The sequence below is a fragment of the Aquihabitans sp. G128 genome, assembly GCF_019048865.1.
In the GTDB taxonomy this organism is placed as follows: Bacteria; Actinomycetota; Acidimicrobiia; order Acidimicrobiales; family Iamiaceae; genus Aquihabitans.
The window spans coordinates 343,982-400,460 of the sequence record NZ_CP077604.1; the positions used below are offsets into that span (position 1 = coordinate 343,982).

Here is a 56,479-nt window from a genome sequence, read left to right on the forward strand (position 1 = left end):
AGTTCCCGTCGATCATCGGTCGCGGGCCCGAGGCCGGCGGGCTGTTGTTCGCGACCGGCGACGCCGATGCGCTGGCCGCCCACCTCGACCGCCTCGCCGCCGACCCCGCGGTGCGCGACCAGCTGGCAGCGAACGCCCGGCGCCGCTTCGTCGAGCGGTTCGACCTCGTCGGCCAGCTGCCCGAGGTGGCCGACTGGGTGGAGGCCCGGATGGAGGCGGCGGGTCAGCGGTGACCGAGGCGCCGGGTGAAGACCCGGTGGCCCAGGTCTTCCGCCTGGTCGGCCACGTGCTGGCGCAGGCGGGGACCGAGGAAGACGGCGTTGCCGTAGATCGTGCCTCGGGCCTCGGACTCCACCAGGCCGTAGAGGTTGTGGAGGAGGTAGCCGTCGCCCTCCAGGCGGGCGGCGACGTGGTGCAGGAGCGCACCCCCTGCCGTCTCGGCCACCAGGCGGGCCTCGATGAACACCAGCCCGACCGCCCCGGATTCGAGCAGCGAGGCGGCGCCGTCCAGCACGGCGAGCTCGGCGCCCTCGACGTCGACCTTCAGCACGTCGACCGTGGCGACGCCGTTGGCGGCGCACCACCCGTCGAGCGAGACGGTCTGCGCGTGCACGACGGTGCTCTGCTCGCCGAGGGGCTCGAGGAGGGAGCTGGTGCCGAGGGTCGGGGTGACGTGGAACGCGACCTCCTCGCCGTCGGTGGCGGTCACGGCCCGGTCGACGACCTCGACGCGGTCCTCCCCGCCGAACCGGCGGCCGAGCGCCGCCAGCGCCGGCGGTGCCGCCTCGAACGCCACCACCCGCGCCGCCGGGAAGGCGCGGAGGTAGGCATCGGTGAGCAGCCCGACGTTGGCGCCGACGTCGAAGACGGTGCGCACCGGCCACCCCGCGAAGAGCACCTGCTGGTCGGCGATGGCGTCCTTGGTGAAGCGGCGCACGACGTCGATCCGCCACCGGATGGCCACCCGGTGGAGGAGGTCCCGGCGCAGCAACCGACGGGCTTGCGTGCCGAGTCTCACGGCGGCCGACGGTAGCCCACCTCCGCTCCCGGCCAGACGAGAACACGTTCTCGTTTCGGGTAGGGTCCGGCCCATGCCTGAGCCCACCGGAAACGCGGCGTTCGATGCAGCACGGGCCGGCGGGATCACCGACACCTTCCTCGCGTTCCCGGACGTCCGGGAGGCCAAGGCCAAGGTCTACGACTACATCCGCAAGGCCACCATGGACGCCGAGACGCAGACCATGGAGATGCCGGCGGGCTACATGTTCAAGGACATCCCCACCTACGACGAGATCGACGACCCGCTCGAGCTGACCCTGGCCGAGATGGAGCGCTTCGGGATCACCCGCTTCCTGACCAACGTCACCGAGAAGGACCTCGCCCGCCGGGCGCTCACCGAGCACCCGGACAAGTTCTGGGGGATCCTGAACGTCGACCCCAACACCGGCATGCAGGCGCTGCGCGAGATCGACGCCGCGGTGGAGCGGTGGGGGAGCCAGCTCAAGGCGGTGCACACCTGGGGCACCGCCCTCCAGCCCCAGGTCGCTCTGGACGACAAGAAGATGTACCCCGTCTACGCCAAGTGCGTGGAGGCCGGGCTGCCGATCGTGGTCTACGCCGGCGTCCCCGGGCCGCGGCTGCCGATGCAGGCCCAGCTGCCGTTCCAGCTCGACGAGGTCTGCTGGTTCTTCCCGGAGCTCAAGATCGTCACGCGCCACGGCGCCGAGCCGTGGACCCAGCTCATGGTGAAGCTGCTGCTGAAGTGGCCGAACCTCTACTACTCCACCTCGGCCTTCGCCCCGAAGCACTACCCGCAGGACATCATCGACTTCGCCAACACCCGAGGCGCCGACAAGGTCATCTTCGCCGGGTACTGGGCGGCCGGGCTCACCCTCGACCGCATCCACGCCGAGCTGCCCCACGTGCCGTTCCGCGACCACGTGTGGCCCAAGTTCCTGCACGAGAACGCCGAGCGCGTCTTCGGCGGCGCACCGCACCCGTACCCGGCGAGCTGACGGGACCGCCGGCCCGCCCGGCGCAGGGCGCCTGCTAGCTCGGGGCTGCGCCGCGCTCGCGATCGTGGTGTGACCGATGCCGGGGTTCCCAACCGCCGCCACCTCGCATAACGTCCGTTATCGAGTGCCCCGCGCCAGGGGTGCCGCCGCGGACCAAGGGGAACGGGTCATGTCGACCAACGAAGAGATCATCGGCCGGGCCGACATCAACGACATCGAGGCCATCATGGCCATCGCCGCCGATGACGGCGAGAGCAACGTGCGGGCGGTCAAGGACCACGCCGATGCCATCTTCACGTGGGACTACGAGAAGGGGAAGCGCCCCGCCCTCAACAAGCTCTACGAGAAGGCCAAGCACAGCCAGTGGAACGGCGAGACCGACCTCCCGTGGGACACCGCCGTCGACCCCATGGAGCTCGTCGAGCTGCAGCGCCTCGCCTTCGGCCACAACCCCGAAGAGCGCAAGATCAAGACCGCCGGCACCCCGTACGAGAAGTGGGGTGACAAGGAGTTCGACCAGATGGCGCTGGAGTCGAACAACTGGATGCTCAGCCAGTTCATGCACGGCGAGCAGGGCGCCCTGATCTGCACGGCCAAGATCGTCGAGACCGTGCCGTGGATCGACGCCAAGTACTACGCCGCCACCCAGGTCATGGACGAGGCCCGCCACGTCGAGGTCTTCGCCCGCTACCTCGACACCAAGCTCGACGGCCACTACCCGCTCAACGCCCACCTCGGCCTGCTGCTCGACGACATCATCGCCGACAGCCGCTGGGACATGACCTACCTGGGCATGCAGATCATGGTGGAGGGCCTGGCCCTGGCCGCCTTCGGCTTCATGCACATGACCACGCCCGAGCCGCTGCTGAAGCAGCTCCTCCGCTACGTCATGAGCGACGAGGCCCGCCACGTGGCCTTCGGCGTGCTGACGCTGAAGGAGTACTACACCGAGCTCACCCAGGCCGAGATCCGCGAGCGCCAGGAGTTCGCCTTCGAGTCCGCGGTGCGCATGCGCGACCGCCTGCTCATGCAGGAGGTGCTCCACCGCATGGGCGTCGACGTGAAGTCGGCCGTGAAGTTCGCCATGGAGGACGAGGGCCGGCAGATGTTCCAGCAGATGCTGTTCTCGAAGATCGTGCCGAACTGCAAGAAGCTGGGCCTGCTCGACGCTGGTGACGGCTGGCTGCGCACCAAGTTCGGCGAGCTCGGCGTGATCCAGTTCGAGGACTGGGCCGACACCAGCGACGAGTACGAGGCCTTCGCCCTCGGCGAGGCCGAGCTCAGCGACGCCGCCCAGCCCGCCTGAGGCCAGCCCCCACCGCCGACCACGTTCGAGCCGGCCACGTTCGAACCGGGCGGAGCTCGCCGGGTCGGAGCCCTGAGGATCCCACCCGGTTGGCCCGCCCCGTCGAACCGGGTGGGGTTCCCGGGGTCGGGGGCCGGTGTTGTCCACCTGGTTCCCGGCCCCGGGCCGCGCCCTCGGCGAGGCCGAGCCGCGGGGTGTCACACCCCCTTGGTGTACTCGGGGCCATGACCGACATCGGAGCAGACGCGCAGCTGGCTCGTTGGGCGGAAGCCCAACACGGACTGGTGACCCGGGCGCAGGTCCGGGCGGTGGGGATCAGCGACGAGGGGTGGTGGCACCGGCTGGCCACCGAGCGGTGGGTGGCGATCACGCATCGAGTGGCTCGGAGGCCGGGGGCGCCCCGGACGGTGGCGCAACGGCTGCTCGCCGCTGCGCTCGATGTCGGGCCGTCCAGCTACCTCTCGCACGGTTCGGCGTTGGCCCACTGGGGCGTGAACGGCTTCGACGTCGAGCCCATCGACCTGATCGTGGTGCGTGGTGGACGGGAGACGGCGACGAAGCTGGCCACCGTCCACCGGCCCTGCCACCTCCCGGATCCGTTCGGCACCGTGCTCGATGGCGTGCCGGTCGTGCGTCCCGCGCTGGCGCTCCTGCAGGTGGCGCACGGCCTCCACCCGCTCCGGCTGAAGCGGGTGCTCGACCAGATGTGGGCGAAGCGGTTGCTCTCCGGGCCATCGATGCGCCGTGAGCTGGGGCCGCTCATGCACCGAGGTCGGCCCGGAACCGCAGCGCTTCGACGGCTGCTGGACTCGCTTCCGGAGCACTACGTTCCGCCCGCTACCGGGCTCGAGGGTCGGTTCGACGAGATCCTGGAACGGGCGGGGCTGCCGACCATGCGACGACAGGTCGACCTCGGCGACGACGAGCACTGGAGCGGCCGGGTCGACTTCCGGGACCGGGAGCTGCCTCTGGTGGTCGAGATCGACAGCGAGCGCTACCACTCGGCGCTGTCCGCCGTCGAGGACGACGCGGCGAGAGAGGCCAAGTTGGTCGCTGCCGGCTTCTCGGTGTTGCGCTTGACCGATCACGACGTCTGGCGCCGGCCGGCGTGGACGGCACAAGAGGTGCAGCGCGTGCGGCTCTCGTTGGGCCACGCCCGACGTCCTGCAGCCTGACGACGCCGTCGTTCCAAGGTGGTGGAACCGCCAGGTACGCCGGCTTTGCGATCGAACCGGGTGGGGTTCTCGGGGTCGGGGGCCGGGGAGGTCCGCCGGGTTCGGCAGAGGGCTCGAACCGGGTGGGGTTCTCGGGGCCGGGGGCCCGGGAGGTCCGCCGGGTTCGGCAGAGGGCTCGAACCGGGTGGGGTTCTCGGGGCCGGGGGCCCGGGAGGTCCGCCGGGTTCGGCAGAGGGCTCGAACCGGGTGGGGTTCTCGGGGATGGGGGCCGGAGATGTCCGCCGGGTTCGGCAGAGGGCTCGAACCGGGTGGGGTTCTCGGGGTCGGGGGCCGGGGAGGTCCACCGGGTTCGGTTGAGGGGCTCGAACTGGCCCGGGCGAGCGGCGCTAGGGGGCGGGGGGGGGACGGCTGGCTCCAGGGGGACGGCGGCGGTGGTGCTGGTGGTGGTGGCCGGCGCGGCGGTGGTGGTCGTCGTCGGGGGCGCCGTGGTGGTGGGCGCGGCGGTGGTGGTGGGGGCGACGGTGGTGGTGGGGGGCCTCCGTCGTGGTGGTCTCGACGACCGTCGTGCTGGTGCCCGGGACGGTGGTGGACGTGGTCGACGAGGTGGTGGTCTCGATCGGGACCGTGGTGTCGGGGGTGTCGTCGTCGCTGCCGCGGCTGGTGAGGAAGATCGCCCCGCCCACCAGCAGGATGAGCAGGAGCAGGACGATCACGGCGATGAGCGGGCCGTTGCCGCCGCCGCCGGCCGCGGGTTCCTCGTAGCGCACCTCGTCGTAGCCGCCACCACCGTAGCCGGCGGCCCCGGCCTCCGGTGCCGGGACGTAGATGCCCGCGGGCGGGGTGGGGGCGGGGTCGGTGCCCGCGGCACCGGCGCCGCCGCCTGCACCGGCGCCGGCGGCGCCGATCCCGGGGACGACGCGGGTGGCGTCGTCGCCCTCCGGCCCGCTGCTCGGGGTCCATGCCTGGGTGGCGTCGCCGCCGGTGGGAGCCCCGGTGGCGGGGTCGCTGCCGGGACGCCACGCCTCGGTGCCGGGCTCGTCGTCGGCCGGCCGCCAGGCCTGGGTGTCGTCGTCGCCGGGGGTCATGGGTGGTGCTCCAAGGTGAGGTGGGAGGTGGGGATCGAGCGGGCGGCGGTCACGCCGTGGTGGCGATGCCGCCGTCGACCGGGATGATCGTGCCGGTGACGTAGGCGCCGGCGCGAGACGCCAGGAAGAGGGCGACGCCGGCCATGTCGTCGGGTCGCCCGATGCGCTTGAGCGGGGCGGTGGCCGCGATCTGCTCGCCGAAGGCGTCGAGGGTGGCCGCCATCATCTTGGACTCGAACGGGCCCGGGGCGACGGCGTTGACGGTGACCAGCGGGGCGAGGTGCTTGGCCAGGTGGCGGGTGAGCTGGTGCACCGCCGCCTTGGAGCTGGAGTACGAGTACGTCTCGAGGGCCGGGACGTGGATGCCGTCGATGGAGCCGATGTTGATGACCCGCGACGGCTGGTCGGCGCTGGCCCCGGCCTCCAGGAGCGGGCGGAAGAACTTGGTGGTGTGGAACACGCCCTGCACGTTCAGGTCGAGCACGCGGTTCCAGGAGGCGGCGTCGTGGTCGGCGAGGGGCACGCCCCAGGTGGCGCCGGCGTTGTTGACCAGCACGTCGACCTGGGGGTGGTCGGCGCCGACGGCCTCGGCCAGGGCGCGGGCGCCGTCCTCGGTGGAGAGGTCGCTGGGCAGGCCGCTGACGGTGCCGTAGGCGCTGAGCTCGGCGACGGTGGCGTCCACGGCGTCGGCCTTGCGCGAGGTGACGACCACGGTGGCGCCGCCCGCCACGAAGCCGCCGGCGATCATGCGGCCGATGCCACGGGTGCCGCCGGTGACCACGACGGTCTTGCCGGCGACGGAGAACAGGTCGGCGGTGGGGGTGGGAGCGCTGGGGTCGGCCATGGCGGGCGACCGTATCCCACCGCTCGACGGCGGGGCACCGGACCGGGGCCGGTCAGCGCCGCTGGCAGGAGGGGCACCAGCTGGTGCCCCGGGCATCGACCACGCTGCGCCGCAGCGTCGTGCCGCACCGGTTGCACGGGAGCCCGGAGCGGCCGTAGCAGTCGAGGCGGTGCTGGTTCTCGCCCGAACCGCCGTCGACGGTGCGGTAGTCGCGCAACGTGGTCCCGCCGTGCTCGATGCCCTCGGCGAGGACCTCGACGATGGCCCGGTGCAGGCGGGTGGCGGCCGCCCGCGAGACGGTGCGGGCGGCCGGGTGCACGCCGGCGCGCCACAGGGCCTCGTCGGCGTAGATGTTGCCGACGCCGGCCACCACCCGCTGCCCGAGGAGCTGGCTCTTGACCTTGGTGCTGCTGCGACGCAGGGCGGTCCACAGCGACGCCGGCGTGAAGGCGGCGTCGAACGGTTCGGGGCCCAGGGCGGCCAGGGTGGGTAGCGAGCGCACGTCGTCGCCCACCACGGCGATGCGGCCGAACCGCCGCACGTCGCGGAGCGCGAAGCGCCGGCCGTCGTCGAGGTCCCACCACGCTCGGTCGTAGGGGTCGGGAGCGATCCCGGCGGGGTCGACGCGGAGCTGGCCGGTCATGCCGAGGTGGATCACGAGGCGGAGGCCGTCGTCGAGGCCCACGAGCAGGTACTTGCCCCGCCGGTCGACGGCGTCGACGGTGCGCCCGGCGGCCTCGGCGGCTGCCGAGAACTTGGCCGACGGGTGGCTGCCCGCCGTCACCAGGGTGCGGCCGACCAACAGCGGTTCGAGGCCCCGCCGGACCGTCTCGACCTCGGGCAGCTCCGGCACGGTCGAGCACGGTACCGCCACCGGCTCTGGCCCGTGCGGGGCCGCGGCCGGCTGGTTCGGTGGAGCGGTCCGGGATGGAAAGGGGGCGACGAGCATCGAAGGGGTGTCGCCCGGTAGGGTCGCCGGGCTGCCGGCGCCCGCCGTCGGGCGGCGCTCCCTGGCATCGGTCGTCGGATCGGGCCGTTCGTCTCAGGGTTCGACGGCCCGTGCCGATTGGAGTCCCGTGTTCCCTGGACTGCGCATCACCGCTGTGGCCACCCTGACGATGTCGGCCGCCCTCTTCACCCGGCGCTCGCGCGCCGGGTGGCTCGACGAGCTCGACGACATCCGCGACGACGCCCTGGCCTCGCCCGAGGGCGAGGTCGCCCACGCCATGGCCGACGTGCCACCGATGGGCGACAGCGAGACCTCTCCGCTCGCGGACCTCGAGGCCTACCTCCCGCCCGCCGCCTGGAGCCCGTTCACGCGGGCGTCCGGGACCTCCGCGGTGCGGGCTGCCGACGAGCCCGAGGACCACAGCTACGACATCGAGCCCCTGCCGGACCTCGAGCCGGAGCCGGCCACGCCAGCGGCGCCGACCCCTCCCGTGGCCGCTGCCGTCGCGCCACCGGTCGAGGACCCCGCCCCGTTCGCCGCGCCGGTGGTCCCGCACGCGGAGCTGCCTCCGCCGCCGCCCCCCATCGCACCGCCCGTCGAGGCCGCCATGGCCGCCGAGGCCCCGGCAGCGCCGGCCGCGCCGGAGCTCCCGCCGCCCCCGCCGCCCCCGGCCTCGGCTGCGGCCCCGTCGCCCGCGGCCGGCCCCCTCGCCTTCGAGCCGCCGGCTGCGGACCTCTCGATGCTGCCGCCTCCTCCGCCCGCACCTCCGGTGGACCGCTCGGCCGCTGCGCCCGTCGACGACGAGCCCGAGCCGGTGCCGGCCCCGGCGGTGGTGCAGCCGTCGCCGCACCCGGTCCGCCCGCAGGAGATGTGGCACCCCCAGGTCGTCGTGGCGCCCGTGCCGCTCACGGAGGAGCGCCTCGACCCGGCCGACGTGCTGGCCACCGACGACGGTGGCACCGCCGCCCGGTTCCGCTTCGCCCGCCTGCGCGCCGTCACCCCCGAGGGCGAGGAGCTGGTGGCCCCCGATGTCGCCGGCGAGACGCCTGTGCGGCCCGCGCCCCGGGCCGAGGACGACCTCTTCGCCACCGAGCCGACGCCGCCCGCCGCCGACCCCGCCCTGGGCCTCGACACGGCGCCGCTGGTGCCCGATCGTGGCCCGGCCGTCGGTGGCGCCCTGATCACCGGTCCGGTCCCTCGTCGCCGCCGCAACGACCAGGCCGCCGGCCGGCTGGCCGCCGAGCGGGCCGGCGATGCCGACGCCGCCGACCAGCCCGTCGAGGCGTCGGACCTCGCCGCCGAGCCGGCCTGGCGCTGGGTGCCGGACGACGAGGTCGCCGCCGCGCTGGCTGCGGTCGACGCCCACGCCGAGGACGAGCCCACCACGGCGACGCCGGTCATCGACGCCGCACCGACGGTCCCCGAGGCGGTGCTCCCGGAGGAGCCCGTCGCCGTGGCGCCGGTCGAACCGCGTGCCGGTCCTGCAGGACCTGGCGGTCGCAGCCGACGGCACCGTGGCCCTCGATGCCGGCATCCTCCGGCTGTCCGACGGTGGCGACGTGGTCGTCCAGTCGGGTCCCGGGGGGGATCAGCCTCGGCCTCGACGCCGGCTGGTGCTGGGCCGATCGGACCGACGCCGCCGCCTCGGTGACGGTCACGCTGCCCGTGGGCACGCTCACCGTCCCTGCGGGCGCCGCCACCCTCGTGGTGGTCGAAGCCGATCGCAGCGCCTTCGTGGTGGTGGTCGGTGGCGAAGCCCTGCTCCAGCACCCGGGCGGCCGGCTCCGCCTCCGGGCCGGGGCCATGGCGCTCGCCCCGCTGGGCGCCGAGCCCCAGGTCGACGTGGCCTCCGAGCCCGAGATCCTGTCGGACCCGCTGGTCCAGCTGAACCTGCGCCTCGACGGCGAGCTGGCCTCAGCTCCGTAGCGTCACGCCCGGCAGCGCACCCGTGTGCTCGCCGGCCTCGACGGTCACCACGCCGTTGACCACGGTCAGGTCGTAGCCGGCGGCGCCCTGCACCCAGCGCCCTGCGCCGCCCGGGAAGTCGTGGTGGAACTCCGGCAACGGGAGCGCCAGGTGGTCGAGGTCGATCACGTTGAGGTCGGCCGGCCGCCCTTCGGCCAGCACGCCCCGGTCGGGGATGGCGAAGAGCTCGGCGGGGATCGAGGTCAGGCGGGCCACGCCCTCGGCGAGGCCGTAGAGGCCGCGGTCGCGGACCCAGTGGGCCAGGAACCAGGTGGGCTGGCTGGCGTCCATGATCTGGCCGACGTGGGCGCCGGCGTCGGCGAGCCCCAGCACCACGTTGGGGTCGGCCAGCAGGTGCTCGACCTCGTCGGGCGTCTGGTTGAGGAACGGCCAGTTGAGCAGGCAGGCGCCGTCGGTGGCGTCGAGCAGGTCGATCCACAGGGCGGCCGGCGTGGTCCCGGCGGCCTCGGCGCGGGCCGCGAGCGACCGCTCCGGGTCCAGCCGGTAGTCGGCGGGCACGGAGTCGAGCGGGAACAGGCGATCGGGCCCGATGCCCTCGCTGGCGTCGGCCTCGGCCACGAGCACGGCGCGCTGCTCGGGGTCGCGGATGGCGGCGAGGCGCTCCTCGAAGGGCAGGTCGACGAGGGCCCGCCACGACGGGCAGCCCCCGAAGGGGGAGTGGTGCGCCAGCCCGAAGAGCACGCCGACCGAGCGGACCGTGGTCTGGGGGTGGATGTCGGCGCCGGCCGCGTTGGCCTCGGCCACCAGCTCGAGCACCTGGCGGTGCAGGTGGCCGCCGGCGATGGTCTCGGTCAGCCCGAACGAGACGGGGCGGCCGGTGGCCCGGCTGATCTCGGCGAGCACCGCGACCTCGGCGATCGTGCTCTCCGGCGTGGCGCCGTTCTGGGACCCGAGCATGGCGGCGGTCTCGAACACGCCCTTGCCGGCGCGACCCAGCACGCCGGCCAGGGCGACCAGCTCGTCGACGGTGGCGTACGTGCCGGGGATCGGCTCGCCGTCGGCGCCCTTGTGCAGCACGGTCCGGCTGGACGACAGGCCGAGCGCACCGGCCCCGACGGCCTCCTCCACCAGCTCGATCATGGCGGCCACGTCGTCGTCGGTGGGGGCCTCGGTGGCCCGATCGCCCATGACGTAGCGGCGCAGGGCGCTGTGGCCCACCATGCCGCCGATGTTGATGCCCTTCGGGCGGCGGTCGATGTCGGCCAGGTACTGGCCGTAGGTCTCCCACTCCCAGGACAGGCCGCTCATGATCGCCTGGGCCGGGATGTCCTCGACCGACTCCATCATCTCGGCCAGGCCCTGGCGGTCCTCGGGGCGGCAGGGGGCGAAGGTGACGCCGCAGTTGCCGATCACCACCGAGGTCACGCCGTGGAAGCACGACGAGGTGCCCAGCGGGTCCCAGGAGATCTGCGCGTCGAGGTGGGTGTGGATGTCGACGAAGCCCGGGGTCACGATGCGCCCGGTCGCGCCGATGGTCCGGACGGCCTCGCCCTCGACCACGCCGATGGCGACGATCGTGCCGTCGGCGACGGCCACGTCGGCCTGTCGCGGCGCAGCGCCGGTGCCGTCGACCACGGTGCCGTTCCGGATCACGAGGTCGTACACAGCAGGTCCCCCTGGGGTCGGCGCGCCGTCAGCCGGCGCCTGCCGGGCATCGTAGGGTGGCCCGATGCTTCGGGGAGGGGAGGGCGTGGCGGGTCGTGCCGCGGCGCGCCGCGTGGCGGTCGCGCTGGCGCTGGCCCTGCTCGCCGGGTGCGGGGGCTCGACGAGCGACGGGACCTCGGCGCGGCGCCGCACCGGCTCCACCACCACCACCACCGTCGCGGCGGCGGTGACCGTCGCTCGTGGCGATGAGGCCGCCGACCGGGCCGCCGTGAGCGGGCCGACCACCACCGGGGCTCCCGGGTCGACGGTGGTGCGGCCCGCGGCGACGGTCGTCCCGGCGCCGCTGGTCGCCACGTCGGCTGCGCCGTCGTCGGGCGCGGGGTCCACGAAGCCCGCGCCACCGGATGCCGACGCCGACGACTCGCTCGACGGGTTCGCCAGCTCGCCACGCTCGGCGCCGGCGGGAGCCGACGGCACCGCCCTGCTCCGGGCCGTGCGGGTCGGCCACCACGACGGCTTCGACCGGGTCGTGTTCGAGTTCGCCGGCGACGTCCGGCCCGGCTACCGGGTGGGGTGGGCGACCGGACCGACCTACGCAGACGGGTCGGGCGAGGTGGTCACCGTCGCCGGGGGCGCCACCCTCGAGGTGGTGCTGCAGCCGGCATCGGGCGTGGACATGGAGACCGGCAAGCCCGTGTACCGCGGCCCGGACCGGGTGCCGGCGGCCCGCAGCGACGGCGTGCTCCGCGAGCTGGTGCGCACGGGCGACTTCGAGGCCGTCCTCTCGTGGGCGGTCGGCACCGATCGCGAGCGGCCGTTCCGCGTCCACACGCTGGCCGGCCCGCCCCGCGTGGTGGTGGACGTCCGCGCTCCCTGACGGGGTACGCCCGGGCGGCGAGATCACCCCGCCGGGTGGTTGGTGTTCGGCGGCGAACGGTGTTCGGCTCGCCGGGGTATGCGAGGCCCATGCTCTACACGCTCCTCGTCATCCTCGTCGCCATCATCCTCGTCGTGGTCATCCTCAACGTGATCCGTTCGAGGGGGCGCAGCATCTAGCCCGTCGGTCCCGCTGTGGCGGGAGGCGTAGCCTCCCGCCATGGCGAACCACCACGACCGCTGGCGCGTGCCCGAGGGCGAGCGCCCGAAGCTGTCCGACATCGACACCCGCTCCACCGCCGGCGCTCCCGGCGACAAGGCGGAGACGCGAGCCGCCACCGGACCCCTCGTCGACGAGCTCGCCGAGCTGCAGAACCGGCTCTGGGCCGAGCACCGCCGATCGGTGCTGCTCGTGCTGCAGGCCATGGACGCCGGCGGCAAGGACGGCACCATCCGCAAGGTGTTCACCGGCGTCAACCCGCAGGGCGTGCGCGCCAGCTCGTTCAAGGGCCCCTCCACCGAGGAGCTCGAGCACGACTTCCTGTGGCGCATCCACCAGCAGGTCCCCGGCCACGGGGAGATCGGCGTCTTCAACCGCTCGCACTACGAGGACGTGCTCATCGTCCGCGTCGACGAGCTGGTGCCCGAGGACGTGTGGCGCCCGCGGTACGGGACCATCCGCCACTTCGAGCGCTCGCTGGTCGATGCCGGCACGACCGTGGTGAAGGTGTTCCTCCACATCTCGAAGGACGAGCAGAAGGAGCGCTTCCAGTCCCGGCTCGACGAGCCGGAGAAGCGCTGGAAGTTCTCCGCCGCCGACCTCACCGTCCGCGCCAAGTGGGACGCCTACGCCGACGCCTACGCCGACGCGATCGGCGAGACGAGCACCGAGGCCGCCCCGTGGTACGTCGTGCCCGCCGACCGCAAGTGGTACCGCGACTGGGCCGTGCTGCAGATCCTGCTCGGGCACCTGCGCGACCTCGACCCGCAGTACCCGGCGGAGGAGGCGGGCCTGGCCGACCTCGTCATCGAGTAGCCCCGGTCAGGAGGCGGCGTCGTCGGGCAGCTCCACGACCATCCGGCACCCGCCCTCGGCCCGCTGCTCGGCGTGGATGCGCCCGGCGTGCAGGTCGACCACCCACCGAGCGATGGCCAACCCCAGGCCGGAGCCGCCCTCGTCGGTGCTGCGGGCCTCGTCGGTCCGGTAGAAGCGCTCGAAGACGCGGTTGAGCGAGTCGGGCGGGATCCCGGGGCCGTCGTCGAGCACCTCGAAGCGCACCACGTCGTCCTGGCGGCGGGCGGCCAGCACGACCTCGCCGCCCTCGGGGGTGAAGCGGGCCGCGTTGTCGGTGAGGTTGGCGAAGACCTGGTGCAGGCGCTCGGGATCGCCGACGAGGGCGAGGTCGGGCGGCTCGACCTCGACGCGGAAGGTGAGGTCGGGGGAGTGGAGGGCCGACTCGTCGGCCACCGCCTCGAGCAGGTCGGCGGCGGGGAACGGCAGCAGGTGCAGCGGCGTGCCGCCCGATTCCAGCCGGCTGAGGTCGAGCAGCTGGGTCACCAGGCGCTGGAGGCGCTCGGTCTGGGCCAGCATCGTCCGCAGCAGGGCCGGGTCCGGCGCCACCACGCCGTCGACGACGTTCTCCAACGTGGCCCGCAGCGCGGAGATGGGCGTGCGCAGCTCGTGGGAGACGTTGGCCACCAGCTCGCGCCGCTGCCGGTCGACCTCGGCCAGCTCCTCGGCCATGAGGTTGAAGGCCACGGCCAGGCGGCCCACCTCGTCCGACGACGTGGTCTCGATGCGCTCGGTGACGTTGCCGGCGGCCATGGAGCTGGCCGCCTGCTCCATGGACCGCAGCGGCGAGGTCATCCCCTTGCTCATGAGCTGGACCATGCCGAGGGCGATGATCGCCGCCACGCCGGCGCGGAACACCGGGGCGAAGTTGAGGACGATGCCGATCTCGTTCACGGCCAGGGTCACCGCCACCGCGGCCACGATGACCACGCTGAACTTGACCTTGATCGACCGGAGCCGCTGGAGCGGGTTGGCGGCCACGGCGAGCCGCTACCCGTCGGCGTCCGGGCCGGGCGGGTCGGCCGGGCGGGCGCCATCGAGCTCGCTGCCGTCGGCGTCGCCGGGGTCGCCCTCGCCGAGGCCGTAGCCCACGCCGTGGACGGTGCGGACCACGTTGTCGCCGAGCTTGCGGCGCAGGGCCCGGACGTGGGAGTCGACGGTCCGGGCGCCGGAGCCGTCGCGGTAGCCCCACACGTCGGCCAGCAGCTTCTCCCGGGTGAGCACGCGCCCCGGCTTCTCGGCGAGGCCGACGAGCAGGTCGAACTCGGTCGGGGTGAGGTGGACGATCTCGCCCCGCTGGCGGACCCGGCGGGCATCCACGTCGATCTCGATGTCGTCGTCGAGGGTCAGCGTGCGGGCGGGCGTGACCCCGGCGAGGGCGTCGATGCGGCGGAACAGGGCCTGCACGCGGGCGACGAGCTCGCGCATGGAGAACGGCTTGGTGAGGTAGTCGTCGGCGCCGACGGCCAGCCCGATCACCAGGTCGGTCTCGTCGTCGCGGGCGGTGAGCATGAGGACCGGGAGGTGCCGGTCCTTCTGGATCTGGCGGCACACCTCGAGGCCGTCGAGGCCCGGCAGCATCAGGTCGAGGATCACCAGGTCCGGCTCCCAGCGGCGGGCGTGGCCCACCCCCGCCGGACCGTCGGCGGCGAGCTGGACCTCGTAGCCCTCGCTGCGCAGGCGAGCCGCCACCGCGTCGGCGATCAGCGCCTCGTCCTCCACCACCAGGATCTTCCGTGCCATCGGGGCAGACCCTACGGGGGACCGACCGCCCTTGGCAGGCAGGCCACCCTCCCCACGGGCGTGGCTACCGGCGGGTAACCCCGGGTCGCGGAGCAAGACCTGACGGGTCGTCAGGGGGTGGGAGGCGTTGTGGGGCTTGCCCTAGCGTGATCGCCATGTCCGACTACACGCCGCCGCTCAAAGACATCAAGTTCCTCCTGGACCACATCACGCCCATCGAGGAGCTGGCCAAGCTCGAGGCCTACCAGGCCATCGACGCCGAGTCGGTCGAGGGCGTCATCGAGGAGTTCGGGCGCCTGATGTCGGACGTCTGGGCCCCCACCAACGCCGTGGGCGACGCCGAGGGCAGCCACGTCGAGGGCGACGAGGTCATCACCGCCACCGGCTTCAAGGAGGCCTACGCGGCCTACGCCGAGGCCGGCTGGGGCGCCGTGCCCTTCGACGAGGCCTACGGCGGCGGCGGCTTCCCGTGGCTGGTGGGCATCGTGCTCCAGGAGCTGCTCAACAGCGCCAACATGGCCCTCGCCATGGCGCCGCTGCTCACCCAGGGCGCCATCGACGCCATCCTCCACCACGGCAGCGAGGAGCAGAAGGAGAAGTACCTGCTCAAGATGGTGTCCGGCGAGTGGACCGGGTCCATGAACCTCACCGAGCCCGATGCCGGCTCCGACGTCGGCGCCCTGCGCACCAAGGCCGTCAAGCAGGACGACGGCAGCTACAAGATCACCGGCCAGAAGATCTTCATCACCTTCGGCGAGCACTCGTTCACGCCGAACATCGTGCACCTCGTCCTGGCCCGCACGCCCGACGCGCCCGCCGGGACCAAGGGCATCTCGTGCTTCATCGTCCCGAAGTTCCTGGTGGGCGACGACGGGTCGCTGGGCGAGCGCAACGACGTCCACATCGTCTCGGTCGAGCACAAGATGGGCATCAAGGGCAGCCCCACCTGCGTGCTGGCCTACGGCGACAACTCCGACGGCGCCACCGGCTACCTCATCGGCGAGGAGAACGCCGGCATGCGGTACATGTTCACGATGATGAACAACGCCCGCCTCGGCGTCGGCGTCGAGGGCCTCGGCCTGGCCCAGCGGGCCTACGAGCACGCCCTCGCCTACACCCGTGAGCGCAAGCAGGGCTTCGCCCCCGGCGCCGCACGCGGCGAGAAGTCGTTCATCATCGAGCACCCGGACGTGCGCCGGCAGCTGCTGACCATGAAGGCCTACACCGAGTCCATGCGGCTCCTGGCCTACAAGGTCGCCGAGCAGATCGACGTGGCCCGCCACGGCGCCGACGAGCACGTGCGCACCGCCGCCCAGGAGATGGTCGACCTGCTCATCCCGCTCACCAAGAGCTACTGCACCGACGTCGCCGAGACGGTCACCTCCATCGGCATCTCGCTGCACGGCGGCATGGGCTTCATCGAGGAGACCGGCGCGGCCCAGTTCTACCGGGACTGCAAGATCACCCAGATCTACGAGGGCACCAACGGCATCCAGGCCATGGACCTCGTCGGCCGCAAGCTGCCCATGCGCGCCGGCGGCGTCCACCAGGACCAGATCAGCCGCATGAAGGCCACCGTCGAGGAGCTGGCCGGGGCCAGCGACGAGCTCGCCGTCATCCACCACGAGCTGGTGGCCGCCGTCGAGTCGCTCGAGGAGGCGGCCAACTGGCTGCTGGCCGAGGGCCTCGCCGATCCGGTCCAGGCCCTCTCGGCCGCCTCGCCGTTCCAGCGCCTCTACGCCACCACGGTGGCCGGCTGGCTCATGGCCGTGCAGGCCCTGGTCGCCAAGCGCCAGGTCGACGCCGGTGCGGCCGACGCCGACGTGGCGGCGGTGAAGCTGGTGACCGCCCGCTTCTTCGCCGAGCACCTGCTCCCGCAGGTCCACGGCCTGGTGGCCCCCGTGAAGGCCGGCAAGGGCGACCTCTTCGCCCTCACCGCCGACCAGTTCTGAGCCGACGGTCCGCCCCTGCCCTCGGGTGGGGGCGGGCCGCCCTCAACGCCGCTCGACGAGGGTCACCCGGATCCCGGGCGCGGCGCGCCAGGTCGCCACGATCCGCACCCGGCGGCGGACCTCGGGTCGGGCGAGGAAGGCGCCGTCGTCGGGCTCGGGCTCGGTGCCGGTGGTCACCAGCCACACGCGGGCGGCGGCGGTGGTGCGGGTCGCGAGGTCGGCGGTCGATGCCGTGGCGAAGCGGTCGAACGTGCCGAGCGGGCGCCCGGGCCCGAGGTAGCGCAGCCCCTCGAGGGGCCGGCGGGCCAGTTGGCCTTCGAAGGCCAGGCGGGCATCGGTGGGGACGAACAGGATGCCGTCGCCCGCACGCCGGTGCGCGGCCACCACGGACGCGGCGCTCGACCAGGTCGGCGCCGCTCGGGCAGCACCGGCTGCACCACCGCGAGCACCGTCAGGAGCAGGGCGGCGCCCAGGATCGGTGGCATGCGGTGGACCGGGGCCCGAGCGGGCCGGCCGAGGCCGGCGACGCCGACCACCAGCAGCGCGGGCAGCGCCAGGGCCGAGCCCATGGCGTACTGGGCTTGCTGCGCGGGGCGGAAGAGGTTGACGCCGAGCACGGCGACGGCGGCCACCGGGCCCCACAGGACCAGGGCGACCTGGCGGAACCGCTGTGCCGACGTGGCCGCCGGCCCCCGGACGCATCGCCAGGCCCCCCACGCCGTGAGCAGCGCCAAGGTCGGTGCCAGCTTGAGCGACGGGTTGACGAGGGCGCGGACGAACCCCAGGGCGGCGCGGGCACCGAACGGCGCCAGGGAGACCCCGACGTCCTTGCCGCCGGCGACGTAGAGGGCGAGGCCCACCCCGAGCGACGCGGCGCAGGCGAGCAGCAGCGGCCCCGCCCGGCGAGCGGGCGGGCGGGCCCAGGCGACGGCGACCGCCAGGGCGGCGACCTGGACGACCGCCAGCCCGTGGGCGAGCGGGAGCAGGACCGTGGCTGCGGCGAAGCACGCCGTCGGCCGTGCGGTCCGCTCGGCCGGGCCACGGTCGAGCACCCGGTCGAGGGCCGACCAGGCCATCGCGACGAGCAGGGCGACGAGGCCGTAGGAGCGGGCGTTGAGGGACTGGCGGACCGGGAGCCAGCTCGCGGCGGCCACGAGCCCGGCCCAACGACCGAGGGAGGCGCCGTGGTGGCGGGCGACCAGGCGGGCCAGCACGGCCAACGCGGCGGCCATGGCGAGGGCGGAGGGCAGGCGCAGCCAGCGGGGATCGGCCGAGACGGCGGCCCACGGACGCAGGAGGCCGTAGTAGAGCGCCATCGTGCCGCCGGTGCGCTGCCAGGTCTGCCAGAGGGAGTGGGTGGCCGCCAGCGAGTAGGCCTCGTCGCCGAAGAGGTCGCGACGGCCGAGCTGCGGGCCCACCAGGGCCAGGTGGAGCACCACGCCGGGCAGCCAGGCGCCCGGGCCATCGACCGCGGGTCCAACGGGCGCGAGGTCGTCGAGCGTGGGCACCTCGGGTGAGAGCAACCGGGCGCGCCGACATGACGGCGACCGGCTTCCCGGCCGATGGGGCAAGCTCTCGGGCCGTGAGCCTCCCGCCGTCGCCGTGCCCGCTCGATGCGTTCGGACCCCGGTCGTGGGCGGCCCCGGAGGCCACCGGGTTCGGGCGGGTGCCGATGAGCACCCACCTGGCCCGGCCCGGGGCGGTGGCGCTCGACGGCTCGTGGGCCTTCGTGCTCCGGGAGCGGCCCGAGTCCGTCACCGCGGCCGACCTCTCCGGGCCCGTCGACGGGTGGGCGACCATCGAGGTCCCCGGCTGCTGGACCATGCAGGGCTTCGACCGGCCCCAGTACACGAACATCCAGATGCCGTTCCCCGGCCCGCCGCCCGCCGTGCCCGAGGCCAACCCCACCGGGGTGCACCGGCGCACCGTCGAGGTGCCCGAGGCGTGGGCCGGCCAGCGGATCGTGCTGCACGTCGGAGCGGCCGAGACGGTGCTCTACGTCCACGTCGACGGCCGTCCCGTGGCCATGGGCAAGGACTCCCGGCTGCCCCACGAGGTCGACCTCACCGGCCTGGTGGAGCCCGGCAGCTCGTTCGAGCTGGCCCTCACCGTGGTGCGCTGGTCCGATGCCACCTACCTGGAGGACCAGGACCACTGGCACCACGCCGGCCTGCACCGATCGGTGTCCCTCTACGCCACCCCGCCGGTCCACATCGCCGACGTGCACCCCACCGCCGACCTCGACCTCGCCACCGGCGTGGGGCGCCTGCGCACGGTGGTGTGGGTCGGCGCCGAAGGCCACGGGCCCAAGGGCTGGACGGTGCGCGCCGAGCTGGGCGGCCAGCGGGTGGAGGCGGCGGCCCGCTTCGAGCACCCCACCGACAGCCTGGCCAACTGGCTGCTCTTCGAGGGCCGCCGAGCGGTGCTCGACCTCGTGGTCCCCGACGTCGCGCCGTGGAGCGCCGAGGTGCCGAACCTGCACGAGCTCACCGTCACCCTGCTCGACGGCGAGGGCCGGGCAGTCGACGTGGTGGCGGTGCAGGTGGGCTTCCGTCGGGTGGAGGTGGTGGGCCACGAGCTGCTGGTGAACGGCCGGGCGGTGCTCATCAAGGGGGTCAATCGCCACGACCACGACCCGCGGCGGGGCAAGGCGGTCACCGCCGAGGGCATCGAGGCCGACCTGGTGCTGATGAAGCAGCACGGCATCAACGCCGTGCGCACCTCGCACTACCCGAACGACGCCGTGCTCTACGACCTCTGCGACCGGCTGGGGCTGTACGTGGTCGACGAGGCGAACCTCGAGGCCCACGCGCACCTGCGCAGCCTGCTCAAGCAGCCGCGGTGGGCCGGAGCGGTGCTCGACCGCGTGGTCCGCATGGCGCTGCGCGACAAGGGCCACCCGTCGATCATCGTGTGGTCGCTCGGCAACGAGAGCGGGACCTCACCGATCCTGCGGGCCGCGGCGGAGTGGCTGCGCGCGTGGGACCCCTCCCGGCCGATCCAGTACGAGAGCTCGATCGGCGAGGCGCTGTTCGGCGAGCTGGCGGCAGGGGTCGAGTCGGACCTCGGGGAGCTGCTCGGCCGGCCCACGCCCGAGTCGGACCTGATCGCCCCCATGTACCCGTCGGTCGAGGACCTGGTGGCGTGGGCCACGCACGGCACCCCGGACCGGCCGCTGGTGATGTGCGAGTACATCCACGCCATGGCCAACTCGTGCGGTTCGCTGGACGACTACTGGGACGCCATCCGCACCCACCCCGGGCTCCAGGGCGGGTTCGTGTGGGACTGGGTGGACCAGGCCCTGGTGCAGCAGCTGCCCGACGGCACCGAGCGCCTGGCCTACGGCGGCGACTTCGGCGACGAGCCCAACGACGGGCCGTTCTGCTGCAACGGCCTCGTCGACGCCTTCCGCACGCCGCACCCCTCGCTGCTCGAGCTGGCGGCGGTGGTCGCGCCCGTCCGCATCGCCGCGGTCGACGCCGGCCGCGGGGTGCTGCGGGTCGCCAACGAGCACGACTTCGTCGACCTCGCCTGGCTCACGCCCACGTGGTCGGTGGCGGTCGACGGCGTCGAGGTGGCCAGCGGGGTGCTGGACGCGTTGGACCTCGCACCCGGTGCCGCCACCGAGGTGCGCGTGCCGGTGCCGCACGTGGACCTGGCACCGGGGGAGCGGGCCCACCTCACGCTCGCCTTCGCCACCACCGAGGCGCAGCCGTGGGCCCCCGCCGGCCACGTGGTGGCGAGCCACCAGGTCCTGGTGCGGTCCGAGCCCGGGCTCGCCCAGGCACCATCCGGGCCGAGGTCGGGCCGGCGGTCGGCCGACCTGGCCCCGGTGCTCGCCCTGTGGCGAGCCCCGATCGACAACGAGGTGTTCGGCCCCGTGCTGGGCCCGCACGCCGCCCGTTGGGACCGCCTCGGCCTCCGCGACGCACCGGCGGTCGCGGCCATGGAGACCACGACGTCCGAAGGCGAAGACGACAGTGACGGCGGCGGGGAGCGCACCACCCACGCGGTCGTGGTGCCGGCGGGGATCGACGACATCGCCCGAGTGGGGGTCCGGCTCGACCTGGGACCGGGCATCGCCGCGGTCGAGTGGTTGGGCGACGGGCCGCACGAGGGCTACTCGGACCGCTCGGCCTCCACCCGCGTCGGCCGCTGGACCACCCCGGTCGACGCCTGGTCGGTGCCCTACGTCCACCCGCAGGCCAGCGGGAACCGCACCGGCGTCCGCTGGCTGCGCTTCCTCGACGCCGAGGGCGGGGTGGTGCTGACCATCGACGAGCTCGACGGCCTCGACGCCACCGTGAGCCGCTGGACCGATGAGGAGGTGGCCGATGCCGGTCACCTCGAGGACCTGCCCCACGACGACCGCTGCTACGTCTGGCTCGACGCCCGCCACCGGGGCGTGGGCTCGGGTGCCGTCGGCCCGGACGTGGCGCCCGCGCACCGCGTGGGCCCGGGGCCCTACCGCTGGTCCTACCGGCTCCGCTGACCGGTACGGCCAGGCGGCGCGGCTCGCCCTCAGATCGGGCTGGAGAGCACGTACCGGCTGGTGGGGGCGACGTCGAGGACGGCGTCGTCGCCGCTGAAGCGGGCCACGCTGGCCATCATCCCGGCCATGCGCTCGGCCAGCACCTCATCGCTCCCGCCCGTGTCGAAGAAGACGTGGAAGTCGGTCATGGCGGCAGCGGGGAACAGCTCCTCGACGATGCCGTCGATCTCCGGCGCGTCGGCGGTCACGGCGCGGACCACCACGTTCTGCACGTAGCCGAAGGTGCTCTGCGTGCTGATGGCGACGGCGGTGTGGGACCCCTGCCAGCGCTCGAGCCACTGGGTGCGGTCGAGGCCGGGGTGGCGACGGAGGAAGGCCAGGTTGGCCAGGCCCTCCGTGCGGGACCCGGGTGGGGTCGGCGGGGCCACCAGGGGCACCGACTCGGTGACGAGGTAGCCGGCCAGCCGGGCGCTGGCAGCACCGAGGGCCGCCTCCACGGCGGCGCGAGCGTCGCCCGTGGCGGTGTGCAGCCACACCGAGACCACGGCCTCGATGGGTGCGTCGAACGTCGACATCCGGATGGCGGCGGCGGCCACCGCGTCGTCGGTGACGTTCACCTGGACGCCCAGGGCCCCGGCGCGAGCGAGCGCGTCGGCCACGGGCCCCCGGAGCCGAGCGGACCAGCCCTCGGCGTCGAGGTCGGACGGTCGCCACAGCAGGTAGGCCAGCTTCTCCATGGCGGGGAAACGTAGCCACCCCCGTCCGGATGCCTCGGGTGTGCGGCGCCGGGGTTCCCCTCATCTCGGCGTCGGCGGTGCCGATGGTGACCTCTTGTCCGACGCAACGCGGGACCCCAGGGCGCGCCTCGCGCCGCGCATGGCGACGGGCCTCGGGCGGGGCGCGCCATGCGGGCGCTGGCCGAGGCCGGCATCGCCCCGACCGGGCTCACGCGCGTCCAGCGTCACCAACGAGGTGTGGCTCACCGACCAGTACGTGGTCCGGGTCAACCGCGACGCCAGCCTCCGGCTGCACCGCGAAGCCGTGCTCTCCCAGGTCCTGCCCCCCGAGGTCGGCTACCCGGCGCTCATCCAGCACGGCGGCGAGGTCGGCAGCGACTGGCTGGTCCTGGAACGGGTGCCGGGCCAGCCGCTGAGCCGGTGGTGGCCGACGATGTCCGAGGCCGCCCGGCGCGACGCAGTGCGCCAGCTGGCGGCCCGGCTGAAGGTGGTGCACCGCCTGCCCTGCCCCCGCTTGGACGGTTTGGCGGACCTGCCCCAGCTCCTGGACCCGGCGCCGACCGGTGACCTCGCCATCGCCCGCCTGCTCGATGCGCTCGACCTGGTGTCGCAGCTGCCCAACGTCGACCCGGGGATCATGCAGGAGGTGGCCGCCCACGCCGTGGCCAACGCCGACGCGCTCGACCCCTTCGACGCCCACACGATCGTCCACGGCGACCTCTCGTTCGAGAACGTGCTGTGGGACGGCGAGCGGGTGACGGCGCTGCTCGACTTCGAGTACGCCCGGCCGGGGCCGCCCGACCTCGACCTCGACGTGCTGCTGCGCTTCGTCGCCCTGCCCTACCTCCACGTCGCCCCGGACTACGAGGCCCAGACCAAGGCGGAGGACTACGTCGACATCCCGTGGTGGCTGGCCGAGGACTACCCGGAGCTCTTCGCCCACCCCCGCCAGTTCGACCGGGTCCGCCTGTACTCGCTGGCGTGGGACGTGCGGGAGCTGCTCGCCTTCCCGCCGTCGGAGCCGTTCCGCGACCTGCACCGCCACCACCCGTACCGCCGCCTGGTCCACGTGCTCCGCGGCACCAGCTACCTCGATCGCCTCAACGGCGGCGTCTCGCTCGACTACTAGCTAGCGGTAGACCCCGACGACCTGGTCGGACAGGCGGGGCCAGACGTCGAGCGCCCACGGGCCGAAGCCCTTGTCGGTGAGCACCACCAGGGCACGATCGATGGCGGGGTCGACCCAGAGGAACGTGCCGGCCCCGCCGAAGTGGCCGAAGGTGGCCGGGCTGTTGGTCGCGCCGGTCCAGTGCGGGGCCTTGTGGTCCCGCAGCTCGAAGCCGAGGCCCCAGTCGTTGGGGTGCTGGGGGCCGACGCCCGGGAGCGCGCCGGCCAGGCCGGGGAACTGCACCGTCGTGGCCTCGGCGAGGGTGGCCGCCGCCACCAGGGTCGGCCGCAGCAGCTCGGCGGCGAAGGCGGACAGGTCGGCCACCGTCGACCACGCGCCGTGGGCCAGGGAGCCGTCGCGCAGGTCCGTGGCCGCCAGGCCGAGCGGCTCGAAGACGGCGGCGGCCACGTACTCGGCGGCGGGCATGGCGGCCCGCTCGGCCAGGTGGTCGCCGAGGGCGTCGAAGCCGGTGTTGGAGTAGATGCGCGTGCGGCCGGGACGCGAGAGCGGCGGCGTGTCGAAGCCGTAGCCGCCGGCGTGGGCCAGGAGGTGGCGGACGGTGCCGCCCTCGGGCCCGGCCGGCTCGTCGAGGTCGAGCGTCCCCTCCTCGACCGCGACCAGGCAGGCGTAGGCGGTGAAGAGCTTGGTGACCGAGGCCAGGCGGAACGCCTGGCGGGCGTCGCCGACGGTGGCGAGCGATCCCGTCGGCCCGACCACCCCGGCCGCGAGGTCGGCGACGCCCCAGGACCCGGTGGACCAGAGGGCGTCGGCCAGGCGGGCGTCCTCGGAGGTGGGGTCGAGGGCGCTCGGCTCAGGCACCGTCCCACACCATCCCGCGACCGGCCGGGGCCGCACCCGGGGCGGGGCCGAGGACCACGTCGGCGGGCGGCTTCCGGTCGATGTGGCCGATGAGCCCGTTGTAGACGCCGTAGCCGCAGAGCTCGCGCAGGCGGGGGCCGAAGGACCGGGCCGCCTCGACGGGCACGCCGAGCTGCTGGTTCTCCTGCTGGCGCACCCAGCCGGCGCAGTAGTTCATGGCCAGCCCGACCCGACGAGCGTCGGTGTGGTTCGACCCACCGCCGTGCCAGAGGCTGCCGTGCCAGACGAGCACGCTGCCGCGCCGCATCTCGGCGGGGACGGAGTCGTAGGCCTGGCCGTAGGTGGGGGAGGCCTCAGCCCGGTGCGAGCCCGGGATGATGCGGGTGGCGCCGTTGGCCTCCGTGAAGTCGGTGAGGGCCCACATGGTGTTGCAGACCGTGGCCACGTGGGGCTTGTCGATGGGCATCATCTGGTCGTCGGCGTGGATGGGCTGGGGCACCTCGCCGGGGCCGATGGCGATGGACGACAGCGACGAGACCAGGCAGCCCGGGTCGAGGACGCCCTCCACGATCGGCAGGACCGCGGGGTGCACCGGCACCTGCTCGAACGGCGACCCGTGGGCGAGGAGGTTGTAGATCCGGACGGTGCTGGTGCCCTCGAACGCGTTGCGGGCGGGGCGGACCGCCAGGTCGTGCTCCAAGCGGTCGAGGGCCTCGGTCAGCGCATCCAGCAGGTCCGGCTCGATGGCGTCGGGGACGATGGCGTAGCCGTCGGTGCGGATGCGCTCCAGGTGGTCCGACGGGTCTCGATCGCTCACGTCGCGCATGGTAGGCCGGGCCCGTGGCACCCGACCGTGAGCCGACCTTCGACGAAGCCGCCACCGCCGTGCTGCTCGCCCTCCAGCCGGGTGAGGTCGTCACCTACGGCGAGGTCGCCGCCGAGGCGGGGTTCCCCGGCGCGGCCCGAGCCGTGGGTCGCCTGCTCTCCACCGGCGAGGGCGACCTGCCCTGGTGGCGGGTCGTGAATGCGTCGGGACGGCTGGTGCCGGGCCACGAGGTCGAGCACGAGCGCCGGCTGGTGGCCGAGGGCGTGGCCGTCACCGACGGGCGCATCCGCATGGGCCGCCGCCGCTGACGGGGCCTCCACCCGTCGGGGCCTGCCAAGATCGGCCGATGGCACGGGGACGGTGGTGGCTGGTGGGGGCGCTGGGCGTGGTGCTCGCGGTCCTCGTGGTGGTGCTGGCGGTCCGGCTGCGCGACGACGGCGGCGACACCCGCTCGGGCGTCTTCGTGATCGGCGACTCGATCACGGTGATGGCGGGCGGCCAGGACCTCGGCCCGGACGGCTGGCAGGTCGACGCCCGCTCGGGGCGGACCACCCCCGAGGGCATCGAGGTGGCCGCCGGCCAGGACCTGGCCGACCGCTCGGTGGTGATCGTGGCCCTCGGCACCAACGACCACACCGACGACGCCGCGACCTACGGCCGGAAGGTCGACGCCATGCTCCGCGCGATCGGTCCCGGGCCCTTGGTGGTCTGGGTCAACGTCGACGCCCACACGCCGGAGCTGGCCGACGCCGCCCGGGGCGTCAACGTCGCCCTCGCCGCGGCGGCGCTGCGCCACCCCAACCTGCGCGTGGCGGACTGGGACACCTACGTCGGTGGCCTCGGGCCGGTCGACGGGCTGCGCGCCGGCGACGGCATCCACTACGGCACCAAGGGCTCCGAGCTGCGGCGGGAGTGGACGGTCGGGCTCGTCGCCTCCTGATGCACGGGGGTCGGTAGCGTGCCGGCCATGAGCATCTACGACCACCCGGTGCAGGCCCTCGGCGGCGGCGACGCCGACCTCCACGACCACGAGGGCAAGGTCGCCCTCGTCGTCAACGTCGCCTCCAAGTGCGGCCTCACCCCGCAGTACGAGGGCCTCGAGCGGCTCCAGGAGACCTACGGCGCCAGGGGCTTCACCGTCCTCGGCTTCCCGTGCAACCAGTTCGGCGCCCAGGAGCCGGGGTCCAGCGAGGAGATCGCCACCTTCTGCTCCACCACCTACGGCGTGTCGTTCCCGATGTTCGAGAAGGTCGACGTCAACGGCGACGACCGCGACGGCCTCTACGCCGAGCTGACCGAGGTGGCCGACGCCGAGGGCACCGCCGGCGACATCCAGTGGAACTTCGAGAAGTTCCTCGTGGCGCCGGGCGGCGAGGTCGTGGCCCGCTTCCGCCCGATGACCGACCCCGAGGCCCCCGAGGTCACCGCCCTCATCGAGGCCAACCTCCCCGGCTGAGGGCCCTCGCACGGTTCGCGGTTCGCGGGACCGCCCGCCCTATCCTTGGCGCAGCGGGTCGGCAGCCCAGCGCCTCACACCGGGCGGTCCCGCGGGTCACCTCATCACGCGTTCGTCTCACCAACCTGACACGAGAGCCGGAGGACGACCCTCCCCATCAGGTAGACGATCCGGAGTTCACGTGCCCACCACCTTCGACGCCCTCGGCGTCGCCCCCGACCTGTCCGGCGCCCTCGCGGCCAAGGGCATCACCTCGGCCTTCGCCATCCAGGAGCTCACCATCGCCGACGCCCTCGCCGGGCGCGACGTGTGCGGCAAGGCCAAGACGGGCTCGGGCAAGACCCTGGCCTTCGGCCTGCCGGTCCTGCAGCTGGTCAAGCCGGCCGAAGCCGGCCGGCCCCGTGCCATCATCCTCGTCCCCACCCGCGAGCTGGCCACCCAGGTGAGCGAGGAGCTGGCGCCCATCGGGGCCGTGCGCGACCTCACCGTCGCCGCCATCTACGGCGGCGCCGACATCGAGAAGCAGATCAAGAAGATCAAGTCCGGCGTCGAGGTCATCGCCGCCACGCCCGGTCGCATGATCGACCTCATCGAGCGCAAGGAACTGGACCTCACCGACGTCGGCATCGTGGTGCTCGACGAGGCCGACCGCATGGCCGACATGGGATTCATGCCCCAGGTCGAGTGGATCCTGCGCCACATCCCGGGCGAGCACCAGACCCTGCTGTTCTCCGCCACCCTCGACGGCGTGGTGCAGGTGCTCATCGACCGCTACCAGCGCGACCCCGTCCGCCACGAGGTCGAGTCCGAGGGCGTCACGGTCGCCTCCATGACCCAGCGCTTCCTGCGGGTCCACCAGATGGACAAGATGAAGGTGGCCGCCGCCATCTCCCGCAGCGGCACCCGCACGCTGATGTTCACCCGGACCAAGCGCATGGCCGACAAGCTGGTCGAGCAGCTCGAGGGCGAGGGCGTCAACGCCGCCGCCATCCACGGCGACCTGCGCCAGAGCCACCGGGAGAAGTCCCTGGCCGACTTCACCGCCGGCAAGCTCGACGTGCTCGTGGCCACCGACGTCGCCGCCCGCGGCATCCACGTCGACGACATCGACGTCGTCATCCACTACGACCCGCCGGAGGACCACAAGGCGTACCTGCACCGCTCGGGCCGCACCGCCCGCGCCGGCCAGGGCGGCCTGGTGGTCACCCTGCTGCTGTGGGACCAGGAGCTCGAGGTCCGCCGGCTCCAGAAGCGCCTCGGCGTCGACCAGCCCATGCACGAGGTCTTCTCCAACAACAAGGTCCTGGCCGACCTCACCAGCTGGAACCCCGACGACGGCCTCTGAGCCCGGACCTCCTGTCACCGTCGAGCCACGAACTTGTCGCAGTTGTCGGCGCATGAGGTCGACAACTGCGACGAGTTCGAGGCCGTGAGCGCGCGATGACCGGTTCGGCCGGCGGTGTGCCGCCGGGGCTGCTCGGCCAGGTGGCCCGGGCTGCGGTCGGGGCCAGCCCGCTGGCGGTGGCGGCGTCGCTGGTCGACGTCGTCGGCGCGGCCGGCGGGTGGCAGCCTGCGGTGGGCCTGCGGGTCGACGGGGTGGGCCGGGTGCCGGAACTGCTGGCCGTCGACGTGCCGGCCGAGCGGGCCGGCCCCGCCCTGCTCGGCGTGCTCTACGAGGCCGCCCTGCACCCCGACGCCCGCGACGCCGGCGCCCACTACACCCCGGCTGACCTCGCGGCCCGGCTGGTGGCCCTGGTCCTGCCCGGCGCCTCGGCGGCGGCGACCGCGGGCCCGAAGGTGTGGGACCCGGCGTGCGGCGGCGGCGTCTTCCTGCTGGCCGCAGCCGACGCCCTGCTCGCCGAGGGCGTTCCCGCCGAGCGGGTGGCGGGCGAGCTGCTGTGGGGCACCGACGTCGACCCCGGGGCCGTGGCCGTCGCCGAAGCAGCGCTGGCGTGGTGGGCGGCCGCACAGGGCGCCGTCGACGCGACGCCCGGGCCCCACCTGGCCGTCGCCGACCCCCTCGTCGACGTGGCCCCCGCGCAGCCGCGCAGCGCCCGGGCTCGGGCTGCGGCGGCCGGCCCGCTCCCCGTGGCGGCCGCCGCCGGCTTCGACCTGGTGGTGGGCAACCCGCCGTTCCAGGGACAGCTCGCCGGCCGCTCGGTGCGCTCGGCGGCGTCGGCCGCCGCGCTGCGAGCCCGGTGGGGCGACGCGGTCGTCCGCCCCTACACCGACACCGCGGCGCTCTTCCTGGTGGCCGGCGCCCGAGCGCTGGCGCCGGGCGGCCGGCTGGCCATGATCCTGCCGACCTCGGTCCTGGCCGCCCGGGACGCGGCGCCCGCCCGGGCGGCGGCCGCTGCGGTCGGTCCGCTCACCGACCTGTGGGTGGCGGGCGAACCGGTCTTCGGCGCCTCGGTGCTGGTGTGCGCCGCGGTGCTTCAACGGCCCCCTGCCGACCTCGCCGACCCGGCCGAGGCCGCCGGCACGGCCGTCTCGCTCCCGCCCGAGCCGAGCCGAGCGACGGTGCGGCGCTGGCACGGCCGGTCGGTCTCGTCCCTGAAGGCGTCGGCCCCGGGCTCGCTCGTGGCCGCCGTGGTGGCGGCCGGCGGCGGCGACGGGTGGGCGGCGCTGGCGCTGGCGGCGCTGGGCGTGCCCGACCCCCCGGCCCGCTCGGCCGGCTCCCTGCGGGACCTGGGCACCGCCCGGGCCGGCTTCCGCGACGAGTACTACGGCCTCGTGGGCCACGTGGGCGAGGCGCCGCAGGGCGTCGACCACGACGACCTGCCGGAGGGCCTGGCGGCCCTGGTGACCTCGGGCCTGCTCGATCCGGGTCGCTGCACCTGGGGCCGCCGTCCCGCCAGCTTCGCCCGCCACGCCTACGACCGGCCGGCGGTGGACCTGGCCTCGCTGGCGGCGGCGGGCGGGCGGGCGCACACCTGGGTCCAGCAGATGCTGGTGCCGAAGGTGGTCGTGGCCACGCAGACGCGTCGGGGAGGCGGCGGTCGACGCCGGCGGGCGCTGGGTGGCGTCGACCCCGACCGTCGCCTTCGTGGCCCCGGTCGGGCGGCTCTGGGAGGTCGCCGCGGTGGTCTGCTCGCCGGTGGGCACCGTCGCCGCCCTCGCCGCCACGGCCGGCAGCGCCCGGGCCGGCGACGCCATCCGCCACAGCGTGGCGAGCGTCGGCGCGCTCCCGCTCCCGGTCGACCACCGCGCCTGGGCCGCCGGCGCCACGGCCCTCCAGCGCGGCGACCACCCGGCGTTCGTGGCCGCCATGGCGGCCGCCTACGCCGTCCCCGCCGGAGCGGCCGACGACCTCGCCGCCTGGTGGCTCGACCGCGCCCCCGCCCCGGCGCCCCGCTGAGCGACGCCCCAGCGCCACGGCCCGCCCGCGCGAACGGTGTTGCGCGGCCCCGGGGGAGCGCGCCTATCCTGCCCGGGTCATCACGAGTGGCCCGGGCGACCGGGTCCGGCAACCTGGGACGGACACCCAAGGTGCCTTCTCGCCTCCGGGCGGGGATGTGGCCGGCAGCCGCCGGCAACGAAGTGTCTGGGCCACCCGGCCCAACCACTGGCACCAGGTGAACGGCCCTCCGAGCGATCGAGGAGGAGCACATGACCGACGACGGCGCCCACTGGGCCGACGCCGAGTCCCTGCTGGTCCCTCCGCCGTGGATCCAGCCCCACGCCAGCACCCTGCCGGCCACCGGGGCCTGGCGGCCCGGCGATCCCCTGGGCCAGCGGCAGTTCATGCGCATGGCCGTCGATCGCTCGTTCGTGCTCGAGGGCGGGGGCCAGCTCCACGACATCACCGTGTGCTTCGAGACCTGGGGGACGCTCTCGCCCGAGGCCGACAACGCGGTGCTCGTCTGCCACGCCCTCACCGGTGACGCCCACGCCGCCGGGCCCGCCGGCGACGGCCACCCCGGCCCCGGCTGGTGGGACGACGCCATCGGACCCGGCAAGGCCATCGACACCGACCGCTGGTTCGTGGTCTGCGCCAACGTGCTGGGCGGCTGCCAGGGGACCACGGGTCCGGCCTCGCCGCTGCCGGATCGCCTCGGCCACTACGGCCCGCACTTCCCCGTGGTGTCCATCCGCGACATGGTCCGCACCCAGGCCAAGCTGGCCGACGCCCTGGGCATCGACGTGTGGCACGCCGTCGTCGGCGGGTCCATGGGCGGGATGCAGGCGCTCGAGTGGAGCGTCATGTACCCCGACCGCGTGGGTCGGCTGGTGGCCATCGCCACCACCGCCGCCGCCTCGGCCCAGCAGATCGCGTGGTGGAGCACCGGCCGCCGGGCCATCGCCCTGGACCCCAAGTGGCGCGACGGGCACTACTACGAGGCCGAGCCGGGCGACGGCCCCCACGCCGGGCTGGCCCTGGCCCGCCAGATCTCCCAGGTCACCTTCCGCAGCGACGACGTGTTCACCGACCGGTTCGGGCGTGAGCCCGTCGAGCCGCTCGCCGGCCGCTTCGAGATGTGGCAGCGCTTCCAGGTCGAGCGCTACCTCGACCACCACGGCGCCAAGCTGGCCCGCCGCTTCGACGCCAACTCGTACCTGCTGCTCACCAAGGCCATGGACCTGCACGACATCGAGCGAGGGCGGGGCAGCCTGGCCGGCGCCCTGCGGCGCATCACCGCCCCGGTCCTGGCCATGGGCATCACCTCCGACATCCTGTACCCCGCCTACCAGCAGCAGGACCTGGTGACGGGCATCCAGGACGTGGGCGGCCAGGCCACGTACCACGAGATCGACAGCCCCCACGGCCACGACGCCTTCCTGATCGCCCTCGACCAGGTCGCCGCGGCCCTGGTCCCCTTCCTCGAGAAAGCGCACCGATGACGAACGACCCCGACGCTCCCGCCCGCCCTGCGCTCGACGCCCAGACCCGTGCCGTGCGAGCCGGACGGCGCGGCGACGGCACCTCGCTCGCGCCGGTCCTGTGGCCGACCTCCACCTTCGTGACGCCCACGGTCGACGACGCCCGGCGCATGGCCACGTCGGTGGGCTCGGACCGCTTCTACACCCGCTACGGCAACCCCACGGTGGGCGGCTTCGAGGACGCCATCGCCGAGCTCGAGGGCGCCGAGGCGGCCCGGGCGTTCAGCTCCGGCATGGGGGCGGTCAGCGCCGTGGTGCTGGGCCTGTGCTCGTCGGGCGACCACATCGTCGCCCAGCGCCAGCTCTACGCCGCCACGCAGCTCCTGTTCCAGGCCGTGTGCCCGCGCTTCGGCATCGACGTCACGTTCGTCGACGGCACCGAGCCGGGCGCCTTCGCCGCCGCGGTCCGCCCGGGCAAGACCGTCCTGGTCTTCGGCGAGACGCCCGCCAACCCCAAGCTCGACGTGATCGACCTGGACGCGCTCGGCGCCATCGCCGGGCCCATCACCGTGGTCGACGCCACGTTCGGCACGCCGATCCTGCAGCAGCCCCTGCGCCACGGCGTCGACCTGGTGCTGCACTCGGCCACCAAGGGCATCGCCGGCCACAACGACGCCACCCTCGGGGTGGTGGCCGGCAGCCGCGAGCTCATCGACTGGCTGTGGGGCTTCGCCGTCCTGCAGGGCGCCTCGGCGTCGCCCTACGACGCGCTCAACGCCATCCGCGGCATCCGCACGCTGCCCATCCGCATCCGCCAGCAGTCCGAGAGCGCCCTCGTGCTGGCCCGGGCGCTCGAAGCCCGCCCCGACGTCGAGGACGTGCGCTACCCGGGCCTGCCGTCGCACCCGCAGCACGAGCTGGCCATGCGCCAGATGTCGTCGGGCGGCGGGCTGGTGACCTTCGACGTCGCCGGGGGGCTCGAGGGCGGCCGCCGCTTCGTGGAGGCGGTGCGCATCGCCCAGCTGGCCACGTCGCTGGGTGGCCCGGAGACGCTCGTGACCCACCCGGCCTCCACCACCCACGTCAACCTCCTGCCCGACGAGCTGGCCGCCAACGGCATCGGTCCGGGCACCATCCGCGTGTCGGTCGGCCTCGAGCACGTCGACGACCTCATCGCCGACTTCGCCCAGGCCCTCGACGTCGCCGCCGCCGGTCCCGTCCCGCCGAGCGTGTCCTGACGTGACCGGTCGGTCGGCCGAGCGGCTCGGGGCGGGCACCGGCACCTGGCGATGGGGCATCGCCGGCACCGGCGGCATCGCCACCTCGTTCACCGAGGACCTGGCCCGGGTCGAGGGCGCCGAGGTGGTGGCCGTCGGGTCGCGCACGCAGGCCGGCGCCCACGCCTTCGCCGCCCGCCACGGCATCGCCCGGGCCCACGGCTCCTACGAGGCGCTGGCCGAGGACCCCGACGTCGACGTCCTCTACGTCGCAACCCCGCACCCCGACCACCACGCCCAGGCCCTGCGGGCCCTGGCCGCCGGCAAGCACGTCGTCTGCGAGAAGCCCCTCGCGCTCAACGCCGCGCAGGCCGCCGAGGTGGTGGCCGCCGCCGACGCGGCCGACCGGTTCCTGCTCGAAGCCGTGTGGTCGCGGTTCCTGCCGGCCTACGACGTCCTGCGCCAGGTCCTGGCCGACGGTGAGGTCGGCCAGCCCCAGCAGGTCGACGCCGACTTCGGCTACGTGATGGCGTTCGACCCCGGCCACCGCCTGTTCGACCCCGCCCTCGGCGGCGGGGCGACGCTCGACCAGGGCATCTACCCGGTGCAGCTCGGGCACCTGGTGCTCGGCCCGCCGGACGCGGTGGTGGCCACCGGCCACGTGGGTGCCACCGGCGTCGACGAGCACGTGGTGGCGGGCCTCCGCCACCCCGGCGGGGGCCTCACGGTGGCCAAGGCCTCGCTGCGGGCCAGCCTCGCCTGCGAGGCGCGCATCTCCGGCACGCTCGGCGCCATCGAGCTGCCGGCGTTCATGCACTGCCCGCAGGCGATCACCGTGTCGAGCCCGGCCGGGCGGCGCACCATCGAGGCGCCGATGCGGGGCCACGGCCTGTGCCACGAGGCGGCCGAGGTGCAGCGCTGCCTGCAGGCGGGGGAGCGGCAGAGCCCGCAGCACCCGTGGGCCGACACGCTCGCCATCGCCGCCACGCTCGACGCGGTGCGGGCGGCGCTGGGCGTGCGCTACCCCGGCGAGTGACCGAGGCCGGGCCGGGCGCTCGGTAGGTTGCGGGCGTGCCGGAGCTGATCGAGGTCGAGGTGTACCGACGGCTGGCCGATCGGGCCGTGGGCCGCCGGATCGACGCCGTGGAGGCGCCCGACGACTGGTTCCTGAAGGGCGGCCTCACCCCGAACGTGGTCGAGGGCGCGCTGACCGGCGCCACCATCACCGGCACCGACCGCATCGGCAAGCTCCTGCTGGTCCACCTCGACGGCGACCGGCCGGAGCTGGGGCTGCGCTTCGGCATGACCGGACGGCTGGCGCTCGACGGCGAGGCGCCCATCACCGACCTGGAGTACGGCTCCAAGCGGGACCTTCCGGAGTGGGACCGCTTCGCCCTGGTGCTCGACGGCGGCGCCCGCCTCCGCATGGCCGACCCCCGCCGTTTGGGCGGCGTGGAGCTCGATCCCCCGGTCGAGGCGCTCGGGCCCGACGCGTGGACCATCACGCTGGCCCAGCTGCGGACCGCCCTCGGGACCTCGACGGCCCCGCTGAAGGCCCGGTTGCTCGACCAGTCGAAGATCGCCGGCCTCGGCAACCTCCTGGTCGACGAGACGCTGTGGCGGGCCGGCCTCGACCCTGCTCGCCCGACCCGGTCGCTCGCCGACGCCGAGGTGAAGGCCCTGGCCCGGCGCATCCGCTCGACGGTGACCGCCCTGTTCGATCGCGGCGGCTCCCACACGGGTGACCTGCAGGCCGCGCGGCACCGCGAGAGCACCTGCCCGCGCGACGGCGCCCCGCTGCAGCGCCGGACCATCGGCGGCCGCACCACCTACTCGTGCCCGGTCCACCAGCGGTGACGGCCCCGACCCCTGCGGCGACCCGTGACGTGCCCGCCGCGGACCGTGCCCGGTACGCTCTCGTCCCCGTGACCGCCCCGCGCCCCGCACCCGCCCCGGCGACGGGCCCGGACCGCCTGCGGGTCGCCCGGCGGCGCGTGGCGGTGGTCGCCCTGCTCCTCGGCCTCGCCGCGTCGGGGTGGACGGCCTCGCCGGCCGCCGCCGCGCCCGCCGCGCCCGCCGCTCCCACGCAGGACCCCAGCGCCACCACCACGCTGCTCGTGACCACCACGACCGCCCCGGGGATCGCCACCACGGCGGCGCCCACCACCGCAGCCGGGGCGGGCGAGACCACCACCACGGCCGCACCCGCCACCAGCTCGCCGAGCGCGGCCAGCGAGAACCGCAAGATCTGGCTGGTGGTGGGCGGCCTGGTGGCGGTGGCCCTCGCGCTCATGGTGCTCACCCTGCGGTACTGGCGCCAGACCAAGCCGGTGCCGATCGAGGAGCCCATCCCGGCCACGTCCTCGGCCGACCGCAAGGCCAAGCGCGGCGAGCACGGCCGCCACTCCCGCCGGGCCGTCGCCGGGGCCGACCACGCCGGGGCCGACGACGAGTGGGAGCCGCGCGGCACCGGCGAGCACGACCGCATCGAGGCCTCGCCGGCCACCCGCACGGTGCGGCCCTCGGCCGACCAGCGCGCCGCGGCCTATCGCGCTGCCGCCCCGCCCCGCTGAGCGGCCGCCGCCGCCGGGCGACCGCTCCTCGGCCAACCGGGGTGGCGTCGCCGGCCGGGTACCGTGCACGCCATGGCCGAAGCTCTCGACGTCGACGCGATGCTCCAGCGGTTCCGTGACCGCTCCGTCGCGGTGAAGAAGCGCAACCTGCCCCCGGTGGCCGGTCCCGAGCGGACCCGCCTCATCCAGCAGGCGCAGCTGGACTTCCAGGACTTCGCCATCGTCGGCGATGCCGAGGCGACGTTGGAGGACGGCATCCTCACCCTGCGGGTCGACCTCCGCCCGCCGGACGCCCGTGGCGACTGAGCCGGCCGAGCCGGGTGGCGATCGCCTCGCCCGCGGCCTGGCCGCCATCGACGCCGCCAACGCCGAGGACCCGAACCAGCTCGTGGTCGACGGCACCTCCCGGCCGAAGGAGCTGGTCCACGCCGAGCGCATGAGCCACTGGCTCGCCGTGCTGGCGCCCGACGCCACCGAGGCCCAGCAGCTGGCGGCCCGGGCGCACCACCTGCGCCGGTGGGTCAGCCCCCGCAGCGACTACCCCGACGGCCGCGCCGCATACCTGCGCTGGCGGGCTGACCACAAGCGGCGCGAGGCCGCCGAGGTGGGGGAGCTGCTCGAAGGCGTGGGCTACGACGCGGCGACCATCGAGCGGGTGCAGGCCATCGTGGCCAAGGAGCGCCTGCGCTCGGACCCGGACGTGCAGACCCAGGAGGACGCCCTCTGCCTGGTCTTCCTGGAGCTCCAGTACGACGACGTCGCCGCCCAGCTCGGCGACGAGCACACCATCCAGGTCCTCCAGCGCACCGCCAAGAAGATGAGCCCGGCCGGCCTGGCTGCCACCGGCGCGATCGCGTTCTCCGAGCACGGGGCGGCGCTGCTGGCGCGAGCCCTGGCTCCAGCCGAGGACCCGCCACCGCGCTGATCTCCGGCCCTCCACCGCCCATTCGGACGTTTCGCACCAGGGGCGCCCGGGGTCACGTACGCTTCGCCGGAAAACCCCCCGAACGACGACGTGATGGCGAAGGAACGATCGATGCAGTGTGCGGCCTGTGGGACCGAGAACGACGCAGGATCCAAGTTCTGCATGACCTGCGGGCGGTCCCTGGCCGCCCCCGAGCCCGAGGCGACGGCGCCTGACGCCCCGGCCGCCCTCGCCGCCGAGCTCGAGGCCAGCTCGGCGCCGGAGCCGCCGGCCCCGCCCGCCTACGAGGCCCCGGCCTGGAGCCCGCCTCCCGCCGCCCCCTCGCCGTTCGCCCCGTCGCCGCCCGCTGACGCTCCGGCTCCGCCGCCGCCGTTCGAGGCGGCCGCCCCGCCGGCTCCGCCCGCCGCCTTCGAGCCGCCGGCCGCCCCCGCGTGGGAGGCCCCCGCTCCGCCCCCGCCCGCCCCCGAGGAGCCGGCGCCTGCCGCCGAGGTCCCCGCTGCGGCCGAGGACGCCCCGGCCCCGCCGCCCCCGTGGGAGGCGCCCGAGCCCGTGGGTGACCCCACCCCGCCGCCACCAGCCTCCGAGCCGGCCCCTGCCGAGGTCCCCGAGCCCACGGCCGAGGCCCCGGCCCCGCCCGCTCCCGAGGCTCCGGCCCCGCCTGCGGTGTTCGCCCCGCCGGTCGAGCCGGTGGCCCCGCCGGCCTGGGCAGCGCCGCAACCCGATCCGCCCGCAGCCCCGGCCGCCCCGGCGTGGAACCCTCCGGCGCCTCCCGCCCCAGCCGCGCCGCCAGCACCGCCCGCGTGGGGCGGTCCGCCGGCTCCCGGCGCCCCGCCTGCCCCCGCCGCTCCGGCCTGGGGCGCGCCGCCGCCCGCCGCCGCCCCGCCCGCCCCCGCATGGGGGGCGCCGCCCGCTCCTGCAGCACCGGCCGCACCGGCGTGGGGCGCCGCCCCGGCCGGCCCGCCCGCACCGGGCTACGCCCCGCCGGCCGCTCCGGCGGCCCCGGTCAACACCGACCCCAACGGCCTCGGTGCCGCCGCCGGTCGCCTCGGCAACTCGCCCCGCAAGAACGCCAAGACGGCGCTCGCGGTGGCGGGCGCCGTGCTGGAGGACGGCGAGGCGGTCGAGGCCATCGTCGCCGGCAGGTTCGAGGGGAACCCCGCCGTGCTGGCGCTCACCGACAAGGCCGTGGTGCTCGTCGACGACCGCCAGTGGCGGCCCACCGTCGAGCGCTTCGCCATCGACGGCGGCATCCAGGTGCAGGGCTGGCAGGACGACCGCACGGCCAGCCTCACCCTGGTGGTGGGCGGCCGCCAGCTGGTGGTGGATCAGATCGGCGATCGCCCGCTGGCCGTCGAGCTGGCCCAGCGCATCCGCTACCGGACCGGCAGCTAGGCCAGGCAACGCTTCGCCCGATCGACCGGTTCCCGGTTGGTCGGTCCGAGGGCCTCGCGCTATGGTGAGGCCCCCACGCGGACGTGGCTCAGTTGGTAGAGCATCACCTTGCCAAGGTGAGGGTCGCCGGTTCGAATCCGGTCGTCCGCTCGGAGCGAAACCCCCTGCTACGCAGGGGGTTTCGTCGTTTTCGGTCGCCGAGCAGGCCCGATAGGGCCCTGGCAGTCGGGGACCTAGGTAGACCGAGTTCGCCCAGGTTGCGCCGACTTGGACCACCCCGGTTATGGAGCGCTTATGGGCGCGTGCACCGCCTGGTTGGATGGCCGTCCTGGGGCTGGGCGGCGAGGAGGCGCCCCACAGCTGCGCGTGGAGCCGGCAGCCGGCCGCTTCGACGCAGGGGAGGTTCGAGGTCATGCCCGTTCAAACCTACGGCTGAATCGGGCCGGCGGTCCAGCCGGATGCAGCAGAGGGTGCCGTTAGATCCAGGCACAAGGGCGTAGGCTTTCCCTGCTAGGTGGGGGAGCAACTTGGCTCAAGCTGGCGGGGGCGGGAAGGCAGCGATCGTTGCTGCGGGTGCTGTCGCCGATCGCGGAGTCGACACGTTCTTCCTCGACCGTGAAGGAGCCCCATGCGCATCGCTCGCCTCGTGTTCGTCAACCATCGGGTTATCCCAGACCTCGACTTCGAGGTGCGGAACCATCTGGCGCTCGTCGGGCCCAACGCATCGGGCAAGTCCACGCTCCTGCGGGCTCTCGACGTTGTCCTCGGAGGCACCTTCGGGCAGGTCCTGACCACCTTCACCGATTCGGAGTTCCGAGACCCTGACGAACCCCTTCGAGTCGAGGTTCACTTCGACTCCTTCGACGACAGCGACCGCTCGGCCTTCCCGGATGAGATCAACGTCAGCACCGTCGACGGAGTAGCCACCGAGTCTCTGGAGCTTTCGTGCGAAGTCTCGTACGAGGACGGCGAACCGAACCTGGTCAGGGTCTTCAAGAAGCCAGGAGACGATCGGCGGGTCAGGCCGGAGCACCTTGCTGCGGTCGGATGGGGGTTCCTGCCAGCCACCAGGTCCCCAGAGCGAGAGCTGGGGGCCGGGCGCAGAAGCGCTCTTCGGACCCTCGTCTCATCACTTGATCTTGGGGACCAGAAGGCCCAGCTGGTCGACCTGCTCGCAGAGGCAAACGCGCTGATCGATGGCACCGAGACCGTTCTCGACCTTCGCGCCCGCCTTGCGGAGGGATTGACAGACCTCACGCCACGGCCCGTGGCCGCCGAGGATCTCTCCGTTGTGGTGGCCCCGGTGGCTGAGAACCCCTCGAGTCAGGCCGAGCTGCGGCTCCGAGATCACGCAGGTGAGCCGGCTCCCCTCCACCATCAGTCTGATGGGCTTCGGGCGCTGTCGACGATCGTGGTCCAACGGCTCGCCCAGCCCGCCGCAATCCTCGCCATCGACGAGCCTGAGATCCATCTACACCCCAGAGGCCAGGCCCGACTCGGCGGATTGCTCGCCTCCGGCACAGGTCAGCGCCTAGTGGCCACACACTCGTCGGCAGTGCTGTCGTCCTTTCACCCAGCCGACGTCGTCGCCCTCGTCGACGACGGAATCCGCCAACTCCCGCCCGAAGCCGTCGCAGCGGCGCCGGCCTTCTTCGCCCAGTGGTGGGATGACGCAGCCTTGGAACCTCTGACCGCGAAATCGGTAGTACTCGTCGAGGGACCGAGCGACCGAGTTCTGCTGAGATCTGTCGCCCGGCTCCTCGGCCATGATCTCGACCGAGTCGACAGCTCAGTCGTCGTTGCGGGAGGAGCGACGAGCTTCAAGACACTCCTGCGGTTGTACGGGCCAAGGGGCTTCGATCTCGATCTGTTCGGCCTGGTCGACCGCGAAGAGGCGAACATCGTCGCTACCGCCTTCGGCGTGAGCAACGACGACGAGGCGCTTCTCTCGGTGGGTTTCCAGGTAAGCGATCCCGACCTCGAGGGGGAGGCAGTGAGCGGTCTGGGGGTCGCTAGGCATGCGGAGTTGCTCTGCGCCTCGGGCCTCTACGACGAGCGACAGATCCTCGGCACCTTCAAGGTCGACTCGGTTGCGGAAATCGAAGCCGACGCCTACACCGAGTGGTGTCGCCTCAAGAAGGTTGTTCACGCAGTAGCCCTCGAGAGGACCATGGTGCTGAACGACGCCGAGCGTCTTGCTTCCCTCGTCAGTCTCGTTGCGCTGATCGTGGACTCTTGACTGGGCAGCACTGGTACCAGGAGGTGGGGGTGAGGGATGTCCTTCTCACGGCACCACCAGGATGCGGGAAGACCCACCACCTCGCGCACCTAGTCGAGAGCCTGCTTTCACGCGGTCTCGTCACTGCCCCGCAACAGGTTCTCGCCGTCACCTTCTCGACGAAGGCGCGATCCAACCTCCGCTCGCGCATCCACGAGATCACGAGCCGAAGCCAGCGCCGACGATGCTACGTAGCGAACTTCCACGGGATGAGCTACCGGCTCTACCGGGCCCACGGCGCGACTCTCGGCCTTGACCCATCAGCGCTGCTGCCGCAACCGGGTTGGCTCGCCCAGCATCGGGCCGCCGTTGCGAGGGAACACGGAGCAAACCGGTACGACCTGAAGGACAACATCGACGTCGCCAAGGCAGGTGCGTTCGACCAGGACGAGACCATGGACCGGCTGTTGCACTTCGCCGGCCAGGCCGGAGTCGCCTACGAGCGAGGGCTCCGGCTGGCGAACCGCCTCGACTACAGCGACGCAATCCGGCACGCCGTGCGCCTCCTCGAGGTCGAGGAGATCGCCAGGTTGTACCAGTCCCGGTTTCCAGTCGTGGTCGTAGATGAGTGCCAGGACCTGACCCGACTGCAGTTCGCCCTGGCAGAGCGGCTGAGCGGACAGGCGCTGATCCTTGCCGGCGACGAAGCACAAGGTATCTACGGGTTCGCGGGCGCAGACGCCGAGTGGACCTATGGCCGGATGCTCGAGAGGGCGCCTCTTGAAATCCGGTTGGACACGTCGTACCGCTCCTCTCCAGCGGTACTTCGGGTCGTGTCGGCAGTGGCGGCCGAGCTCGGCGGTCAGGAGCTCCAGTGCGCGGATCCCTCAGCCTGGCCCGGCTGCGGTTCTGCGCAGACGCTTCGCTTTCCCGACACCTGGGTGGAGGCCGATTGCATCCTTGAACTCGCCATCGCAGATGTTCGAGCCAACCCGCAGGCCAGCGTTGCGATCATGGCCAGAACCGGATGGCGACGCCGTGAGGTCGAGGAAGCGGCTCGGTCAGCAGGCCTTGCTTTCGAGCTCTGGGACTACCCCGTCCACAGGCCCCGGGTCGTGCAGCTCCTTCGAAAGCATCTCCAAACTGCGCTCCTCCGGCACGAATCGGATCGTGAGCGACTAGATGAGCTGTTCCTTCTCTGCTTCGAAGAGTGCGGCCAAGACGACGTGGACACCGAGGACGACCTCAACCACGCCGTGGAGTCTCTAGAGGAACTCCTTGGCACGGCCCCGCTCGAGCAGATCGTCAACGAGATCCGCACATCCGCAGACGATGAGGTTCCGGTCTCGCCTGGCCTGCACTTCCTGAACGGGCACACCTGCAAAGGCCAGCAGTTCGACCACGTCTATGTGCTCGGCCTGGAGGAGGACGTCCTCCCCGACTACCGGTCCAGCCAGGACGCAGACAAGCTCACGGAGGAACTTGCGGTGCTCCACGTCATGGTGTCTCGAGCGCGCCAGTCGTTGACAGTGACCTGCACTCGGGATGTGAGGCGCTACGTAGACAGCCGATGGTTGCGCGCACCCTCCAGGTGGTTCGGTCTCATCGCTGAGATGTGCGACTGACCCACCTGACGTCAGTCCAGCTCCTCAGGGAAGAACGGTGACGATGGCCTCAGCAGCCTCGGTCAGGAGCAGGATGCCAGCAACGTCGTCAACCTGTCCGTGCAGATCGAAACAGACCCTGGTCACAACGAGCGAGAGGTCGGCGGTCCTGCCGAGCCGTGTCGCCGACTTGGTCCCTGCTGGCGTCAGATCGCCGACGATCTCTCCGCTGGCGGTGCGAACCGTCCAGCGCTTCAGGCCGGGCGTCACGTCGAGACGCTGGCCGAGCTCGACCGTCTGGATCGTCGCCCGAGACACCGTCTTCCGGTGCAGACCGCGCATGGCCGCTGCACCCGCACGGGAGTAGAGGGCGGTCTCTGCTTCGTGGTCGAGGACGAACTCGTCGGTCCGTAGGCCGCTGTCGCTCGTCGTGGATCGGAACCGGAACGGTGATCCGGCAGGCCCCTTGCGAGCCTCCGCGATGCTTGCGTAGCCGTGTTCGGGGCCGAGGAAGTGCTCGTTCACCTCCTCGATCACCTCGGCGCAGTACGCAGCCATGGAAGCCTCGTCGTCGCGGTGGATCGCAGCGCTGCTGATGGCGGCAAGGTCGAGGGCCGAGCAATCGCCTGGGCCGGCCAAGCCGAGGTGGTAGTGGCCGTTGCTTCCTGCGGTCTTCGGGTAGAGCCTGCTCCACGCCGTGGGGGTGCGCCCCGAGATGTAGCGAGCGGCTGCGACGGACACGCACCCGAACAACTCGCTGGCCTCTTCGGCTTCGAGGGTGGCGTCTGCGGCCGCAGCCACCAGGAGGCGGTCAAGGTCTGCGGGCGTGGGATCCTCGGCGAGTTCGATGCCGTACCGGGCGAAGTAGGTCGAGGCCGCCTTGAACTCGCCGGACACAACAGCAAGGTCTTCCCGAGTGATCGGCGCGATTCGGAACTCAGACGTGCTGGCCATGGGCGGCACCATCGCACTGTGCTCGGCAGCACATCCAGACCTAGAACTCCTAGGCCGTGACGGTCCAGAACGGGCATCTCAGATCGCTTCCGGACCTGCCCGGTTGCTTCGACCGACCCTTGTTCGTTAGGTCATGGGTCCTCGACCCTCTCTGGCGCAACGGACATGTCTCCTCGGGGCAGAGCGTCGAGTCTCCCAGCTCGGTCCTGGACCGCCCAGAGGGGTGTTTGCGCTGATAATGCGTCCGGTCTGTCCGGAGCCACTGGCACCTTGGACACACCGGGGTTGCTACGAGTGGGTTCCGTCCGGAACGGGTCCACTTGACGTTCGATCAGAGGCAGGGCCCTCGGCTCAGTCAGACCTGCGAAGAGAAAGCGCGATGCCTCGGACAGATTCCGGACGGCTCCATCTGCGGCATCTCAGCCTCATGGCCAACCGCGATCGAGTAGCCCATGGCTTGCCAAGGGGTCTCGGTATCGCTGCGGCTGGCGCCGGAGCGGGCGCTCTCGACCGACACCTACTCCGGTTCGCTCAGTTCCCGTTCAACCTCGCAGTGCAGAGCGCCGCAGGGCATCGGCGGGTGCCCGGATCCGAGACGTGGCACCTGCCAGAGGTCCTGGGCGGCGAGGGTGACGGCGAGGAGGTCCTCCAGGTCGCTGACCTCGACCGAGCAGGCCATGACCAGAGGCATCGACCGCGAGTCCGAGTCCCGGGTGCTCCCGTGGGTGACGAGTCCGCAAGGCGTGGCTACCTCCACCTCACCGAGGAGAACTTCAAGGCCGTCGCCGGCGATGTAGGCAGCGTCGTTGGTGGGAAAGCGGCACTGCCAGCCACCGGCCCAGTGGAGGATCCGGAATGTCTGCCCAGCCGTGAGGAACACGATTGGCGTCGTCGAAGTCAGGACTTCCGGGCGGAGATCTCGCCACTCGTCTCCGAGCCTCCAGAGCACCGAGATCGACCTGTTGGTGTTCGTTTGAACGGTCATGCGTGCATCATCACCAGGGGGTCTGACAGCGGCGGTTCCCGGATGACGCGCTCACGGGCGACCGAGGTTTCACGTTGCGACACCGAGCGAACAGAAGTCGGACGTCCGCGACCCACCAGGGCCCGCCGTCCACGCGTCGAACTCCTCCGGTCGATCTGACGGCACCCCCGCTCGTCAGCCTTGCTGCCTGAACACGTGGCATAGCGGCGATGATGAGGCATGCGCGTGCTAGTCGTCGAGGACGAGGAACGGCTGGCCCAGTCGCTGAAGCGAGGGCTCGAGGCGGACGGGTTTGCCGTCGATGTCTGCGCCGACGGCGCCAATGGCCTGTGGATGGCCCTCGAGCACCCCTACGACGCCATGGTCCTTGACATCATGCTCCCCGGGCTCAACGGCTTCGAGGTGTGCGCCAAACTGCGCCGGGCCGAGGTCTGGACACCGATCTTGATGCTCACGGCGAAGGACGGCGAGCTCGACGAGGTCGAAGCGCTCGACACCGGCGCCGATGACTACCTGACCAAGCCCTTCGCGCAGACAGTGCTGGTTGCTCGGCTTCGGGCGCTGCTCCGCCGAGGGTCCCACCCCCGACCGGCCCAGCTCGAGGCCGGGGACCTCTGGCTCGATCCTGGCGCCCGTCGCGCCGGGCGCGGGGCAACGGAGGTCGAGCTCACAACCCGGGAGCTCTCGGTGTTGGAGTACCTGATGCGCAACCGCGGCCAAGCCGTCTCCAAGCGCGACGTTCTCGATCACGTCTGGGATGAGCACTTCGAAGGCGAGCCCAACATCGTGGAGGTCTACATCCACTACCTGCGACGGAAGATCGATGCGCCGTTCGGTCGGCAGGCGATCCAGACGGTTCGTGGCGCCGGCTACCGAATCGACGAGCTCGGTGGCTGAGCCTGGCGTCGCTTCGCTCGAACGAGAACGCGCGCACCGGCTCGTCCGAGCGGCGACCCGTCGCCTGCAGAGGATCCGGTTCCGATCCATCCGGGTCCGCACCACCTTGCTCGCCACCGTGGTGCTCGGTGCAACGCTGCTCCTCGGCGCAGCCGGCCTCCTCGCCGTGCTCGACCAACGCTTGACCGACAACGTCGAACGGTCGGCGCGCCTCCGAGCCGGCGACGTCGCGGCGCTGATCGAGGCGGGCGCACCGCTCGATCGCTTGGCCGCCGATGACGTCGACGAGTCGCTGCTCCAGGTCCTCGATCCGACCGGGACAGTGGTGGCTTCCAGCAGCAACGTCGACGGTCAGCCGCCGGTCCTCGACCTTCCCGTGGGCTCCACCCGGACGGTCGCAGGACTGGCGTTGAGCCCGGAGCAGCGCTTCGTCGTCGTCTCGGAACCCGCGACCGTTGCTCAGGGCCGCTATGTCGTGCTGGCGGCCCGGTCTGTCGATCCTGCAGAGGACTCCGTGGAAGCGGTTCGCAACCTGCTCTTCGTGGCCATCCCTCTCCTCGTTGCTGCGGTCGCATCGACGACCTGGTTCGTGACCGGCCGAGCGCTCCGGCCCGTCGAAGCCATCCGAGCCGAAGCCGAGGCCATCGGGGCCACTGCGGCCGGTCGTCGGGTCCCGGAACCCGCCAGCGGGGACGAGGTCGCCCTGCTGGCGCGCACGCTCAACGACATGCTCGACCGCCTCGAGCAGGCCAGCGACCGACAGCGCCGGTTCGTCTCCGACGCCAGCCACGAACTGCGCAGCCCCATCGCGACGATTCGGAACCTGGTCGAGGTGGCCCGGTCCGACCCGGAAGGGCTCGACGTCGATGTCTTGACCGCCGGGGTGCTCGCCGAGGACCTCCGCCTCCAGCACCTAGTCGATGACCTCCTGCTCCTGGCCCGCCTGGACGAGGGCCGCCGAGAGCCCGCAACCGCCGTGGACCTCGACGACCTCGTGTTCGAGGAAGCCCGACGCACCCGAGCGGCAACACCCATCGAGTTCGACCTGACCAACGTGTCGGGAGGTCAGGTCCTCGGCAACCCCAAGGAGCTGCAGGCCGTGGTCCGCAACCTGATCGACAACGCCGCCCGCCACGCCAGGTCGAAGGTGGTCGTCACGCTCCTCCGCAGAGCCGGACGAGTCATCCTGACCGTCGACGACGACGGCGACGGGATCGCTCCGCAAGATCGCGATGCGGTGTTCGAGCGCTTCGCCCGGCTCGACACCTCGCGGGCGCGTGACCAGGGCGGTCACGGGCTCGGCCTGGCCATCGTCCGAGACGTGGTCATGGCCCATGGCGGCACCGTCGCAGCCGGTGGGTCGGACCTGGGCGGGGCGACCTTCGTGGTCGACCTGCCGGCGCACACCTGAGCGGCCTGCTGCTCGGTCCTAGGTGTCGGTCACCTTGAACGGGGCTCGGATCCCCTTGCCGACCATCCCGGGCTTGCACATCGTCGTGTACGTGCCCTTCTCGGCTTGGACGGTGAGGCTGCGGGTGACGCCCGGACCGATGTTCTCGACCTCTCCAACGACATCGGCGCCATCCGAGCCGAGGAGGTAGAACTCGGTCGGCTTCGCGCCATCGTTGGTCACGGAGAAGACCAGGCTGCCGCTCGCAGCCGTGGTTGCGGAGAGCGTGCAGGCGTCGTCGGTGCTGGAGACCTTGACCTTTGCGCCGGTACCGTCGGCGGAGCCTGAGGGGTTGTCGGTGCAGCCCGATGCGAGGCAGAGCACGATTGCGGCGCCGACGAGCGCGGCGGTGCGGTGGGGCATTGTTCAGGATCCTCCGTGGAGCTGTGGTGCGGGCGTGGGGGCCGGAGCAGGGCTGGGCCGCCGCACGCTGCTGATGAAGAGGCTGAGCACGGGCACCACGTACAGGGTCCAGACGAGCGCCTGGAGCCACGTGGTGGCGGGGGTGAAGTTGATGGTTCCTCGGAGCACGGTGGCGTACCAGCTCGACGGTGGGATCTGTGCGGAGAAGTCGAAGGCGAGCGAGTTGACGCCGGGGAGCACGCCGCCCTCTTGGAGGTCGTGAATGCCGTAGGCCAGGACCCCGGCCGCTACCAGGACCAGGAAGCCACCGGTCCAGGTGAAGAACTTGCCCAGGTCGAGCTTGACTGCGCCGCGGTAGATCAGGACCCCGAGCACGACGGCCGAGCCCAGCCCGAGCAGCGCCCCCAGGAGCGGCTGCGATGTGGACCCGGTTGCCTGCGCCGCAGCCCAGAGGAACAGCGCTGTCTCGAGCCCTTCTCGGCCGACGGCCAGCATCGCCACCAGTACGAGCGCGCCCGCTCCTGCTCCGGCGGCGAGGTCGAGGCGAGCCTCGAGCTCACCCTTGAGCGACCGAGCAGTGCGGCTCATCCAGAAGATCATCCAGGTCACGAAGGCCACGGCGATGATCGACAGGGTCCCGCCGATGATCTCCTGGGCCTCGAACGACAGGCCTTTGGGCCCGTAGGTCAGCAGGGCACCGAAGGCCACCGAGATCGAGACGGCGATGGCGACACCGACCCAGATCCGTGGCAGCAGGTCGCGGCGCTCGGTCTTGACCAGGTAGGCGACGAGGATGCACACCACGAGGGCGGCTTCGAGGCCTTCGCGGAGGCCGATGAGGTAGTTGGCGAGCATGGGGCCGTTCGGGTGTCGGGTGAGCGGAGGAGGATGCCCCTCACGAGATGAGGTGGAGTCCGCTGCCTTGAGTGGCAGGACGGGCACCCTCTCGGCGTTAGGCGTGCTGAACGTAGCGAAGCGCGCCTTAGAGGACCCTGAGGATGGGCCACCGACTTCGCTCGGAGATCAGGCGACCTCGATGTGGCGTCGTGAGCGAAGGACCTCGACGGCCACCGGCACCAGCGACAGGGCGACAACGGCGAGGACGGCAGCCTCGATGTGGTCGCGGATGACGCCGACGTTGCCGAGGTAGTGGCCCAGCGTGGTGAGGCCCATCGCCCAGATCAGCGCCCCGAGCAGGTTGTAGGCGAGGAATGTCCGATAGCGCATGCCGCCGACGCCGGCCACCACCGGTGCGAAGGTCCGCACGATCGGTACGAACCGGGCGAGCAGGATCGTCTTGGGTCCGTGGCGCTCGAGGAAGTCGTGCGCCTTCGTCACGTGGCTCTGCTTGAACAGCCGCGAGTCCTCCCGGGAGAACAGTGCGGCGCCGACTCGCTTCCCGAGCCAGTAGCCCACCTGGTCGCCGAGCACCGCAGCCACGAAGAAGAGCGGCAACAGGACTGCCAGCGGCGGCATGCCGTTGACGACGGGCGCAAGGGCTGCGCCGGGGTGACCGGCAGAGGCATAGGCCGCAGCGCCGCTCGAAGTGAGGAAGCCCGAGAGGAACAGCAGCGAGTCCCCGGGGAGGAAGAAGCCGAAGAACAGCCCGGACTCGGCGAAAAGGATGGCAACCACGACGTAGGCCGCGCTGCCGCCAGCCTTCTCTAGCCAGAACTCTGGCTTCCACGGGACGCTGGCGATCAGGTGAGCGAGCATGACCAGGACGGTACGGATGGCCAGAACATCGGATGGGACCGATCTGGTTAGGCGACGGTCAAGGGTTTGCGTCAGGCGTAGACCGAGAGGGCGACGAGTACCGCCATCGCCAGGCCGAGCAGCTGGAGGGTGCGGTTGCTGGCGAAGAGGCGGAGCGGGTCCGCCCCTCGTCCGGCTCGTACGAGGAGCCAGGCCCGAGCCGACGCCGCCACGAAGGGCACGATCGCGACGGCTGCCGGGGTGACCGTCCCGGTGGCGAGCGAGGAGGTGCTGGCCCCGTCGCCGGTCCCGAGCGCCCAGACGGTGAAGGCACCCACCGTCACCGCGAGTGCCCCACCGAGCAGGAGGGTGCATCGGACCGGCGTGTACCAGCCGAGGACGAGGCGATGAGAAGCTGCATCGGCACCGAGCTCGGCAAGCTCTCCCATGCGTTTGCCGAGCACGATGAAGAGGGCACCGCCGGCGGCGATGGCCAGGAACACCGGTGTCAGAGGAACGTGGGCCCCGGCGGCACCTGCGGCCGTGCGGAGGACGAACCCCGAAGCGACGACCAGCACATCGACCACCGGGACCCGCTTCAACCATCGGGTGTAGCCCGTGGTGGTCACCAGGTAGGCGGCCAGCACCACGATCATCGTCGGCCCTGAGAGCCACGCGAGGGTCAGGGCAAGGCCGACGAGCATCGACGCCGCTGCCCGAGCCTGCCCGACGCGGAGTCGACCAGCGGCGATGGGACGGAGGGACTTCGTCGGGTGGAGCCGGTCCGCCTTGACATCTCCGGCGTCGTTGATCAAGTACGTAGCGCTCGACGCGAGGACGAAGGCGACTCCGGCCAGCAGCGCACCGCCGACCGCACGGGGGTCGGTGAGCCGTCCGGCGGCAAAGGGAGCCGCTAGGACGAGCACGTTCTTCACCCACTGCTTCGGCCGACAGGCATCGAACACGGCTCGGGCCAGTGATCCGCCGACGGCCGAAGCGGGCGGCGTCGCGGCGCAGTGCGTTCGACGGGACGGCGGTGCGGACGCAGTGTTCATCGGATGGTGCGCTGCTCGGTGACGGCAACGAAGTCACGTCGATCGGGGGTGAGGTAGCGGTCCGAGGCTGCGGTCATCACCTGGAGCAGTTCCTTCGACGTACCTGGGCCTGTCGCGTTCCCGCCGGCGAAGAGGTGGAAGACGACCATGTTCGGGTGGATGTCGAGCTCCATGCCAGTGACGGCGCCGGCCTGGACGAGGCCGGCGGCGAGCTGCGCCAGGTCCAGATCCGGCCCGGCGACGTAGACCAGCGAGCCGTCCGGCCGCTGGCCGAGCGCAGATCGAGGTGTGCGCTGCACCTGGTGGTGTTCGGTGCTCCACGATCCGTCGTGCAGGGTCAGCAGGCCCGGAACGGATCGGGCCTGCTCGACGATCGGCATCAGGTTCTGCCGGACCGCGACGATGTCCGGTGACGGTGCGATGTCGGTGCCCCAAGCACCGACCTGAGCAGACCCGTCGCGGCGGACGACGAGCGATGCCTGGCCAACGACGAGGCGCCGAGCGACCCGAGCCTCCGCTTCGAACCCGCCGGTGAGGTCCTGGTACTTGAACCCGCCGTTGAACACTGCGACCAGTGAAGAGCGCAGCGCCGATGGCACTTGGCCTGTGGTCGACCAGGTCCCTCCTGGTTGGGTCGTGCCGGGCACGACGTGGAACTGGAGGTCGGGCGAGAGCCATGCGGCGGCGACGAAGGCTCTCGGATCGGTGGGGTCGGGCTGGAGCAGCGATGTCGCCATCAGGGGAGCGCCGACCGACGTGGTTCGCTGCTGGGCCCAGCCGCTCGGTGGCTGCGCCGACTGCTTCACGGGGTGAGCAGGAGTCGTCGGTCCCGTGAACGCACCGGCGGAGGAGACCGGTTGGCCCCCTTGGGCGACGAACGGATGCACGGTGAGGCCGACACAAGCACAACCGGTGGCCAGCAGGATCGCCGCCGCGAGGGCGGTAGCTCGCCGCAGTGTCCGGTGGCGGGCCGTCATCGCAGGGTCGCCGTGATGAAGTCCCGCTGGTCGGGAGCGGCGTAGCGATCCGCAGGTCGAGACATCGTCGGCAACAGCCGCACCGGCGCCCTGCGCCGGTCCGACCGACCCAGGTCGAACAGGTTCGCCGTCACCATCGGCGTGTGGATGTCGAGCTGCATGCCACGCACTGCCCCGGCCTGGGTGAGGGCGTCGGCCAGCGAGACCAGGGTGAAGTGGTTGCCAGCGACGTAGATGGGGTTTCCGGCGGCGTCGATACCGAGGCCGGACCGCCAGGTCCACTGGAGCTGGCTACGACGAGACCCCCACAGCTTGTGGCCGTTGTGGACGAGGCCCTTCACCGGCCGGGACCGGTCCACGATGAGGTGCAGGTTCTGGCGGACGGCGTAGGTCGACGGGGTCATGCGGACGTCGCGACCCCACTCGCCCAGCGAGATCGCACCGGTCTTGTCGACCACGATCGACGCAGCACCCCGCTGCAGCCTCCCTACGTGGTGCCCCGCTTGGTAGAACCCCCCGCCGCTGTCTCGGAGCAGGAACCCCGAGTTGAAGGCGGCGACGGTCTTGGACCGGCTGGCCGGCGGAATCTCCGCCGATCCCGGCCACGATTGCCCACCGGGCTCCTTGGTGCCGGCGACGAGGTCGAGGCGAACCGCCCGGCGGTCGAGCCACAGGAGCCCGGCGACCATCGTCGGGTGCTTCGGGTCGGGGCGGAACCACGTCGTGTAGCTGGCGGTGACGCCGTTTCGGGCGACCGGGCCAGGGGTCCAGCGACCTTCGCCTGGCATCATCGGAGCAATCGCAGGCCGAAGCCCCGGCAGCGTGCCTGCCTGGCGCGCAGCTCGGACGATCGAACCTTGGGCGATGCTGGGCACGGGTGGAAGAGGCCCGGACGGCCGGCCGTGGGTCGGCGGCTCCTGACGGGAGTAGTACCAGACCTCGACGCTGTTCACGATCCCGCTCCCGCCGTGAGAGCGGATCCAGTCGACGGTCCGAACGGAGGTCGATGCCGAGCCGGGATAGGTGAGGGCGTGGCCGTAGGACCAGCCGACCGGGACCCCCATGAGCAGGAGAACCAGCGCCGCCGCTCGGGCACGGCGCCAACGTCGAGGCTTCCGCGGCGCAGGGCCGGGGGGTCGAGTGGGGGCATCGGTGCGTTCGAGCGTGGCGGTCATCGCGGTCCGTTCGTCGGGGCGTACCCGGAACGTACGGAGGGGTCGGCTAGGCCCGAACCGGTGGACGGTCAACGCTCGGCAAAGCCTTCGGTCGACACAAGGGTTCGTCGGCCCCTACCGATTGGGTCCGAGCGGCGCCTGAGGGGCACACCGAGGTTTGCCGTCGCCTGACCGGATCGTGCTCTTCGCCTTGCCGACGGTTCCCTACCGTGCGCAGCTCATGGATCGTCCGGAGCCGAGCGGGCCGAGCCCCAAGGAGCGTCTCCGGGCGGAGTTTCGGAGCAGCCTCCTGCTGCTGTGCGTGCTCCTCGGTCCGATCGTCGGGTTGGTGGTGATCGTCCACCAACACGACCGGCGGGTGATCGCCCATCGCGTGTGCGTCACGGCTCGCGAAGGCCAACCGGCCTGCCCAGCGACACCAACCACCGTCAGACCCTGAAGTTGGCGCCGGCGGTCACGCTCTGCGCTGACCAGACCGTCCCGGCACCGCGCGGGTGGTGCCGCCACCTCGGGTGGCGGGTTCACCCAAGGTGGCGGCGTCCATCGGCTGGCGGGCGGGCGCCAACCGACGGAGATCTGCTGACCGGTCCAGGCCGGCTGACTACGTGACCCCGCGAGTGGCCATCGTCGGACGTGTTGCCTGCGGCCGCTGATGCTCGGCTCGAGGTGGCCTCTCCGCTCGAGCCGTCGCCCGTGCCCAGCACCGCTGCGGTAGCCGCTGCGCACGCGGTCCCGAGCAGGACCCCGGCAATGACGTCAGTCGTCCAGTGCACGCCCAGCTCGACTCGGGAGGCGGCGACCGCAACCGTGATCACGGCCCAGCCGCCCGCGAGTGGTCTCGCAGCCCGAGGGCCGGGCAGCCGTCCCCAGATCACCAGCGCCAGCGAACCCCACAGGGCTGCCGCCATCGTGGCGTGTCCTGACGGGAACGGCGCGCTGGCGAGGTGTTCCAGGGCGAAGGTCCTGCCTGGCCGAGGGCGGTTCACGGCGTGCTTGAAGGCCTGCGACGACAAGGTCGCAGCCGCCACCGCAGCGGCGACCCTCAGGAAGGGCCCGGCGTCGCGGCGCCGAAGCGCCCATCCTGCGAGCGCCAGGAGCACCAGCCCTGCAGCTGGACCAGATCCAAGGCGGGTCACCACCGACATGACGCTGGTGACCGATGCGCTGCGGTGCTCAGCCACGGACACGGCGATGTTCCGGTCCACAGCAACGTGTCCCTGCGCAGACACCACCCAGGTGGTCAACGCAGCAAAGCCGAGTGCGCAAACCATGACCACCCGGACGAACTGCGCCCGAGACGGCGAGCCGGTCGCCGCATCGACGAGGTCGAGGCGGGGCTCGGCCGGTCTCAACGGCGAAGCGATTCGAGAACGTCGGCAGTCTCCGCCGGCGCAGGCGACGACAGGCGGGCCATCACGGGCCGACCCGCACGTGACCGTCAGGGGCGGTCTGCCGGTGCCCAGTGGCACGACCCGCGAGGAGAGCCACGAGCGGCACCCGACTCACCGAGCCCAGGAGCCTCTCGACCGGCGGACGCACGAGGCGGGCGCCGGCGACCGCGACGGCTGCGCTGATCAGGAGGCCGGCGACGACATCGGACGGGTAGTGGGCGCCGGCGTAGACCCGGGTGACCGCCATCAGGATGGCGAGCACGAATGCGACCCCGCCCACGGTGCGGTCCACCAGCCAGATACCGGCAGCGACGGCGCCGACCGCAAGCGAGTGGTCGCTCGGGAACGACCCGTCGGTGGTGCGGGCAACCAAGACCTCTATGTGCGGCAGCGCGGCGTAGGGCCGAGGACGATCGATGAAGACGTGGATGGCGATGCCGACGAGGAGGGCTACGAGCGGGGCAAGCCCCGCCCATAGGAGGCCGGCTTGGCCCCTGAGGTCGCCGACCCGGCGAGCCCGCACCCACGCCCACACGAGTAGGCCGGCGAAGGCCACGATCCCGTAGGTGGCGTAGGCGCTCGCCGTGCCGTGCAGCCAGGGGGTCCGGACGGCGAACCGGTTCACCGATTCGAACAGGTCACGATCCATGGTGGCCCGGTCCGCCTCCGACGCCGACGGGGACTCCCGGCCCGTCGGCGTCGATCAGGGGCCGACTCATGCGGCGGCGGGTTCGACCAGCGCAGGCGCCTGGTCGCGCTTGGTGCGGGTGAGGTAGACGACGACACCGAGGATCGTGGCTAGGAACAGCAGGCTGGTGCCGGTGGTGCCGAGCCCGAGCCCGCCGGCCGAGCGGGGCTGGGACAGGTAGTCGCCGATCGAGGCGCCGAGGGGACGGGTGAGGATGTAGGCCAGCCAGAAGGTGAGCACGGCGTTGACCTTGAGGCCGAAGCGGGCGATGGCCACCAGGGCGATGAGGCCGCCGAACATCAGGGCCGACTTCCAGTAGCCCAGGTTCAGGGTCTCGGCGATGTAGTCGCCGGCGGCGGTGCCCAGGGCGAAGGTGAACAGGATGGCCAGCCAGTAGAAGGCCTCGCGCTTCGGGGTGTGGATCGAGTGGATCGACAGCGTCTTCTCCTGCGACCACCAGGCCGCGAAGGTGGCCAGCATGGCGATGCCGAAGGCGATCGTCGTGGTGCGCAGCGCCACGCCCAGGTCATCGACGAGCTTGTCGGTGATGAGCGTGCCGACCACGCTGATGAGCACGACGGTGATCCAGTAGATCCCCGGCGTGTAGCGGCGGGACCGGAACTGGGCCACCAGCGCCCCCACCAGCAGGACGCCCATGACCACCATGGTCTTGGTGAGCCCCAGCTTGAGGTTCTCCGAGAGCAGGTCGGCGAAGGTCTCGCCGACCGTGGTGGCCATGATCTTGATGATCCAGAAGAAGATCGTGACCTCCGGGACCTTGTTCAGGACCGCTCGAGCGGTTGGTCGGGTCGAAACGTTCGCTTCCATGCGCACCTCTTCTGGGTGGCCGACACCTTGCGGGCCGACTCGGCGTGACGGTCCGGTTCGGACCGTCTGGCGCCAAGGTGCCTGCGGGCCGGTTCGACCCCACGCCCGATTCGGTTAGAGGACGCCCAAATCTCCGGGTCGGAGCTCAGGCCCGATCGGGCAGGACCAAGCGAAAGGTGGTCGGCCCGGTCCCGCTGAGGAAGAGTCGACCACCCTCGGCTTCGGCCAGGGATCGCGCCAACGCCAGCCCGAGCCCGTGGCGGTCCCTCCCGGGTGGGCGGCGCTGGAAGATGGTGGCGCTGTCGACAGCTGAGCGGCCCTCGTCGGCCACCGCGACCGAGAGCATGCCGCTGCCGGCTGCATCGATCTCCACCCGGACCGTCCCGCTCCCGTGGCGCCCGGCGTTGTCGATCAACACGTCGAGGATCTCGTCGAGCACCTCGGTGCTGACCCGCACCACGCCGTCGCCTGTTCCGGCCACGGCCAGGTCCCGGCCCGTTCGACCGAGCCGCTGGGCCCAGCGCTCGTGCAGCCGGCGCGCCGCTGCCACCGGGTCCAAGGGCTCGTAGGTCCGGGGCAGGTCGCGGGCGACCGCTAGCAAGGTGGAGATCGTCGACTCCAGGCGGTCGAGGTCGGCGAGCACCTCGGCCAGGACCTCCTCGGGAGCGTCGCGCGGGGTGGCCAGCTCGGACTCGACGGCGAGGCGCATGCTGGTCACCGGCGTGCGCAACTGGTGAGACGCGTTTGCCGAGAAGGTGCGCTCACGTTGGAGAACCGCCTCGAGCCGCGCAGCAGTGTCAGCCAAGGCGGCAGAGGTGTCGTCGATCTCCGCCACACCGCTTGACCGGGAGGCGATGGCGAAGTCTCCGTTGCCCAATCGCACGGCATCGTCGCGGACGGCCTGCAGCGGCCGGGCCAACCGGGCCGCCAGCACGGCCCCGACCGCGACGGCGACGGCGACGGCGACGGCATCGACTGCGACGAGCAGCAACAGGTCCCGACGGACCCGCGCCGTGGTGTCCGCTTTGGGCTCGGCCACCCGGATGGTCGCGATGCGCCGATCGTCGAGGGTCACCGGCCGGGCGAGCACCCGCTCGGACCCGACGGTGCCGTCGGTCGTGGCGATCCCTCGGCGTTCGACGATCTCGTCGGCGCGCATCGGTCCCTCGCCGGCCAACCGCTTGCCCGCCCGGTCGTAGACCGCCACCGAGAGGTTGGCCTCCTCGCTGGCCAGGTCGATCTCGGCTCCCGGCTGGCCCACGTCGGGACCGAGGCCAGCGGCGGTGCGTTCGGCGGCCCGATCGAGCTCGAGGACCGAATCGGCCTGTTGCCGGCTGGCGATGACCAGCCCGAGCGGCAACGTCAGCACCGCTGCGGCCAGCACCACGACACCGACGATGGCGGTGAGGATCCGGCGCCTCACCCCGTCGCTCGGAGTGAGGCCCGGCGCTGGGCTCGGCCGATCACCCGCGGACCTCCCACCGGTAGCCGACCCCGCGCAGCGAGGTGATCCGGCTCGACTCACCGGGCTGCTCGCCGAGCCGGCGACGCAGCGACGACATGTGCACGTCCAGGGTCTTGGTCGAGCCGAACCAGTGCTCATCCCACACGTTCGACATGAGCGACTCGCGGGTGAGGGCCTGGCCCTTGTGGCGCAACAGCTCGGCCAACAGGTCGAACTCCTTGGCCCGCACGAGGACCTCATGGCCGGCCACGAGCACCCGCCGGGCATCCAGGTCGACGTGGACGTCGCCGTCCTGCAACACGTTCGTGCCGGGCGAGGAGTCGGGGCGGCGGAGCTGGGCTCGGATGCGGGCCAGGAGCTCGGCCAAGCGGAAGGGCTTGGTCAGGTAGTCCGCAGCGCCGGAATCGAGGCCGATGACGATGTCCATCTCCTCAGCGCGCGCAGTCAGCATCAGCATCGGCAGCGACGGCCAACGGCGGAGGTACTCCCTAGCCACATCGAGGCCATCCCCATCGGGGAGGCCGAGGTCGAGCAACACCAGATCTGGCGGGTCGACGACCTCCCATGCGGCAGCGACGGTGGCCACCCGGTCGACGTCGTAGCCAGCGTTCTCGAGGGCCCGCTGCAGGGCGACGCCGATCCCGGCATCGTCCTCCACCACCAGCAAACGACCCCCATCCACGTCTTCAAGGTAGGCGATTCGTGCGGTGGTGTCGGCTGCGCTCACGGCACGTGCTCCTGGTTGGGCGAGGTTGGGGCGAGATCGTGCCGATCGGCGCTGCCGGTCCCCGGGCAGGCGCCTCGCACCGCGCGAAAGCTAAGGAGACGCCCGTTAGGGCGCTCCCCCACAACGGTGAGGGGACGGCAAGATCCCAGTGATGCGGGCCTGAACCCACACCCAACCTAAACCGGCTCACGCGGCAGTCCCGGACGTACGGTCAGGCGATGGCGATCGCTGCGCTGTCTGCTGCCAACGCAGACGGCTTCTTCAACACCATCCGGCCTCACCAGGACCTCGTCGCAGAGGTCCTCGCACACAGCGATTCGAGGCAGTTGCCAGTGCCGTGGCGCCCTGCGGCGGACTCGCCAGCGATGGCGGAGCTTGCTGTCGAGGCGGATTGGACGCCGCCGGGGGAGCGGGCGCCGGTCGAGAGCGCCTACGGGAAGGCAGCGCTCCTCATGCTCGCCGCCGAGGACCACCTCGATTCGCTCAGCGGCCTCTACCGGCCGCCGGACGCCGTGTCGGTCTTCACCCCATCGGTCATCCTGCGAGCACTCCTCGAGACGCTCGGGCGCGTTCGATGGCTCATCGACCCTCACATCGGAGTGAAGCGGCGAGTCGGCCGCAACATGACCGAGACCCTCCACACCGGGCATCACCGCCGCAAGTCCTTCACAGGAGAGGACAGGAAGGCCTACGACCGTGACTTCGACCGCGAGTCCTTGACGGCCTGGGGTCAGGCCAAGAAGTACGAGGTTGCGAAGGACAAGGACGGAAGCTGGTACGTCGGCGAACCGAGACTCGGGACGGCGAAGGCCATCGGCCGGCTCTTCTCCGGCTCTGCACGCGAGAGCGCCCCTGGGACCATCTTCCGGGCCACCTCAGCGGTCAGCCACGCAAGCATCCACGGCATCCTGTCTCGAGTCGAGCTCGAGTCGACGGGTGGGGGCGCGGGTTCGCGGAGCATGGCCACGATCGG

General features: G+C 72.5%; 54 protein-coding genes, 1 tRNA gene, 1 pseudogene and 1 riboswitch (2 of these 57 cut by a window edge). Of the genes and pseudogenes, 31 read left to right on the forward strand and 25 right to left on the reverse strand.

Translation table 11 applies throughout. The features are described 5' to 3' along the window. Positions 1-233: the end of a glycosyltransferase family 4 protein gene (locus tag KSP35_RS01560; protein WP_216998494.1), read on the forward strand. Its footprint begins 826 nt before the window's first position; only the last 233 of its 1,059 coding nucleotides appear in the window; its start codon lies off the left edge, out of view; it ends in the stop codon at positions 231-233. Here KSP35_RS01560 and KSP35_RS01565 read toward each other — a convergent pair. Next, a complete protein-coding gene (locus KSP35_RS01565; RefSeq protein ID WP_216998495.1) occupies positions 224-1,018 on the reverse strand; it encodes an FkbM family methyltransferase in 795 nt (264 codons plus the stop codon). The genes KSP35_RS01560 and KSP35_RS01565 overlap by 10 nt on opposite strands. A gap of 73 nt (positions 1,019-1,091) precedes the next feature. On the opposite strand from KSP35_RS01565, the gene KSP35_RS01570 reads away from it, so the two are divergent. The 3 genes from KSP35_RS01570 to KSP35_RS01580 all read left to right on the forward strand — a co-directional run bounded on the left by KSP35_RS01570 (position 1,092) and on the right by KSP35_RS01580 (position 4,496). Beyond that, on the forward strand, positions 1,092-2,015 hold the full coding sequence (locus KSP35_RS01570; RefSeq protein ID WP_216998496.1) for an amidohydrolase family protein: 924 nt from the start codon (positions 1,092-1,094) through the stop codon (positions 2,013-2,015). 169 nt (positions 2,016-2,184) lie between these two features. Beyond that, on the forward strand, positions 2,185-3,321 hold the full coding sequence (locus KSP35_RS01575) for a ferritin-like domain-containing protein (protein ID WP_216998497.1): 1,137 nt from the start codon (positions 2,185-2,187) through the stop codon (positions 3,319-3,321). A 194-nt stretch (positions 3,322-3,515) separates the two neighbouring features. Beyond that, positions 3,516-4,496, forward strand: a complete 981-nt coding sequence (locus KSP35_RS01580; protein WP_216998498.1) for an endonuclease domain-containing protein — start codon at positions 3,516-3,518, stop codon at positions 4,494-4,496. 386 nt (positions 4,497-4,882) lie between these two features. Here KSP35_RS01580 and KSP35_RS01585 read toward each other — a convergent pair whose 3' ends face one another. From KSP35_RS01585 to mutM, 3 genes are read right to left on the reverse strand one after another with little or no spacing between them, the layout of a single operon-like run. Beyond that, positions 4,883-5,581, reverse strand: a complete 699-nt coding sequence (locus KSP35_RS01585) for a hypothetical protein (protein WP_216998499.1) — start codon at positions 5,579-5,581, stop codon at positions 4,883-4,885. A 49-nt stretch (positions 5,582-5,630) separates the two neighbouring features. Then, the gene (locus KSP35_RS01590) at positions 5,631-6,425 is read right to left on the reverse strand and encodes an SDR family oxidoreductase (protein ID WP_216998500.1); all 795 of its coding nucleotides are present in this window, start codon (positions 6,423-6,425) and stop codon (positions 5,631-5,633) included. Positions 6,426-6,477: 52 nt separating this feature from the next. Continuing rightward, on the reverse strand, positions 6,478-7,278 hold the full coding sequence (gene mutM, locus KSP35_RS01595; RefSeq protein WP_216998501.1) for a bifunctional DNA-formamidopyrimidine glycosylase/DNA-(apurinic or apyrimidinic site) lyase: 801 nt from the start codon (positions 7,276-7,278) through the stop codon (positions 6,478-6,480). A 223-nt stretch (positions 7,279-7,501) separates the two neighbouring features. Here mutM and KSP35_RS01600 point away from each other — a divergent pair, with 223 nt between their 5' ends. Together KSP35_RS01600 and KSP35_RS01605 are read left to right on the forward strand one after the other, a co-directional pair. Next, positions 7,502-9,025, forward strand: a complete 1,524-nt coding sequence (locus KSP35_RS01600; protein ID WP_216998502.1) for a hypothetical protein — start codon at positions 7,502-7,504, stop codon at positions 9,023-9,025. A 14-nt stretch (positions 9,026-9,039) separates the two neighbouring features. Next, on the forward strand, positions 9,040-9,300 hold the full coding sequence (locus KSP35_RS01605; RefSeq protein WP_216998503.1) for a hypothetical protein: 261 nt from the start codon (positions 9,040-9,042) through the stop codon (positions 9,298-9,300). Here the strand turns inward: KSP35_RS01605 and KSP35_RS01610 are convergent. Beyond that, positions 9,289-10,965 carry an amidohydrolase family protein gene (locus KSP35_RS01610; RefSeq protein ID WP_216998504.1) on the reverse strand — a complete coding sequence of 559 codons (1,677 nt, stop codon included), beginning with the start codon at positions 10,963-10,965 and terminating at the stop codon, positions 9,289-9,291. The genes KSP35_RS01605 and KSP35_RS01610 overlap by 12 nt on opposite strands. Positions 10,966-11,050: 85 nt before the next feature. Between KSP35_RS01610 and KSP35_RS01615 the strand changes: the two genes are divergently transcribed. Then, positions 11,051-11,842, forward strand: a complete 792-nt coding sequence (locus KSP35_RS01615; protein WP_216998505.1) for a hypothetical protein — start codon at positions 11,051-11,053, stop codon at positions 11,840-11,842. Positions 11,843-12,061: 219 nt separating this feature from the next. Then, positions 12,062-12,877, forward strand: coding sequence for a PPK2 family polyphosphate kinase (locus KSP35_RS01620; protein ID WP_216998506.1), 816 nt, complete (start codon positions 12,062-12,064; stop codon positions 12,875-12,877). A 6-nt stretch (positions 12,878-12,883) separates the two neighbouring features. Here the strand turns inward: KSP35_RS01620 and KSP35_RS01625 are convergent, their stop codons facing one another. Then, positions 12,884-13,894 carry a HAMP domain-containing sensor histidine kinase gene (locus KSP35_RS01625; RefSeq protein ID WP_216998507.1) on the reverse strand — a complete coding sequence of 337 codons (1,011 nt, stop codon included), beginning with the start codon at positions 13,892-13,894 and terminating at the stop codon, positions 12,884-12,886. A gap of 9 nt (positions 13,895-13,903) precedes the next feature. Then, a complete protein-coding gene (locus KSP35_RS01630) occupies positions 13,904-14,656 on the reverse strand; it encodes a response regulator transcription factor (RefSeq protein WP_216998508.1) in 753 nt (250 codons plus the stop codon). Between the two features lie 155 nt (positions 14,657-14,811). Here KSP35_RS01630 and KSP35_RS01635 point away from each other — a divergent pair, with 155 nt between their 5' ends. After that, positions 14,812-16,608: an acyl-CoA dehydrogenase gene (locus KSP35_RS01635; RefSeq protein ID WP_216998509.1), complete on the forward strand. Its 1,797-nt coding sequence runs from the start codon at positions 14,812-14,814 to the stop codon at positions 16,606-16,608. 42 nt (positions 16,609-16,650) lie between these two features. Here the strand turns inward: KSP35_RS01635 and KSP35_RS25020 are convergent, their stop codons facing one another. Next, positions 16,651-16,785, reverse strand: a complete 135-nt coding sequence (locus tag KSP35_RS25020) for a hypothetical protein (protein WP_256444520.1) — start codon at positions 16,783-16,785, stop codon at positions 16,651-16,653. Further along, positions 16,782-18,131, reverse strand: a complete 1,350-nt coding sequence (locus tag KSP35_RS01640; protein ID WP_216998510.1) for a hypothetical protein — start codon at positions 18,129-18,131, stop codon at positions 16,782-16,784. Before KSP35_RS01640 ends, KSP35_RS25020 begins: the two co-directional genes overlap by 4 nt. Positions 18,132-18,280: 149 nt before the next feature. Here KSP35_RS01640 and KSP35_RS01645 point away from each other — a divergent pair, with 149 nt between their 5' ends. Further along, complete coding sequence (locus tag KSP35_RS01645) at positions 18,281-21,100, forward strand: glycoside hydrolase family 2 TIM barrel-domain containing protein (protein ID WP_216998511.1); 2,820 nt, start codon at positions 18,281-18,283, stop codon at positions 21,098-21,100. A gap of 29 nt (positions 21,101-21,129) precedes the next feature. Here KSP35_RS01645 and KSP35_RS01650 read toward each other — a convergent pair whose 3' ends face one another. Then, positions 21,130-21,837 carry an EthD domain-containing protein gene (locus KSP35_RS01650; RefSeq protein WP_216998512.1) on the reverse strand — a complete coding sequence of 236 codons (708 nt, stop codon included), beginning with the start codon at positions 21,835-21,837 and terminating at the stop codon, positions 21,130-21,132. A 235-nt stretch (positions 21,838-22,072) separates the two neighbouring features. On the opposite strand from KSP35_RS01650, the gene KSP35_RS01655 reads away from it, so the two are divergent. Beyond that, on the forward strand, positions 22,073-22,966 hold the full coding sequence (locus KSP35_RS01655) for a phosphotransferase family protein (RefSeq protein ID WP_216998513.1): 894 nt from the start codon (positions 22,073-22,075) through the stop codon (positions 22,964-22,966). Here the strand turns inward: KSP35_RS01655 and KSP35_RS01660 are convergent, their stop codons facing one another. Together KSP35_RS01660 and KSP35_RS01665 are read right to left on the reverse strand one after the other, a co-directional pair. Beyond that, complete coding sequence (locus KSP35_RS01660) at positions 22,967-23,779, reverse strand: serine hydrolase domain-containing protein (protein ID WP_371749013.1); 813 nt, start codon at positions 23,777-23,779, stop codon at positions 22,967-22,969. Between the two features lie 37 nt (positions 23,780-23,816). Further along, a complete protein-coding gene (locus KSP35_RS01665; RefSeq protein WP_254126930.1) occupies positions 23,817-24,641 on the reverse strand; it encodes a phytanoyl-CoA dioxygenase family protein in 825 nt (274 codons plus the stop codon). Between the two features lie 23 nt (positions 24,642-24,664). Here KSP35_RS01665 and KSP35_RS01670 point away from each other — a divergent pair, with 23 nt between their 5' ends. The 17 genes and pseudogenes from KSP35_RS01670 to KSP35_RS01750 all read left to right on the forward strand — a co-directional run bounded on the left by KSP35_RS01670 (position 24,665) and on the right by KSP35_RS01750 (position 40,877). Next, the gene (locus KSP35_RS01670) at positions 24,665-24,958 is read left to right on the forward strand and encodes an MGMT family protein (protein WP_216998516.1); all 294 of its coding nucleotides are present in this window, start codon (positions 24,665-24,667) and stop codon (positions 24,956-24,958) included. 38 nt (positions 24,959-24,996) lie between these two features. Then, on the forward strand, positions 24,997-25,590 hold the full coding sequence (locus KSP35_RS01675; protein ID WP_216998517.1) for a hypothetical protein: 594 nt from the start codon (positions 24,997-24,999) through the stop codon (positions 25,588-25,590). A 27-nt stretch (positions 25,591-25,617) separates the two neighbouring features. After that, a complete protein-coding gene (locus KSP35_RS01680) occupies positions 25,618-26,106 on the forward strand; it encodes a glutathione peroxidase (protein ID WP_216998518.1) in 489 nt (162 codons plus the stop codon). A 181-nt stretch (positions 26,107-26,287) separates the two neighbouring features. Then, positions 26,288-27,451, forward strand: a complete 1,164-nt coding sequence (locus KSP35_RS01685) for a DEAD/DEAH box helicase (protein ID WP_216998519.1) — start codon at positions 26,288-26,290, stop codon at positions 27,449-27,451. Positions 27,452-27,546: 95 nt separating this feature from the next. Further along, a pseudogene (locus tag KSP35_RS25440) lies at positions 27,547-28,371 on the forward strand (N-6 DNA methylase); the annotation flags it as partial. A gap of 781 nt (positions 28,372-29,152) precedes the next feature. Continuing rightward, complete coding sequence (locus KSP35_RS01695) at positions 29,153-29,464, forward strand: hypothetical protein (protein ID WP_216998520.1); 312 nt, start codon at positions 29,153-29,155, stop codon at positions 29,462-29,464. 72 nt (positions 29,465-29,536) lie between these two features. Then, a riboswitch (SAM-I-IV-variant riboswitch) is annotated at positions 29,537-29,656 on the forward strand. Positions 29,657-29,715: 59 nt separating this feature from the next. Further along, a complete protein-coding gene (locus tag KSP35_RS01700; RefSeq protein ID WP_216998521.1) occupies positions 29,716-30,948 on the forward strand; it encodes a homoserine O-acetyltransferase in 1,233 nt (410 codons plus the stop codon). Then, a complete protein-coding gene (locus tag KSP35_RS01705) occupies positions 30,945-32,165 on the forward strand; it encodes a PLP-dependent aspartate aminotransferase family protein (RefSeq protein WP_216998522.1) in 1,221 nt (406 codons plus the stop codon). Before KSP35_RS01700 ends, KSP35_RS01705 begins: the two co-directional genes overlap by 4 nt. A 1-nt stretch (position 32,166) precedes the next feature. Further along, entirely contained in the window at positions 32,167-33,180 is a 1,014-nt protein-coding gene (locus KSP35_RS01710; protein ID WP_216998523.1) for a Gfo/Idh/MocA family protein, read from the forward strand. A 35-nt stretch (positions 33,181-33,215) separates the two neighbouring features. Further along, the gene (locus KSP35_RS01715; RefSeq protein ID WP_216998524.1) at positions 33,216-34,001 is read left to right on the forward strand and encodes an Fpg/Nei family DNA glycosylase; all 786 of its coding nucleotides are present in this window, start codon (positions 33,216-33,218) and stop codon (positions 33,999-34,001) included. 68 nt (positions 34,002-34,069) lie between these two features. After that, entirely contained in the window at positions 34,070-34,717 is a 648-nt protein-coding gene (locus KSP35_RS01720; RefSeq protein ID WP_216998525.1) for a hypothetical protein, read from the forward strand. Positions 34,718-34,789: 72 nt separating this feature from the next. Continuing rightward, a complete protein-coding gene (locus KSP35_RS01725; protein WP_216998526.1) occupies positions 34,790-35,023 on the forward strand; it encodes a hypothetical protein in 234 nt (77 codons plus the stop codon). After that, positions 35,013-35,642, forward strand: a complete 630-nt coding sequence (locus KSP35_RS01730; protein ID WP_216998527.1) for a DUF4202 domain-containing protein — start codon at positions 35,013-35,015, stop codon at positions 35,640-35,642. Before KSP35_RS01725 ends, KSP35_RS01730 begins: the two co-directional genes overlap by 11 nt. 111 nt (positions 35,643-35,753) lie before the next feature. Beyond that, positions 35,754-37,034 carry a zinc ribbon domain-containing protein gene (locus KSP35_RS01735; RefSeq protein ID WP_216998528.1) on the forward strand — a complete coding sequence of 427 codons (1,281 nt, stop codon included), beginning with the start codon at positions 35,754-35,756 and terminating at the stop codon, positions 37,032-37,034. Positions 37,035-37,111: 77 nt separating this feature from the next. Continuing rightward, positions 37,112-37,184 (forward strand) — tRNA-Gly (locus tag KSP35_RS01740). A gap of 478 nt (positions 37,185-37,662) precedes the next feature. Continuing rightward, a complete protein-coding gene (locus tag KSP35_RS01745; protein WP_216998529.1) occupies positions 37,663-39,273 on the forward strand; it encodes an ATP-dependent endonuclease in 1,611 nt (536 codons plus the stop codon). Between the two features lie 29 nt (positions 39,274-39,302). Continuing rightward, positions 39,303-40,877, forward strand: coding sequence for a UvrD-helicase domain-containing protein (locus KSP35_RS01750; protein WP_216998530.1), 1,575 nt, complete (start codon positions 39,303-39,305; stop codon positions 40,875-40,877). A gap of 24 nt (positions 40,878-40,901) precedes the next feature. On the opposite strand, the gene KSP35_RS01755 is transcribed toward KSP35_RS01750, so the two are convergent. Together KSP35_RS01755 and KSP35_RS01760 are read right to left on the reverse strand one after the other, a co-directional pair. Then, complete coding sequence (locus tag KSP35_RS01755) at positions 40,902-41,810, reverse strand: hypothetical protein (protein ID WP_216998531.1); 909 nt, start codon at positions 41,808-41,810, stop codon at positions 40,902-40,904. A 517-nt stretch (positions 41,811-42,327) separates the two neighbouring features. After that, positions 42,328-42,795, reverse strand: a complete 468-nt coding sequence (locus KSP35_RS01760; RefSeq protein ID WP_216998532.1) for a hypothetical protein — start codon at positions 42,793-42,795, stop codon at positions 42,328-42,330. A gap of 219 nt (positions 42,796-43,014) precedes the next feature. Here KSP35_RS01760 and KSP35_RS23855 point away from each other — a divergent pair, with 219 nt between their 5' ends. Both KSP35_RS23855 and KSP35_RS01765 read left to right on the forward strand, forming a co-directional pair. Next, on the forward strand, positions 43,015-43,692 hold the full coding sequence (locus KSP35_RS23855) for a response regulator transcription factor (RefSeq protein ID WP_254126932.1): 678 nt from the start codon (positions 43,015-43,017) through the stop codon (positions 43,690-43,692). Further along, the gene (locus KSP35_RS01765; RefSeq protein WP_254127146.1) at positions 43,619-45,103 is read left to right on the forward strand and encodes a cell wall metabolism sensor histidine kinase WalK; all 1,485 of its coding nucleotides are present in this window, start codon (positions 43,619-43,621) and stop codon (positions 45,101-45,103) included. The genes KSP35_RS23855 and KSP35_RS01765 overlap by 74 nt, the downstream gene beginning before the upstream one ends. Positions 45,104-45,121: 18 nt before the next feature. Here KSP35_RS01765 and KSP35_RS01770 read toward each other — a convergent pair whose 3' ends face one another. The 11 genes from KSP35_RS01770 to KSP35_RS01820 all read right to left on the reverse strand — a co-directional run bounded on the left by KSP35_RS01770 (position 45,122) and on the right by KSP35_RS01820 (position 55,506). Further along, on the reverse strand, positions 45,122-45,505 hold the full coding sequence (locus KSP35_RS01770; RefSeq protein WP_216998534.1) for a cupredoxin domain-containing protein: 384 nt from the start codon (positions 45,503-45,505) through the stop codon (positions 45,122-45,124). Between the two features lie 3 nt (positions 45,506-45,508). Beyond that, positions 45,509-46,360 carry an iron uptake transporter permease EfeU gene (gene efeU / locus KSP35_RS01775; RefSeq protein ID WP_216998535.1) on the reverse strand — a complete coding sequence of 284 codons (852 nt, stop codon included), beginning with the start codon at positions 46,358-46,360 and terminating at the stop codon, positions 45,509-45,511. A 168-nt stretch (positions 46,361-46,528) separates the two neighbouring features. After that, entirely contained in the window at positions 46,529-47,221 is a 693-nt protein-coding gene (locus KSP35_RS01780) for a VTT domain-containing protein (RefSeq protein WP_216998536.1), read from the reverse strand. A gap of 71 nt (positions 47,222-47,292) precedes the next feature. Next, positions 47,293-48,255 carry a decaprenyl-phosphate phosphoribosyltransferase gene (locus KSP35_RS01785; protein WP_216998537.1) on the reverse strand — a complete coding sequence of 321 codons (963 nt, stop codon included), beginning with the start codon at positions 48,253-48,255 and terminating at the stop codon, positions 47,293-47,295. Further along, the gene (locus tag KSP35_RS01790; protein WP_216998538.1) at positions 48,252-49,232 is read right to left on the reverse strand and encodes a phosphodiester glycosidase family protein; all 981 of its coding nucleotides are present in this window, start codon (positions 49,230-49,232) and stop codon (positions 48,252-48,254) included. The genes KSP35_RS01785 and KSP35_RS01790 overlap by 4 nt, the downstream gene beginning before the upstream one ends. Then, a complete protein-coding gene (locus KSP35_RS01795) occupies positions 49,229-49,921 on the reverse strand; it encodes a phosphodiester glycosidase family protein (RefSeq protein WP_216998539.1) in 693 nt (230 codons plus the stop codon). Before KSP35_RS01795 ends, KSP35_RS01790 begins: the two co-directional genes overlap by 4 nt. 1,007 nt (positions 49,922-50,928) lie before the next feature. Then, the gene (locus tag KSP35_RS25445; protein WP_371748939.1) at positions 50,929-51,678 is read right to left on the reverse strand and encodes a phosphatase PAP2 family protein; all 750 of its coding nucleotides are present in this window, start codon (positions 51,676-51,678) and stop codon (positions 50,929-50,931) included. A 142-nt stretch (positions 51,679-51,820) separates the two neighbouring features. Next, positions 51,821-52,354, reverse strand: coding sequence for a phosphatase PAP2 family protein (locus tag KSP35_RS01805; RefSeq protein ID WP_371748629.1), 534 nt, complete (start codon positions 52,352-52,354; stop codon positions 51,821-51,823). Between the two features lie 159 nt (positions 52,355-52,513). Then, the gene (locus KSP35_RS01810; protein WP_216998542.1) at positions 52,514-53,314 is read right to left on the reverse strand and encodes a hypothetical protein; all 801 of its coding nucleotides are present in this window, start codon (positions 53,312-53,314) and stop codon (positions 52,514-52,516) included. 145 nt (positions 53,315-53,459) lie between these two features. Then, positions 53,460-54,737: a sensor histidine kinase KdpD gene (locus KSP35_RS01815; protein WP_216998543.1), complete on the reverse strand. Its 1,278-nt coding sequence runs from the start codon at positions 54,735-54,737 to the stop codon at positions 53,460-53,462. Positions 54,738-54,777: 40 nt separating this feature from the next. Beyond that, positions 54,778-55,506 (reverse strand): response regulator transcription factor, encoded by a 729-nt coding sequence (locus KSP35_RS01820; protein ID WP_254126933.1) that lies wholly within the window; start codon positions 55,504-55,506, stop codon positions 54,778-54,780. Positions 55,507-55,724: 218 nt separating this feature from the next. Here KSP35_RS01820 and KSP35_RS01825 point away from each other — a divergent pair, with 218 nt between their 5' ends. Continuing rightward, positions 55,725-56,479, forward strand: partial view of a hypothetical protein gene (locus KSP35_RS01825; RefSeq protein WP_216998544.1) — the 5' portion only. Its footprint extends 202 nt past the window's final position; the window shows 755 of its 957 coding nt (coding positions 1-755); its start codon is at positions 55,725-55,727; the stop codon falls past the right edge of the window.

What these genes read in the sequence shown, in the direction of transcription:
- KSP35_RS01570 (WP_216998496.1), top strand. Translation starts at nt 1,092, where the DNA reads ATGCCTGAGCCCACCGGAAACGCGGCGTTCGATGCAGCACGGGCCGGC.
- KSP35_RS01575 (WP_216998497.1), top strand. Translation starts at nt 2,185, where the DNA reads ATGTCGACCAACGAAGAGATCATCGGCCGGGCCGACATCAACGACATC.
- KSP35_RS01585 (WP_216998499.1), bottom strand. Translation starts at nt 5,581, where the DNA reads ATGACCCCCGGCGACGACGACACCCAGGCCTGGCGGCCGGCCGACGAC.
- KSP35_RS01590 (WP_216998500.1), bottom strand. Translation starts at nt 6,425, where the DNA reads ATGGCCGACCCCAGCGCTCCCACCCCCACCGCCGACCTGTTCTCCGTC.
- KSP35_RS01620 (WP_216998506.1), top strand. Translation starts at nt 12,062, where the DNA reads ATGGCGAACCACCACGACCGCTGGCGCGTGCCCGAGGGCGAGCGCCCG.
- KSP35_RS01630 (WP_216998508.1), bottom strand. Translation starts at nt 14,656, where the DNA reads ATGGCACGGAAGATCCTGGTGGTGGAGGACGAGGCGCTGATCGCCGAC.
- KSP35_RS01635 (WP_216998509.1), top strand. Translation starts at nt 14,812, where the DNA reads ATGTCCGACTACACGCCGCCGCTCAAAGACATCAAGTTCCTCCTGGAC.
- KSP35_RS01645 (WP_216998511.1), top strand. Translation starts at nt 18,281, where the DNA reads ATGAGCACCCACCTGGCCCGGCCCGGGGCGGTGGCGCTCGACGGCTCG.
- KSP35_RS01650 (WP_216998512.1), bottom strand. Translation starts at nt 21,837, where the DNA reads ATGGAGAAGCTGGCCTACCTGCTGTGGCGACCGTCCGACCTCGACGCC.
- KSP35_RS01675 (WP_216998517.1), top strand. Translation starts at nt 24,997, where the DNA reads ATGGCACGGGGACGGTGGTGGCTGGTGGGGGCGCTGGGCGTGGTGCTC.
- KSP35_RS01680 (WP_216998518.1), top strand. Translation starts at nt 25,618, where the DNA reads ATGAGCATCTACGACCACCCGGTGCAGGCCCTCGGCGGCGGCGACGCC.
- KSP35_RS01700 (WP_216998521.1), top strand. Translation starts at nt 29,716, where the DNA reads ATGACCGACGACGGCGCCCACTGGGCCGACGCCGAGTCCCTGCTGGTC.
- KSP35_RS01705 (WP_216998522.1), top strand. Translation starts at nt 30,945, where the DNA reads ATGACGAACGACCCCGACGCTCCCGCCCGCCCTGCGCTCGACGCCCAG.
- KSP35_RS01725 (WP_216998526.1), top strand. Translation starts at nt 34,790, where the DNA reads ATGGCCGAAGCTCTCGACGTCGACGCGATGCTCCAGCGGTTCCGTGAC.
- KSP35_RS01735 (WP_216998528.1), top strand. Translation starts at nt 35,754, where the DNA reads ATGCAGTGTGCGGCCTGTGGGACCGAGAACGACGCAGGATCCAAGTTC.
- KSP35_RS01745 (WP_216998529.1), top strand. Translation starts at nt 37,663, where the DNA reads ATGCGCATCGCTCGCCTCGTGTTCGTCAACCATCGGGTTATCCCAGAC.
- KSP35_RS01755 (WP_216998531.1), bottom strand. Translation starts at nt 41,810, where the DNA reads ATGGCCAGCACGTCTGAGTTCCGAATCGCGCCGATCACTCGGGAAGAC.
- KSP35_RS01760 (WP_216998532.1), bottom strand. Translation starts at nt 42,795, where the DNA reads ATGACCGTTCAAACGAACACCAACAGGTCGATCTCGGTGCTCTGGAGG.
- KSP35_RS23855 (WP_254126932.1), top strand. Translation starts at nt 43,015, where the DNA reads ATGCGCGTGCTAGTCGTCGAGGACGAGGAACGGCTGGCCCAGTCGCTG.
- KSP35_RS01765 (WP_254127146.1), top strand. Translation starts at nt 43,619, where the DNA reads ATGCGCCGTTCGGTCGGCAGGCGATCCAGACGGTTCGTGGCGCCGGCT.
- KSP35_RS01770 (WP_216998534.1), bottom strand. Translation starts at nt 45,505, where the DNA reads ATGCCCCACCGCACCGCCGCGCTCGTCGGCGCCGCAATCGTGCTCTGC.
- efeU (WP_216998535.1), bottom strand. Translation starts at nt 46,360, where the DNA reads ATGCTCGCCAACTACCTCATCGGCCTCCGCGAAGGCCTCGAAGCCGCC.
- KSP35_RS01780 (WP_216998536.1), bottom strand. Translation starts at nt 47,221, where the DNA reads ATGCTCGCTCACCTGATCGCCAGCGTCCCGTGGAAGCCAGAGTTCTGG.
- KSP35_RS01785 (WP_216998537.1), bottom strand. Translation starts at nt 48,255, where the DNA reads ATGAACACTGCGTCCGCACCGCCGTCCCGTCGAACGCACTGCGCCGCG.
- KSP35_RS01790 (WP_216998538.1), bottom strand. Translation starts at nt 49,232, where the DNA reads ATGACGGCCCGCCACCGGACACTGCGGCGAGCTACCGCCCTCGCGGCG.
- KSP35_RS01795 (WP_216998539.1), bottom strand. Translation starts at nt 49,921, where the DNA reads ATGGTCGCCGGGCTCCTGTGGCTCGACCGCCGGGCGGTTCGCCTCGAC.
- KSP35_RS25445 (WP_371748939.1), bottom strand. Translation starts at nt 51,678, where the DNA reads ATGGTTTGCGCACTCGGCTTTGCTGCGTTGACCACCTGGGTGGTGTCT.
- KSP35_RS01810 (WP_216998542.1), bottom strand. Translation starts at nt 53,314, where the DNA reads ATGGAAGCGAACGTTTCGACCCGACCAACCGCTCGAGCGGTCCTGAAC.